At 70.2% G+C, this 55,242-nt stretch carries 53 protein-coding genes (2 of these 53 cut by a window edge); 31 read left to right on the top strand and 22 right to left on the bottom strand.

The window, feature by feature from the left end:
• Positions 1-55, top strand: partial view of an ABC transporter permease gene (locus tag ACFFBG_RS14255; RefSeq protein WP_375479816.1) — the 3' end only. The gene continues 824 nt to the left of window position 1, outside the view; 55 of the gene's 879 nt are visible here — the last part of the coding sequence; the start codon falls outside the window, past its left edge; the stop codon is at positions 53-55.
• Positions 55-1,908, top strand: coding sequence for an ABC transporter ATP-binding protein (locus ACFFBG_RS14260; protein WP_375479818.1), 1,854 nt, complete (start codon positions 55-57; stop codon positions 1,906-1,908). The genes ACFFBG_RS14255 and ACFFBG_RS14260 overlap by 1 nt, the downstream gene beginning before the upstream one ends.
• A 17-nt stretch (positions 1,909-1,925) precedes the next feature.
• On the opposite strand, the gene ACFFBG_RS14265 is transcribed toward ACFFBG_RS14260, so the two are convergent.
• Positions 1,926-3,083, bottom strand: a complete 1,158-nt coding sequence (locus ACFFBG_RS14265) for a PucR family transcriptional regulator (protein ID WP_375479820.1) — start codon at positions 3,081-3,083, stop codon at positions 1,926-1,928.
• Positions 3,084-3,188: 105 nt separating this feature from the next.
• Between ACFFBG_RS14265 and ACFFBG_RS14270 the strand changes: the two genes are divergently transcribed.
• The 6 genes from ACFFBG_RS14270 (at position 3,189) to ACFFBG_RS14295 (ending at position 8,718) form a co-directional block, all read left to right on the top strand.
• Positions 3,189-4,115, top strand: a complete 927-nt coding sequence (locus tag ACFFBG_RS14270; protein WP_375479822.1) for a proline dehydrogenase family protein — start codon at positions 3,189-3,191, stop codon at positions 4,113-4,115.
• A 53-nt stretch (positions 4,116-4,168) separates the two neighbouring features.
• Positions 4,169-5,797, top strand: coding sequence for an L-glutamate gamma-semialdehyde dehydrogenase (gene pruA, locus ACFFBG_RS14275; protein ID WP_375479824.1), 1,629 nt, complete (start codon positions 4,169-4,171; stop codon positions 5,795-5,797).
• Positions 5,798-5,982: 185 nt separating this feature from the next.
• Positions 5,983-6,867 (top strand): SMP-30/gluconolactonase/LRE family protein, encoded by an 885-nt coding sequence (locus tag ACFFBG_RS14280; RefSeq protein WP_375479826.1) that lies wholly within the window; start codon positions 5,983-5,985, stop codon positions 6,865-6,867.
• Positions 6,868-6,884: 17 nt separating this feature from the next.
• Positions 6,885-7,520: a bifunctional 4-hydroxy-2-oxoglutarate aldolase/2-dehydro-3-deoxy-phosphogluconate aldolase gene (gene eda / locus ACFFBG_RS14285; RefSeq protein ID WP_375480045.1), complete on the top strand. Its 636-nt coding sequence runs from the start codon at positions 6,885-6,887 to the stop codon at positions 7,518-7,520.
• The gene (locus tag ACFFBG_RS14290; RefSeq protein WP_375479828.1) at positions 7,520-8,509 is read left to right on the top strand and encodes a sugar kinase; all 990 of its coding nucleotides are present in this window, start codon (positions 7,520-7,522) and stop codon (positions 8,507-8,509) included. Before eda ends, ACFFBG_RS14290 begins: the two co-directional genes overlap by 1 nt.
• Before the next feature lie 8 nt (positions 8,510-8,517).
• The gene (locus ACFFBG_RS14295) at positions 8,518-8,718 is read left to right on the top strand and encodes a hypothetical protein (RefSeq protein WP_375479830.1); all 201 of its coding nucleotides are present in this window, start codon (positions 8,518-8,520) and stop codon (positions 8,716-8,718) included.
• 274 nt (positions 8,719-8,992) lie between these two features.
• Here the strand turns inward: ACFFBG_RS14295 and ACFFBG_RS14300 are convergent, their stop codons facing one another.
• Positions 8,993-9,292 carry a CoA transferase gene (locus ACFFBG_RS14300; protein WP_375479832.1) on the bottom strand — a complete coding sequence of 100 codons (300 nt, stop codon included), beginning with the start codon at positions 9,290-9,292 and terminating at the stop codon, positions 8,993-8,995.
• Between the two features lie 141 nt (positions 9,293-9,433).
• Between ACFFBG_RS14300 and ACFFBG_RS14305 the strand changes: the two genes are divergently transcribed.
• Complete coding sequence (locus ACFFBG_RS14305; protein ID WP_375479834.1) at positions 9,434-10,876, top strand: sugar porter family MFS transporter; 1,443 nt, start codon at positions 9,434-9,436, stop codon at positions 10,874-10,876.
• Between the two features lie 31 nt (positions 10,877-10,907).
• Here ACFFBG_RS14305 and ACFFBG_RS14310 read toward each other — a convergent pair whose 3' ends face one another.
• The gene (locus ACFFBG_RS14310; protein ID WP_375479836.1) at positions 10,908-11,336 is read right to left on the bottom strand and encodes an Rrf2 family transcriptional regulator; all 429 of its coding nucleotides are present in this window, start codon (positions 11,334-11,336) and stop codon (positions 10,908-10,910) included.
• Between the two features lie 83 nt (positions 11,337-11,419).
• Between ACFFBG_RS14310 and ACFFBG_RS14315 the strand changes: the two genes are divergently transcribed.
• The 3 genes from ACFFBG_RS14315 (at position 11,420) to ACFFBG_RS14325 (ending at position 14,912) form a co-directional block, all read left to right on the top strand.
• Positions 11,420-12,283 carry an SDR family oxidoreductase gene (locus ACFFBG_RS14315; RefSeq protein WP_375479838.1) on the top strand — a complete coding sequence of 288 codons (864 nt, stop codon included), beginning with the start codon at positions 11,420-11,422 and terminating at the stop codon, positions 12,281-12,283.
• A gap of 56 nt (positions 12,284-12,339) precedes the next feature.
• Positions 12,340-13,629, top strand: a complete 1,290-nt coding sequence (locus ACFFBG_RS14320) for a multidrug effflux MFS transporter (protein ID WP_375479840.1) — start codon at positions 12,340-12,342, stop codon at positions 13,627-13,629.
• A 191-nt stretch (positions 13,630-13,820) separates the two neighbouring features.
• Complete coding sequence (locus ACFFBG_RS14325) at positions 13,821-14,912, top strand: ABC transporter ATP-binding protein (RefSeq protein ID WP_375479842.1); 1,092 nt, start codon at positions 13,821-13,823, stop codon at positions 14,910-14,912.
• A gap of 25 nt (positions 14,913-14,937) precedes the next feature.
• On the opposite strand, the gene ACFFBG_RS14330 is transcribed toward ACFFBG_RS14325, so the two are convergent.
• Both ACFFBG_RS14330 and ACFFBG_RS14335 read right to left on the bottom strand, forming a co-directional pair.
• Entirely contained in the window at positions 14,938-15,723 is a 786-nt protein-coding gene (locus ACFFBG_RS14330; RefSeq protein WP_375479844.1) for a phosphotransferase, read from the bottom strand.
• Positions 15,707-16,744: a sugar-binding transcriptional regulator gene (locus ACFFBG_RS14335; RefSeq protein ID WP_375479846.1), complete on the bottom strand. Its 1,038-nt coding sequence runs from the start codon at positions 16,742-16,744 to the stop codon at positions 15,707-15,709. Before ACFFBG_RS14335 ends, ACFFBG_RS14330 begins: the two co-directional genes overlap by 17 nt.
• Positions 16,745-16,910: 166 nt before the next feature.
• Here ACFFBG_RS14335 and ACFFBG_RS14340 point away from each other — a divergent pair, with 166 nt between their 5' ends.
• The 5 genes from ACFFBG_RS14340 to xylB all read left to right on the top strand — a co-directional run bounded on the left by ACFFBG_RS14340 (position 16,911) and on the right by xylB (position 22,777).
• Positions 16,911-18,269: an ABC transporter substrate-binding protein gene (locus ACFFBG_RS14340; protein WP_375479848.1), complete on the top strand. Its 1,359-nt coding sequence runs from the start codon at positions 16,911-16,913 to the stop codon at positions 18,267-18,269.
• Positions 18,270-18,347: 78 nt separating this feature from the next.
• Complete coding sequence (locus tag ACFFBG_RS14345) at positions 18,348-19,310, top strand: carbohydrate ABC transporter permease (protein ID WP_375479849.1); 963 nt, start codon at positions 18,348-18,350, stop codon at positions 19,308-19,310.
• Entirely contained in the window at positions 19,307-20,188 is an 882-nt protein-coding gene (locus ACFFBG_RS14350) for a carbohydrate ABC transporter permease (protein WP_375479851.1), read from the top strand. The genes ACFFBG_RS14345 and ACFFBG_RS14350 overlap by 4 nt, the downstream gene beginning before the upstream one ends.
• 28 nt (positions 20,189-20,216) lie before the next feature.
• The gene (locus ACFFBG_RS14355) at positions 20,217-21,215 is read left to right on the top strand and encodes a zinc-dependent alcohol dehydrogenase family protein (RefSeq protein WP_375479853.1); all 999 of its coding nucleotides are present in this window, start codon (positions 20,217-20,219) and stop codon (positions 21,213-21,215) included.
• Positions 21,212-22,777: a xylulokinase gene (gene xylB, locus ACFFBG_RS14360; RefSeq protein ID WP_375479855.1), complete on the top strand. Its 1,566-nt coding sequence runs from the start codon at positions 21,212-21,214 to the stop codon at positions 22,775-22,777. The genes ACFFBG_RS14355 and xylB overlap by 4 nt, the downstream gene beginning before the upstream one ends.
• On the opposite strand, the gene ACFFBG_RS14365 is transcribed toward xylB, so the two are convergent.
• Both ACFFBG_RS14365 and ACFFBG_RS14370 read right to left on the bottom strand, forming a co-directional pair.
• Positions 22,693-23,631: a diacylglycerol kinase gene (locus ACFFBG_RS14365; RefSeq protein ID WP_375479857.1), complete on the bottom strand. Its 939-nt coding sequence runs from the start codon at positions 23,629-23,631 to the stop codon at positions 22,693-22,695. The two genes, xylB and ACFFBG_RS14365, sit on opposite strands and share 85 nt — an antisense overlap.
• Positions 23,628-25,295 (bottom strand): FAD-binding oxidoreductase, encoded by a 1,668-nt coding sequence (locus ACFFBG_RS14370; protein ID WP_375479859.1) that lies wholly within the window; start codon positions 25,293-25,295, stop codon positions 23,628-23,630. The genes ACFFBG_RS14365 and ACFFBG_RS14370 overlap by 4 nt, the downstream gene beginning before the upstream one ends.
• Positions 25,296-25,310: 15 nt before the next feature.
• Here ACFFBG_RS14370 and ACFFBG_RS14375 point away from each other — a divergent pair, with 15 nt between their 5' ends.
• Together ACFFBG_RS14375 and ACFFBG_RS14380 are read left to right on the top strand one after the other, a co-directional pair.
• The gene (locus tag ACFFBG_RS14375) at positions 25,311-25,934 is read left to right on the top strand and encodes a TetR/AcrR family transcriptional regulator (RefSeq protein ID WP_375479861.1); all 624 of its coding nucleotides are present in this window, start codon (positions 25,311-25,313) and stop codon (positions 25,932-25,934) included.
• The gene (locus ACFFBG_RS14380) at positions 25,931-27,451 is read left to right on the top strand and encodes a glycerol-3-phosphate dehydrogenase/oxidase (RefSeq protein WP_375479863.1); all 1,521 of its coding nucleotides are present in this window, start codon (positions 25,931-25,933) and stop codon (positions 27,449-27,451) included. The genes ACFFBG_RS14375 and ACFFBG_RS14380 overlap by 4 nt, the downstream gene beginning before the upstream one ends.
• Positions 27,452-27,533: 82 nt before the next feature.
• On the opposite strand, the gene ACFFBG_RS14385 is transcribed toward ACFFBG_RS14380, so the two are convergent.
• A complete protein-coding gene (locus ACFFBG_RS14385; RefSeq protein WP_375479865.1) occupies positions 27,534-28,754 on the bottom strand; it encodes a hypothetical protein in 1,221 nt (406 codons plus the stop codon).
• A 91-nt stretch (positions 28,755-28,845) separates the two neighbouring features.
• Complete coding sequence (locus ACFFBG_RS14390) at positions 28,846-30,270, bottom strand: exopolysaccharide biosynthesis polyprenyl glycosylphosphotransferase (RefSeq protein ID WP_375479867.1); 1,425 nt, start codon at positions 30,268-30,270, stop codon at positions 28,846-28,848.
• Positions 30,271-30,443: 173 nt separating this feature from the next.
• Here ACFFBG_RS14390 and ACFFBG_RS14395 point away from each other — a divergent pair, with 173 nt between their 5' ends.
• From ACFFBG_RS14395 to ACFFBG_RS14405, 3 genes are read left to right on the top strand one after another with little or no spacing between them, the layout of a single operon-like run.
• A complete protein-coding gene (locus tag ACFFBG_RS14395; protein ID WP_375479869.1) occupies positions 30,444-30,845 on the top strand; it encodes a universal stress protein in 402 nt (133 codons plus the stop codon).
• Complete coding sequence (locus ACFFBG_RS14400; protein WP_375479871.1) at positions 30,842-31,792, top strand: aminotransferase class IV; 951 nt, start codon at positions 30,842-30,844, stop codon at positions 31,790-31,792. Before ACFFBG_RS14395 ends, ACFFBG_RS14400 begins: the two co-directional genes overlap by 4 nt.
• A gap of 8 nt (positions 31,793-31,800) precedes the next feature.
• Positions 31,801-32,511 carry an HAD family hydrolase gene (locus tag ACFFBG_RS14405; protein ID WP_375479873.1) on the top strand — a complete coding sequence of 237 codons (711 nt, stop codon included), beginning with the start codon at positions 31,801-31,803 and terminating at the stop codon, positions 32,509-32,511.
• A 67-nt stretch (positions 32,512-32,578) separates the two neighbouring features.
• On the opposite strand, the gene ACFFBG_RS14410 is transcribed toward ACFFBG_RS14405, so the two are convergent.
• The 3 genes from ACFFBG_RS14410 to ACFFBG_RS14420 all read right to left on the bottom strand — a co-directional run bounded on the left by ACFFBG_RS14410 (position 32,579) and on the right by ACFFBG_RS14420 (position 37,536).
• Positions 32,579-35,326, bottom strand: coding sequence for a fibronectin type III domain-containing protein (locus ACFFBG_RS14410; RefSeq protein WP_375479875.1), 2,748 nt, complete (start codon positions 35,324-35,326; stop codon positions 32,579-32,581).
• A gap of 153 nt (positions 35,327-35,479) precedes the next feature.
• Entirely contained in the window at positions 35,480-36,232 is a 753-nt protein-coding gene (locus ACFFBG_RS14415; protein WP_375479877.1) for a sulfite exporter TauE/SafE family protein, read from the bottom strand.
• Between the two features lie 41 nt (positions 36,233-36,273).
• Positions 36,274-37,536: an MFS transporter gene (locus ACFFBG_RS14420; protein ID WP_375479879.1), complete on the bottom strand. Its 1,263-nt coding sequence runs from the start codon at positions 37,534-37,536 to the stop codon at positions 36,274-36,276.
• A gap of 143 nt (positions 37,537-37,679) precedes the next feature.
• On the opposite strand from ACFFBG_RS14420, the gene ACFFBG_RS14425 reads away from it, so the two are divergent.
• The 3 genes from ACFFBG_RS14425 (at position 37,680) to ACFFBG_RS14435 (ending at position 40,300) form a co-directional block, all read left to right on the top strand.
• Complete coding sequence (locus ACFFBG_RS14425) at positions 37,680-38,225, top strand: MarR family winged helix-turn-helix transcriptional regulator (RefSeq protein ID WP_375479881.1); 546 nt, start codon at positions 37,680-37,682, stop codon at positions 38,223-38,225.
• Positions 38,226-38,464: 239 nt separating this feature from the next.
• Positions 38,465-39,727, top strand: a complete 1,263-nt coding sequence (locus ACFFBG_RS14430) for an EAL domain-containing protein (protein ID WP_375479882.1) — start codon at positions 38,465-38,467, stop codon at positions 39,725-39,727.
• A 69-nt stretch (positions 39,728-39,796) separates the two neighbouring features.
• The gene (locus ACFFBG_RS14435; protein ID WP_375479884.1) at positions 39,797-40,300 is read left to right on the top strand and encodes a hemerythrin domain-containing protein; all 504 of its coding nucleotides are present in this window, start codon (positions 39,797-39,799) and stop codon (positions 40,298-40,300) included.
• Positions 40,301-40,316: 16 nt separating this feature from the next.
• Here the strand turns inward: ACFFBG_RS14435 and ACFFBG_RS14440 are convergent, their stop codons facing one another.
• The 4 genes from ACFFBG_RS14440 to ACFFBG_RS14455 form a co-directional block, all read right to left on the bottom strand.
• Positions 40,317-41,270: a hypothetical protein gene (locus tag ACFFBG_RS14440; RefSeq protein ID WP_375479886.1), complete on the bottom strand. Its 954-nt coding sequence runs from the start codon at positions 41,268-41,270 to the stop codon at positions 40,317-40,319.
• Positions 41,271-41,351: 81 nt separating this feature from the next.
• Positions 41,352-42,149, bottom strand: coding sequence for a thioesterase family protein (locus ACFFBG_RS14445; RefSeq protein ID WP_375479888.1), 798 nt, complete (start codon positions 42,147-42,149; stop codon positions 41,352-41,354).
• Between the two features lie 5 nt (positions 42,150-42,154).
• Positions 42,155-42,595 carry an OsmC family peroxiredoxin gene (locus tag ACFFBG_RS14450; RefSeq protein ID WP_375479890.1) on the bottom strand — a complete coding sequence of 147 codons (441 nt, stop codon included), beginning with the start codon at positions 42,593-42,595 and terminating at the stop codon, positions 42,155-42,157.
• Positions 42,596-42,715: 120 nt separating this feature from the next.
• Positions 42,716-43,156 (bottom strand): MarR family winged helix-turn-helix transcriptional regulator, encoded by a 441-nt coding sequence (locus tag ACFFBG_RS14455; RefSeq protein ID WP_375479892.1) that lies wholly within the window; start codon positions 43,154-43,156, stop codon positions 42,716-42,718.
• Positions 43,157-43,242: 86 nt separating this feature from the next.
• Between ACFFBG_RS14455 and ACFFBG_RS14460 the strand changes: the two genes are divergently transcribed.
• The gene (locus ACFFBG_RS14460; protein WP_375479894.1) at positions 43,243-44,124 is read left to right on the top strand and encodes an aldo/keto reductase; all 882 of its coding nucleotides are present in this window, start codon (positions 43,243-43,245) and stop codon (positions 44,122-44,124) included.
• A gap of 83 nt (positions 44,125-44,207) precedes the next feature.
• On the opposite strand, the gene ACFFBG_RS14465 is transcribed toward ACFFBG_RS14460, so the two are convergent.
• From ACFFBG_RS14465 to ACFFBG_RS14480, 4 genes are all read right to left on the bottom strand, one after another.
• A complete protein-coding gene (locus tag ACFFBG_RS14465; RefSeq protein WP_375479895.1) occupies positions 44,208-44,831 on the bottom strand; it encodes an MBL fold metallo-hydrolase in 624 nt (207 codons plus the stop codon).
• Positions 44,828-45,928, bottom strand: coding sequence for an S-(hydroxymethyl)mycothiol dehydrogenase (locus tag ACFFBG_RS14470; RefSeq protein ID WP_375479897.1), 1,101 nt, complete (start codon positions 45,926-45,928; stop codon positions 44,828-44,830). Before ACFFBG_RS14470 ends, ACFFBG_RS14465 begins: the two co-directional genes overlap by 4 nt.
• A complete protein-coding gene (locus ACFFBG_RS14475; RefSeq protein ID WP_375479899.1) occupies positions 45,925-46,449 on the bottom strand; it encodes a YbhB/YbcL family Raf kinase inhibitor-like protein in 525 nt (174 codons plus the stop codon). Before ACFFBG_RS14475 ends, ACFFBG_RS14470 begins: the two co-directional genes overlap by 4 nt.
• Positions 46,450-46,545: 96 nt before the next feature.
• Entirely contained in the window at positions 46,546-47,874 is a 1,329-nt protein-coding gene (locus ACFFBG_RS14480; protein ID WP_375479901.1) for an esterase/lipase family protein, read from the bottom strand.
• 147 nt (positions 47,875-48,021) lie between these two features.
• On the opposite strand from ACFFBG_RS14480, the gene ACFFBG_RS14485 reads away from it, so the two are divergent.
• The gene (locus tag ACFFBG_RS14485) at positions 48,022-49,464 is read left to right on the top strand and encodes an NAD-dependent succinate-semialdehyde dehydrogenase (RefSeq protein ID WP_375479903.1); all 1,443 of its coding nucleotides are present in this window, start codon (positions 48,022-48,024) and stop codon (positions 49,462-49,464) included.
• A 199-nt stretch (positions 49,465-49,663) separates the two neighbouring features.
• Complete coding sequence (locus ACFFBG_RS14490) at positions 49,664-50,521, top strand: hypothetical protein (protein WP_375479905.1); 858 nt, start codon at positions 49,664-49,666, stop codon at positions 50,519-50,521.
• A 165-nt stretch (positions 50,522-50,686) separates the two neighbouring features.
• On the opposite strand, the gene ACFFBG_RS14495 is transcribed toward ACFFBG_RS14490, so the two are convergent.
• Complete coding sequence (locus ACFFBG_RS14495; RefSeq protein WP_375479907.1) at positions 50,687-51,403, bottom strand: IclR family transcriptional regulator; 717 nt, start codon at positions 51,401-51,403, stop codon at positions 50,687-50,689.
• A gap of 72 nt (positions 51,404-51,475) precedes the next feature.
• Here ACFFBG_RS14495 and leuC point away from each other — a divergent pair, with 72 nt between their 5' ends.
• The 3 genes from leuC (at position 51,476) to ACFFBG_RS14510 (ending at position 54,629) form a co-directional block, all read left to right on the top strand.
• Positions 51,476-52,888, top strand: coding sequence for a 3-isopropylmalate dehydratase large subunit (gene leuC, locus ACFFBG_RS14500; protein ID WP_375479909.1), 1,413 nt, complete (start codon positions 51,476-51,478; stop codon positions 52,886-52,888).
• 90 nt (positions 52,889-52,978) lie between these two features.
• Positions 52,979-53,572 carry a 3-isopropylmalate dehydratase small subunit gene (leuD, locus tag ACFFBG_RS14505; RefSeq protein WP_375479911.1) on the top strand — a complete coding sequence of 198 codons (594 nt, stop codon included), beginning with the start codon at positions 52,979-52,981 and terminating at the stop codon, positions 53,570-53,572.
• Between the two features lie 118 nt (positions 53,573-53,690).
• On the top strand, positions 53,691-54,629 hold the full coding sequence (locus tag ACFFBG_RS14510; RefSeq protein WP_375479913.1) for an HU family DNA-binding protein: 939 nt from the start codon (positions 53,691-53,693) through the stop codon (positions 54,627-54,629).
• 196 nt (positions 54,630-54,825) lie between these two features.
• On the opposite strand, the gene ACFFBG_RS14515 is transcribed toward ACFFBG_RS14510, so the two are convergent.
• On the bottom strand, positions 54,826-55,242 hold the final stretch of the coding sequence (locus tag ACFFBG_RS14515) for an NUDIX domain-containing protein (protein WP_375479915.1). 465 nt of this gene lie beyond the right edge of the window; only the last 417 of its 882 coding nucleotides appear in the window; its start codon lies beyond the right edge, outside the window; the stop codon is at positions 54,826-54,828.

The raw sequence follows: 55,242 nt of genomic DNA on the forward strand, positions 1-55,242 counted from the left end.
CAATCTTATGGGCGACGCCTTCGTCGGCACTCGTAGCAAATCTGGAGCTGAGTAATGACAGTCGTCGACGCCGCGCTCGATGTGCGCGACCTGTCCATCAGGTTGCACAATGGCCCAAGAATCGTGGAGGAGCTGGATCTGCGTCTAGCCCCGGGTGAGATTCTCGGCCTGGTGGGCGAGTCTGGTTCCGGGAAAACCACTACAGCGCGGGCTATGCTCGGCTTCTGCGGCCGTGGCGTGGAGGTGGAAAGCGGAACGCTCACGTTGGCAGGAACGAAGATGCCGATGGACGAGTCAATGCGCACGTCGCGAGGATCCGTGATCGGCTACGTTCCACAGAACCCCGGGCGGTCGCTCAATCCGTCGATGAGGGTCGGCGCCATCATCCGTGATCTGCTACACGAGCACCGTCCTCAGGAGGACAGCACGGCGACTGTGCTTCAACTGCTGGAGATGGTGGGGCTACCGGCTTCCGAAGAGTTCACTAAGCGGTTTCCTCATCAGCTCTCCGGGGGGCAGCAACAACGGGTCTGTATTGCTGCCGCATTATCGTGTCACCCTTCAATCATCGTGCTCGACGAACCGACGACCGGGCTGGACGTCGTAACCCAGCAGAAGATTCTCGAGCGGCTTCAGGTGTTGCGCGACGAACATCAGATAGCCATGGTTTATGTGACCCACGACCTTGCAGTTGTCGCACAGGTCGCCGATCGCATTGCGGTGATGTACGCCGGCCGTATCGTAGAAGAAGGGCCAGCCCTAAGGGTTCTGACCCGTCCGCGGCATCCCTATACCCGAGGATTGCTCGCCTCCATTCCGGATCACGTCAAGCCGCATGCGCTAGACCCTATGCCAGGAATCAGCGTCGGTGTCGGCGAACGTCCCGAGGGATGTTGTTTCGCCCCGCGTTGTCCCCAGCGTGTCCATGAGTGCACCGAGATGCTGCCGCCGCTGCTGGGTATCTCCGACTCGCACGCCGTGCGATGCATTCGGTCTGAGCTCACCCCGCCCGTGGAGCTGACAGCGTCAGCGGAGCGGGTCCGCGGCGAAGAATCAGCGGTCGCGCCGCTGCTTCAAGTCGAGCACCTGAAGATCGTCTTTCACTCGCGGCACGGGTCTGTTGTAGCGGTAGAGGACCTGACCTTTTCTATCGACCGTGGAAACTGCCTTGCGATCGTCGGGGAGTCCGGCAGTGGGAAGACGACGACCGCGCGCGCGATCGCAGGTCTCCAGTCGTTCACCGGAGGCCGAATCTTGCTGGACGGCCAGGAACTTTCCCCGCTGACCAAGAGCCGTTCCAACGAGCAGAGACAACAGATACAGCTGGTCTTCCAAAATCCGGTCGACGCCTTGAACCCACGACACACCGTGGAGCAGATCGTGTCCCGCCCGGCCCGTCAACTGCGTCGGCTGGACGCCCGTGCAGCCGATCGCGAGGTCTCGGCTCTGCTAGACAAGGTTCGCCTGCCGCGTCGTGTGGCGCGCCGGTATCCCGGTGAGCTGTCCGGGGGGGAGTGCCAGCGCGTCTCCATTGCGCGTGCCTTGGCAGCAGGGCCTCAACTCATCCTCTGTGACGAGGTGACCTCGGCCCTGGATGTCTCCGTGCAGGCCGCGGTCCTCGATCTGCTCAATGAGCTTCGGCTGGATCTCGGCGTGTCGTTGATGTTCATCACCCACGACTTGGGCGTGGTTTCTGCGGTGGCCGACCATGTCATCGTTCTGCAGAACGGCCACATGCGCGAGCAGGGAGAGGCACGCGAAGTCCTTCGAAATCCTCAAGACGAGTACACCAACCAGCTCTTGGAAGCCGCTCCTAGCGTGTCGGTCGTAGTGGACGGATGGAGCTCCACCGTCGATGGTCCGCTCGACCTCGTGGACCCGAATCCTGTCCGTCCGACAATCCGCTAGCTGGTGTGACGTCCCGGCTATCCGGCTGGATGCGGCCACGGGCTGACCCGGGCGAGTTTGACACTCATATGCAACAGCAGCCGGTCGCCGCCGTTGCCCAGGTTGAGCCCGGTGAGCGTCTCGATACGCGATAATCGGGCGTACAAACTCTGACGGTGGACATGGAGTATTCCGGCGGACTTCTGAACGTTCCCGGCGCAATCGAGAAAGACCTCGGCCGTCTCCATCAGATGGGGAACGTCGCGCAACACCTCGATCACGGCGTCGGGGCCGCGGACGTCGCGCAGCAGACGGTATGCACCGAGGTCGGGCCATCGCACCACGGGGCCGAGCGCCGTCCGGGCGCGGGCGACACGGACTGCGTAGAGAGCCTGCTGATAGCTCTCGCGAAGGCCGGCGACAGTGGCGATATCGGCGGCCGGTGCAGCTAAGCCCGCGGGGCCGGCCCCGGCAGCGGCGACGGCGGGCCGGTCATCGGAAACGTCGCGGAGAGGAACGAGTAAAACCCGAGCGTCGTCGATGTCGGCACCGACTGCGCCGATCATGGTAGGCGCTCGACCGACCCGAACGCGACCATCACCTCGAACGCGCGGACGGCCGGTGCTATCGGCCACGACGACTGTCGATGCGGTGTCGCCGAAACGCCTTATCAAGGATCGGTGTCCTTCGTTTCGCCGCCGCCCACTTCCTGCCAACGCCGCAGCCAGTGCGCTCGACATGTCGTGGGCCGGCGCCCGAGCGGCCATCGTCGCGCCGATCTGCCGGGTCAGCTCTACTGCGGCAGCCAGTCGCTCACGGTCGGCCGCACCAGTCGGATCCGGGTCGATTCGTCCTTCGTCCAGCAGCCAGACGTAGCCGAGCAGCGCCGTGGGGGCGGTCCAGGTCCGCACCGGAAGGCAAAGCCGGGTGCGGGTGCCGGTAGCAGCGTCGGCTGGGGTGCGAACCGGTCCACGGGCGGTGGCGATGCCGAAGCTCTCGAACCAGGCCTGCGTGGCGGCGGACGAGCCGCGGGACAGGATCGAGCGCATCCTGACCGGATCGAGGTCTGTGCCGTCCTCCGCGTCATGCGCGCAGAACGCGATCAGGGCGAACTCGCGACTTTCCAGAGTGACGGGAGCTGCGAGGAGCGCTGAGATCTCGTCGACCAGTCGCTGCAGGTCGTCGCGCGGCGCCATTACGGTCGAAGTCCCTGTGGCACTAGACAAATGTATGACATGGCCGGTCGAGGTTGTGACTGCTGTCCCTGTCCGGGATGTGGTCGAGCGCCTTAGCGTCGAAGGATGTTAGGACCGGCCCTGCTGAAGGCATCACGCAGTCCCCGTCTGCGCCGGGTCGTGTCATCGACTCGGCCGACCAGGCGAGTCGTAGATCGTTTCGTCGCGGGTGAGCGGCTCGGCGACGCTCTTCGGACGGTCCGCGACCTCACCGCGCACGGCATCGACGTCACTCTCGACCACCTCGGCGAGGACATCGCCAGCGCGGCGGACGCACGAGCGTCTCGTGACGCATACCTGCGCGCCCTCGACACGCTTGCCCCGCTCAACCTGGCACGTCGTGTCGAGGTCTCGATCAAGCTGTCCGCTTTCGGACAGGCGCTGCCGGGCGGCCATGAGCTGGCGCTGGCCAACGTCGAGCCGGTGGCGGCCGCGGCGGCCGACCATGGCACCACCATCACGCTCGATATGGAGGACTCGTCCACAGTCGACTCGACCCTTGCGATCGTCGCTGACCTCCGCGGGCGTTTCCCGGGCACGGGCGCTGTCCTCCAAAGCTACTTGCATCGAACGCCCCAGGACGCGGTCGCGTTAGCGGCAGCCGGCTCGCGGGTTCGGCTGGTCAAGGGCGCCTACCGCGAAAGCGCCGCGGTCGCCTGGCAGAGCAAAGCGGATGTCGACCGCGCGTACGGCCAATGCTTGGAAATCCTGTTCCGTGGCGACGGATACCCCATGGTCGGCAGCCACGACCCGCGCATGATCGAGCGTGCCCAGCAGCTAGCCGAGCAGGTCGGTCGCGCGCCCGACACCTACGAGTTCCAGATGCTCTACGGGATCCGCACCACCGAACAACAACGACTTGTCTCCGACGGTTTTCAGGTGCGCGCCTACGTCCCTTACGGCGCCGATTGGTACGGGTATTTCATGCGACGCCTGGCCGAGCGCCCCGCAAACACCCTGTTCTTCCTGCGTGCGCTCGCTTCTCGAGGCTGAGCGCGCCGCGCCTGTCGACCTCTCTCGCCCTCCACTCTAGGGAGCTACCCACCATGGACGCCGTCAGCTCGGTACCGGTGCCACACAACGAAACCGCCTACGACTACGCACCGGGCAGCCTCGAGCGCCTGCGAATCGCGGCTGAACTAGAACGCCTTGCCGCATCGCCGATCGAGCTGACCATGACCATAGCCGGCGAACAGCGCATGGCGGGCGGCGAGCCCATCGACGTCGTCATGCCTCATCGTCATGCTCATGTCCTCGGGACGACAGCGAACGCCACGGTCGACGACGCGCGTGCGGCAGCCGATGCCGCGCTCGCGGCAGCGCCAGCATGGCAGGCGATGAGCTTCGACGACCGCGCGATGATATTTCTCAAGGCGGCAGACCTGCTGGCGGGGCCGTGGCGCGACCGGCTGAACGCCGCGACCATGCTCTGCCAGAGCAAGACCGTGTTCCAGGCAGAGATAGACGCGGCTTGTGAGCTGATCGATTTCTTGCGCTTCAACGTGCACTTCGCTCGCGATGTGCTCGCGCAGCAGCCGATCTCCGGCCCGGGCGTCTGGAATCGGCTGGATCACCGCCCGCTGGAAGGTTTTGTCTACGCGGTCACGCCGTTCAATTTCACCGCAATCGCCGGCAACCTGTGCACCGCACCCGCGATCATGGGCAACACCGTCGTCTGGAAACCGTCGCCCACTCAACAGTTCGCCGCCCACCAGGTGATGGCGCTGCTCACTGAAGCCGGGCTGCCGCCCGGTGTGATCAATATGGTCACCGGCGACGGCAGGCAGGTGTCCGATGTCTTGCTCGCCGACGAGAACCTGGCCGGCGTCCACTTCACCGGGTCGACGGCGGTGTTCCAACACCTCTACCAGACAGTCGCTTCGAATATCGCCTCCTACCGCAGCTACCCGCGCATGGTCGGCGAGACAGGTGGCAAAGACTTCGTGCTCGCGCACGCGACGGCCGATGTCGCGGTCCTCCGCACCGCATTGATTCGTGGCGCCTTCGAATACCAGGGGCAGAAGTGCTCTGCTGCCTCGCGGGCCTACATCGCCCGCTCGGTCTGGGAACGCGTCCGAGACGACCTCGTCGCAGAGACCGAGGCTTTGGCGTTGGGCGACGTCAGCGACTTCGCCAACTTCCTGGGCGCCGTCATCGATGATCGATCCTTCGCCCGACTGACCGCGGTGCAGAACCGCGCCCACGACGATTCGGCGCTGACCGTGCTGGCCGGCGGAACATCCGACGACAGCGAGGGCTACTTCGTGCGCCCGACCCTGCTGATCAGCAGCGACCCGTCGCACGACGTGTTCCGTACCGAGTTCTTCGGCCCGATCCTGTCCATCTACGTCTACGACGACAGCGACTATCAGCAGGTGTTGGGCGAGATCGACCGCAGCTCGAAGTACGCGCTGACGGGTGCGGTGATCGCGCAAGATCGCATGGCCGTCGTCGAAGCGCAGAACGCGCTGCGCTACGCAGCGGGCAACTTCTACGTCAACGACAAGCCAACCGGCGCCGTCGTCGGCCAGCAACCGTTCGGCGGGTCACGAGCCTCTGGCACGAACGATAAAGCGGGCGCCGCCAACAACCTGCTGCGATGGACGAGCCCGCGCTCGATCAAGGACACGTTTGTGCCGGCGACCAGCCACTCATACCCGCATCAATCGCGGTAGTGCTCAGCTCGGCATGACGCCGACAAATAGCGCGATAGCTGACGCGCTGCTCCTGACCGTAGGGGTAAATTAAGGGCCACGGTGCTCCGAAATTCTCCCTGCGGGCACGGGTTTCTGTTTTCCGCCCACGGGCACGAGAACTATCATCAGGAGCTGGTGGAGTTGCTTCGAGGCAGCGGCGACCCGTGACGACCAGCCCGGCGGAACGCAGTGCCGATCACGTGATCGCGTTGGGCGCCGAGCATGCAGAGTCGCCGGCGTGGAACCCGACCGCCGGCACGCTGTCACTGGTGGACACGACGGGCCGGCGCCTGCTCGAGGTCACCGGCCGAGGCGACGTCGTGACCCGGCATCACCACGACAGCCAGCTTGGCGCCGCGCTGCCGACGGCTGACGGCGGCTATCTGCTGTGCGATGAACCCGGAGTCGCCGCGCTGGACCGCGTCGGACACGTCCGACGCCTGCTTCAGCTGAATCGCGAGGGTGTGCGAATGAACGACGCCAAGATCGCACCGGACGGCAGCCTATGGGCGGGATCGATGAGCTACGACCATTCCGACAAGGCGGCATTGTGGCGCTGGGACGGCGCCGGTTCGCCCACGCAGTTGTTGACCACCCGGCGGGTTTCCAACGGCCTGGACTGGTCGGCTGACGGACGATGGCTGATCTACGTCGACTCCACGTCCCCATGCATCATGCGATATCCGGTTCTCGGCGAAACCCTGGGGCAGGGCTCGGTTTTGGCAACGCTCGACAACGGTTCAATTCCGGACGGGTTGTGCGTGGATTCCGATGGATGCGTGTGGCTGGCGCTCTACGGCGCCGGTCAGCTACGCCGCTATTCGCCAGCGGGCGTGCTGCTGAGCACGGTGACCGTGCCCGTGACACAGGTGACCAGTTGCGCGTTCGGGGGCGCCGACCTGTCCACGCTGTACATCACGACATCGCGGCTTGATCTGAAGGATGCGGCGCTGGCTGTTCAGCCGACCGCCGGCGACCTCTTTGCGGTGGCGACCGACACGCCGGGGCGGCCCAGCCGACTGTGGGACGGAAGGACGGACGGTTCATGAATCAAGCAGGTGTCGAAATGGGGTCGACGCTCGACCTCGCACTCGCGCGCAGAGTCCTGCCAGTCATAGTGCTCGACGATGCCGGCGCAGCCAGGCCGCTCGCCGACGCCCTGCTCGCAGGTGGGTTGCCCTGCGCTGAAATCACTCTGCGCACACCCGAAGCCCTGCGAGCGATCGAGTCACTGGCCGCCCGCGACGACGGGTTCATCGTCGGAGCGGGAACCGTCCTCTCGGCCAGCGATGTCGCCGACGCCGTGTCCGCCGGAGCGCAGTTCCTCTTGTCTCCTGCCCTCGACGACAAGTTACTCGAGACGGCTGCCGAGGCGGGGGTGCCCCTGATCCCCGGCGTCGCTTCGGCCACTGAGGTGCTGCGATGCATCCGACAGGGCGTCAACCTGGTCAAGCTGTTCCCGGCAGCGGCGTTGGGCGGTCCTGCCCTCGTCGCGGCACTGGCCGCAGTGTTCCCGCGCGTGCGTTTCATCCCCACCGGCGGCATCGACGCCGCCGCCGCCGGTTCCTACCTCGCCCTACCGTCCGTGGCAGCTGTCGGCGGAAGTTGGATGGCGAGCCAACACCTGATCGCCAATTCCCGTTATGCCGAGATCACCGCGCTGACGTCGGATGCCGTTCGGGCCGCCGCCGGCGGGCGTTGATGTCCGAACACGATGCTGCGCCCGACGCGGTCGCGCCGCGCGGTCTTGTGACGATCGGGGAATCCCTGGCGCTTTTCGCCGCCCCCACCGTGGGACGCCTCGCCCACCAATCACATCTCGAACTGCGCATGGGCGGTGCGGAGTCGAACGTCGCCATCGCGGTGTCTCGGCTCGGCGGTGCGGCCACCTGGATCGGCCGGGTAGGGGATGATCCGCTCGGAGAATTCGTTGTCGCCACTATCCGAGGTGAGGGCGTGCGTGTGCACGCGCCGCTCGACTCGGCATCGACCTCGGTGATGATCCGCGAACGCCGGAACTCGTGGACCTCGCGCGTCACCTATTATCGCGAAAATGGACCCGGCGCTCACCTGCGGCCCGCGGACATTCCGGAAGCGTGCGTCCGCAACGCGGCGATCGTCCACCTCACAGGTATCACGGCAGCGCTGAGCGCCTCGTCGCTGGCGACGGTGCATTCCGTGATCGACATTGCCGATGAGGCCGGGGTGAAAGTCTCGTTCGACGTCAATTACCGCCGGGCGTTGTGGTCGCCCGATCGCGCTGCACCCGCACTCACCGCGATCGCGCGACGGTGCTCGATCCTCTTCGCCGGCACCGACGAAGTGCACCTGCTGGGTTACCCCGACGCCCACACAAATGACCTATGCACGACAGCCAGAGCTCTGGCCGCCCTCGGGCCCGCAGAGATCGTCATCAAAGCGGGGGAGCTTGGCGCCGCCTCGTGGGACGGCGCCGACGCCCTTTTCAGCCCCGCGATGCCGGTCGTCTCAATCGACCCGGTCGGCGCCGGCGACGCTTTCGCCGGGGGATACCTCGCCGAACTGCTGACAGGCGCCGGCCTCGCCGGGCGACTGACGACCGCGACCCGTTGCGGCGCCCTCGTCGTCGCTGCCGCAGGTGATTGGGAGGCGGCGCCGACTCGTGCCGATCTGCGGCTTCTCGAGAAGGCGCCCGGCCTCATTCAGCGGTAGGTCTGCTGTTGACCGCCACCTCGATGGTTCACTGGTATCCCTATCCGTTCATGAACCCCGCGGAGCACGGCTACCTCGGGGTGGCCATCACGTCAATCGTCATCGCCGCGATCATCGCCGTGATCACCTGGGTCGTGGCGAACACACCGCGCTTGGGGATCCTCATCGTCCCACCGCATGCAGACGCGCAAGCGCTCAATAGCGTTTGACTGTCCTGACCCGCCCGGAGCTGGCCGAACGCGGCGGTTTGCGGAACCGGCTGCGCGAGTAGGGCACAAGACGTCGGGCAGCTGCTGCTCCGCGAAGGGCAGAACCCATTTTCATGGGGGGTCTGTCGAACCTTCGGACTTCAGCAGCGTCACCCTGCCCAGGCGCATTCCGGTGGTGCCGCGGACATTCGCCGGACTGGTCGAGATCGACGACGCGGTGGATGGCGGGGACTGCATGCTGAACGTGCCGGTCAACGCGGAGGGCGACGTCGAACTACGGCCTGGGCGGTGAACTCGTCCGCGCCCAGCGTCGGATCGCATTCCCGTCAGCGTTGAGGACTGGTGGTGCGGCGTGTTGGGTAACCATGGTCTCCGTTTCGCCGGTAGTTCCGGGACGGAAGAACCGAAGCGGCGAGCCGGGTAGCGAGATGTCGCCCAGGGTCGTGTGCTTGACGGTTGTGACAAGACCTTGTGACTTGGTCTGGTCCCATTCGTTGACTTCGTCGACGGTGCGAACGACGCCGGCGGGGATGCCGGCGGCGTCGAGCTTTTGCAGCAGCACGGGCGCTTCCATGGTCCCGAATGCGTTCTCCCGGGCACTTGACCTTCAAATGTCCGAGCGTGGGTGAGATTTGCGGCGGCTTGGTGGGCATAGATGGTCCAGCCCGACAGGCGTGCAACACGCAGCGCGGTCGGATCTGGCGTGAGGTGAAACATGGCTGCACCGACGCAAACCAAGTCTGCGAACCGCGAGTCATCTGGTCGGCGGCGTTCGCAACAGTTCACCGCGGTCGTGTTGCTGGCGGCGGCGGTCTCGGCGATCTCCTCGCTGCTCTACGGCTACGACACCGGCATCATCTCTGGCGCGTTGCTGCAGATCCGCCGGGACTTCCACACTGACAGCGCAGTCGAGCAGGTGATCGCTGGCAGCATTCTGTTCGGCGCCGCGCTCGGCGCGTTGCTCGGCAGCCGGTTCTCCGAACGCCTGGGTCGCCGCCGCACGATACTGCTGGTGGCCACCGTGTTCGTCGTGGGCACGCTGGCGTGCGCGCTCGCGCCCAGCGCCTGGACACTCTGCGTTGCCAGGGTGGTGCTGGGCTTGGCGGTCGGGGGCGCCACTCAGACCGTGCCGATGTATGTGGCCGAGCTGGCCCCGGCGCGGCATCGGGGCAAGCTCGTGCTCACCTTTCAGGTCGGCATCGGGGTGGGCATCGTGGCGTCGACCATCGTGGGGGCGACTCAGAGTCTGTCCTGGCGGGTAGAGGTCGGGATGGCGGCGGTGCCGGCGGCCATCTTGCTGCTGGTGATGCTCCGGCTGCCGGAGAGCCCTCGGTGGCTGGTGCGGGTCGATGATCAGGACGGCGCGCGCGAGGCGTTGGGGCGCCTGCGCGCCGACGGGTCCGACATCGACGCGGAGATGTCGGAGATCGTCGAGCTCGAGGAGCACGAGCGTGATGCTGGCGCCAAGGGCCGGGGGTGGCGAGGGCTGCGGCAACGCTGGGTCCGTCCCGCCCTGCTCGTCGGCTGCGGCATCGCCGTGTTCACGCAGCTCTCCGGCATTGAGATGATCATCTACTACGCGCCGACGATCCTCACCGACAACGGTTTTTCCGCCTCGGCCGCGCTGCGAGTCAGCGTCGCACTCGGTGGCACCTACCTGGTGATGATGGTGGTCGGGCTCAACGTCGTCGACCGAATCGGGCGCCGCCGGCTCACCCTGTTCATGATTCCGGGCGCCGCGCTCGCCCTGGCCACGCTGGGGGCGTTGTTCGTCACGGGGAACAGCGGCCGCAGCGACGTGCCGTTCCTGATCGCCTGCCTCGTGGCGTTCATGTTCTTCAACGCCGGCGGTCTCCAACTCATGGGCTGGCTGACCGGCTCAGAGATCTATCCCCTCGCCGTTCGGTCGGCGGGGACGAGTGTGCAGGCGACGATCCTCTGGAGCACGAATCTGCTGATTACCCTGTCGGTGCTGACCGTGATCAATGGCATCGGCGTGGGGCAGACGATGTGGCTCTACGCCGCCTTCAACGTCGCGGCATGGGTGTTCGTATGGCGTCGCATGCCTGATCTGACGTCCTACAGCCTGGAGCAGATCGAGGGCCACCTGCGCGACGACAAGTTCGACCCGAGTGACTTCTCCCGCGACGATCATTGAGCCAAGCGCCCGTGCGAGCAGCGGACTTACCTCACCTGTTCGACAAGCTTTGGCTCAGGACGTCGTGGACGGTGAATCGTTCGAGTTCGGCCGCGACTCCGTCGGCAACCGCCTGATCGAGCGCGGTCAACGATTCTTGGACGCTACGGCCGACTGCGCACGCCGGATTGGGTCCGTGCAGTCCAAGCACCGGGTCGGCTCCCTGGAGTAGGCGCCAGACCTGGGCCAGCGTGATGTCGCTGGCGTCCGCCGCCAGTTCCCAACCTCCGTGCTTGCCCGGCCGCGAGCGCACTAGCCCGGCCGCGCGCAGCGGCCCGAGCACTCGGCGCACGTAGACCGGGTTGACGTTGGTGCTCTGGGCGAGCTCGTCGGAACTTGCGGTGCGGCCCTGGCCCTCGCCGGCGAGGTAGGTGAGCACATGCACCGCGACAGCGAACTGGGTGTTCCTCGACGTCGCCACGATTCCATATTGCCATATTGCAATCGTTGCGGCTACGGTCAACGTATATTCGCAATCGTGACGAGTGCAAAATTGGAGCAGACATGACGATCGCCATCACCGGAGCCTCCGGCCACCTCGGACGCGCCACCGCCGAGTTGGTGCTGCAGGCAGTCGACCCGAGAGAGGTCGTGCTCACCACCCGGCGCCCAGAGCTGCTCGCCGATCTCGCCGCGCGCGGAGCGGAGGTGCGCCGAGTCGACTTCGCGGACCCGAGCACGCTCGACGACGCCTTCGTGGCGGTCGATCGGCTGCTGTTGATCTCCACGGACGCGGTCGGCGCGCGCCTAGACCCGCAGCGCGACGCCATCGCGGCCGCGGCAAAGGCCGGTGTGCGGCACATCGTGTACACCTCAGTCCCCGAGCCGGTCGCGGACAACCCCGCCCTGGTGGTCGCCGATCACGCCGGCACCGAGCAAGCGCTGAGCGACAGCACCGTGCAGTGGACGGTGCTGCGCAACAACGTGTACGCGCACATGCAGGCGCCCGGTATCGAGCACGCCATCGCGTCCGGCCGGCTGGTGACCAACGGCGGGAACGGCGCCACCGCGTACGTGACACGCGAGGATTGCGCGGCGGCCGCCGCAGCGGTGCTGACCCAGGACGGCCACGAAGGCATGACCTACGACGTCACCGGACCCGAGGCGCTGAGCGGCGCCGACCTGGCCGCCCTCGCGGGTGAGCTCGGCGGCCGCCCCGTCGAACTCGTCAGCGTCGACGATGACACGTTCGCCGCGGGCCTGCGGGAGGCCGGCCTCCCGGACGAGGTCGCGGAGCTGGTGGCGTCCTTCGGCGCGTCGACCCGCAACGGCTACCTCGCGAAGGTCAGCACCGCGGTCGCCGACCTGACCGGTCGCCAGCCGACCGCACTGGCGGCCGTCGTCGCGGCAATCCGGACTTCCGCCTAGTTCGCTTCTGCCGCCATGCCGCCCGCTAGCGCATTGAGCAAAGGAATCCGGAAACGATGACCCAGGCAACCACCGAAGTCGAGGCGCATGGATCACGCGCAAAGGGCGTCTCCGTGCTCTTGATCCTCGGGGCCCTGGTCGCGTTGGGCCCGCTCTCCACCGACGCCTACGTCCCTGGTCTGCCGCGCCTCGCCCACGACCTGGGCAGCTCTGCTTCCACGGCCCAGCTGACCGTGACGACCTGCTTGATCGGCCTGGCCCTCGGTCAGCTATTGGCTGGGCCGATGAGCGACGCGTTGGGCCGGCGCCGGCCTTTGCTTCTTGGCGTCGCCGTGTACGCGGCAGCGGGGTTCGCGTGCGCCCTCGCGCCGAACATCGCGCTGCTCATTGTGTTCCGCGGCGTGCAAGGCGTCGGCGGCGCGTTCGCGCTCGTCATCGCCTACGCCTGCGTTCGTGACCGCTACGCGGGAAATGCGGCCGCCCGCTACTTCTCGCTGCTGCTGCTCGTCACCGGCCTCGCGCCGATTCTCGCCCCTCTCCTGGGCGCCCAGATCTTGAGCCTGTCGGGCTGGCGCGCGATCTTCGTGGCGCTGGCGGTGCTGAGCGGCGCGGTGCTGATCGCCTGCGTCGGCTGGTTGCCGGAAAGCCTGCCTCGGCGGTCCCGTCAGCCCGGCGGGCTACGCGTGGCCGGCTCGGTGTACCTCCGACTGCTCAGGGACCGACGTCTCGTGGGTTACGCGCTCACGAACGCGTTCGTGTTCGCCGCGATGTTCGCCTACATCTCAGGATCCCCCTTCATCCTCGAAGACCTGCACGGTCTTTCCCCGCGGCAGTACAGCATCGTGTTCGCCGTGAACGCACTGGGACTGGTTGCCGCGGCCCAGGCCAGCGGCAGACTCGTCCGCCACGTCGAGGCGCGACTCCTGCTCAGTGTCGGCGCGCTCGGCTCGGCCGCGGGCGGCGTGGCGCTGCTCGTCTTCGTCACGACCGGGGCGGGGCTTTGGCCGCTGCTGGCCGGCTTCTTCGTCGTGGTGACCAGCGTGGGGTTGGTGCTGCCGAACGCGGCTGCCTTGGGCCTGGAACACCACGGCGCCAACGCCGGCGCCGCAGCCGCGCTGCTCGGCTTCGGGCAATACTTGTTCGGCGGCCTCGCCGCGCCACTGGTGGGGATCCACGCGGCCAACGGCGCGTTGCCGACGGCTCTGGTCATCGCCGGACTCGGAATCGCCGCCGTCATCGCACTCGCCACACTCGTGCGACCAGCCATCGCCCACCCCAGCCTGACCGCGACCGACAGTGAACGTCCGCCAGCGCCCGGCGGCCGCCGTCGACGGGTGAACGCTTGACTCGCGGTCGTCCAGGGAGTCGAATGGCCGGGCTCGACCGCGACGCCGGTCGGCTGCGGCTGCCCGGAACCGGCGGGGCAGATCATCCGCAGTCGTTCGGAATTCCGTGAGGTGCTCGACGGGCCCAGCCAGCCCGACCCGGTCACCCGTATCCGGAGCGGACACGCAGACGCCGGTACAGGGAGTCACCCATGGCTGAAGTCGAGTACGCCCACGCCACCTGTCTGTATCCGGGAAACCCGGTGCCCGCGGTGGACAGCCTCGACCTGAAGATCGAAGACGGCGAGTTCATGGTCCTGGTCGGACCGTCCGGCTCGGGCAAGTCGACCGCGCTGCGCATGCTCGCCGGCCTCGAACCGGTGTCGAGCGGAGCGATCCGGATCGGCGGCGCCGACGTGTCGAACAAGCCGCCCAAGGAACGCGACATCGCGATGGTCTTTCAGAGCTACGCGCTGTACCCGCACATGAACGTCGCGGAGAACATGGGTTTCGCGCTCAAGCTTGCCGGCGTCTCGAAGGCGGATCGCGAGGCGAAGGTGGTCGAGGCGGCAAGGCTGCTCGATCTCGAGAAGTACCTCGACCGCAAGCCCAAGGCGCTGTCCGGCGGTCAGCGCCAGCGCGTCGCCATGGGCCGCGCCATCGTGCGGAACCCGAGCGTGTTCCTCATGGACGAGCCGCTGTCCAACCTCGACGCGAAGCTGCGGGTCGAAACCAGGGCCAACATCGCCGCGTTGCAGGCGCGCCTCGGCACCACGACGCTCTACGTCACCCACGACCAGGTCGAGGCCATGACGATGGGCCATCGGGTGGCGGTGCTGAAGGACGGCCTGCTGCAGCAGGTCGACTCCCCGCGCACGTTGTATGACAAGCCCGACAACGCGTTCGTCGCGGGTTTCATCGGCTCGCCGGCCATGAACCTGCGCGATGCCGACCTCGTGCCGGGCGGGGCCCGGTTGGGCGACCTGGTGGTTCCGCTCTCGGCTGAGGTGGTCGCCGCGGTCACCCGGGACGGGCTGTCCCGAGTGACTCTCGGCGTCCGCCCGGAGACGATCGACATCGCCGAGGCGCCCACTGGTTTGCTCATGAAAGTGGAACTGGTCGAAGAGCTCGGCGCCGACGCGTTCGTCTACGGATCGATCCCGGGCGACCCGGACGGCGTCCGGCATCTGGTGGCCCGCCCCCGCGGCGGGATTCTGCCCCGGATCGGCGACAGCGTGCACCTGACGGTCGCCGCGAACGCCGCGCACGCGTTCCATCCCGACACCGGGTTGCGCTTGGGCTAGGCGACTGCAGGAGCGCCGGGCGACGTCAGGTGACCAAGTCCGCTAGCTGAAGCCGGTTCTGCCGCAGCCAGCGGTCCGCGCGCGCATACATCTGCGACGTCGCCGACCACACCCGGCCGAACGCGGGATGGCCGTTGCGTCCCGCCTCCGCGATGATGTCGGCGATCCAGGCGTTGGCTGCCACGCACGCCTCGACGACCTCTGCGCGTAGCGCGGGCGGCGCGTCGTAGCCGTCCAGCAGCGCGCGCATGCGTGGCGCGACCGCGCCCTGCCGACTGTCGGCGATGTCGATCTGGTGGCGCAGCGGCGCCCAGAAGCAGGCGGCGACGGCCAATTCCCACGCCGGCGTCGCCGGCGCGGCGAGGTCGAAGTCGATCAGCGCGGCCGGCCGGCCGGCGCGGAAGATCACGTTTGCCGGGTTGACGTCGTTGTGCGTGACGAGTTCGCCGCGCCACCGTTCGGGCACGAGCCGCTGCCACACTCGACCGCGCGCGTCGAACGCGCGCGCGGCCGTGTGGTACTCGCGCAGCAGGCCTCCGACGGCGCGGACGACCTCGACGCTCAACGCCCACTCTTCGAGCGGGTCGGTCGCGGCGACGCCCTCGAGATAGGTGAGTGATTCGCTGTCGTCGTCGAGCGACAGGACGCGCGGCGCGCCGGCGAAGCCAGTTCGCTCGAGGTGGCCGAGCAGCGCGTGCACCGCCGGCGTGTGGGCGCCTCGCGGCCGGCGGACGGTGTCGCCGATGCGCAACACGCGGCCGAAATTGGCCGTGCCGCCGGGCAGCAGCCGGTACTCAGTCGACGAGGACATCGGCGTCCAGTCCGGTCGAGACGGCGCTGGCGGCAGCGTCCGCGGGGCCGGCCGGCCCGGCTGCGCCGACCAGGTCCGCCGCGTCAGCGGCTGCGAGCAACGCTTCGGCGAGGCCGGCGTGGGTGACCAGGCCGTTCACCAGCCCGCCGCGCACCGCGGCCAGCACGGCGACGGCCTTGGCCCTGCCGTAAGCGACGGAGATAACGGTCCGGATCTCGCGCAGCTGTTCTCCGGTCACCCCGATGATCCGCCGGCTGAGCGGTGTGACGAGCGGGCGCCCGGCAGCGTCGACGAGCACGCCGGAGATCTCCCCGACCGCGCCGAGCTCGCGGGCCCGCCTCCGCGCCTCCGGCTCCACCGCGTCGAAGATGGTCGAGAGCTTCGCTTGCCAGGCGCCGATGCCGACCGCGGCGACGGTGACCCGACTTGCCAACTCGGCGGCTCGGGCCACCTCCGGCTGTCTGCGCAGCGTCCGGGCGGACGCGGCGTCGGGCGCGACGAGAGGCGCGTAGAAGACGTGCGGGGTGCCCCCGCTGGCGCGGGTCACCCGGCGCACCAGCTCGAGCACGTCGCTGCCGTCCGGGCCCGGCAGCGCGCCGGTGAGCTGGACGACCGGGCACGCGGGCAGCCGGTTGGCGCTGTGGCCGATGCCGCGCAGCGAGCGGGCCCAGGCAAGGCCGAGCACGTCGTCGCGGCCGACCACGTCGTGCAGCACGTCGGCCGCGACGAGGCCCAATTGATCGCGCAGCGCATCCGGCTGATCCTCTTCGGCGTTCACGACGACGGCCTTGGTGAGCCCAAACCGCTGCTGCAGGCGCACCGACAGGTCGGTGTCGTATCCGGGCGGCGAGACGACCTCGATGCTAACCACGCCCTCGCGCCGCGCGGCCTCGAGCAGTCGTGCCACGCGGAACCGGCTGATCCCCAGCTCGTCGGCGATGTCGCTCTTAGACCGGTCCTCGAGGTAGTAGCCCCGCGCCACTCGGGCGAGCAGCACGTGCTCGGTGGGCGTGGGCGGCACGTCGGATCCTCCGCTCGTTTGAGCGCGAAAGGTAACAGTTTTGCACACACCGTTGACAGTGACCAGCGCCACATAGCAGCTTGGCCCTCTAGTTCGAGCGAAAGTCCGCTCAGATGAGCGGCAACACCGTCCGACCCGGACGTCGGCAGATTGGGAGCGCGACACGATGCGAACGACACGCAAACTGGTCATCAGCGCGGTGGCCCTGGCGGTCGCGGCGAGCGGCGTCGCCGCGTGTAGCGCCGGGGGCGGGAGCACCGGCTCGAAATCCATCAACGTGTTGATGGTCAACAACCCGCCGATGCTCGAGCTGCAGAAGCTCACGGCCGCCCACTTCACGAAAGACACCGGCATCAAGGTCAACTTCGTGGTCAAGGTCGAGCAGGACATGCGGGACACCGCGAGCACCGAGTTCGCGAACCAGTCGGGCCAGTACGACGTCGCCACGCTCTCCAACTTCGAGATCCCGTACTACGCGAAAGCGGGCTGGATCTCGAACATGACAAGCATCGCCAAGAACAAGACGTTCGATCAGGCGGACATCCTGCCGTCGATGACCTCGGCGCTGTCCTACAAGGGCACCGTCTACGGCGAGCCGTTCTACGGCGAGTCGTCATTCCTCATGTACCGCAAGGACGTGTTCCAGAAGCTGGGCATCACCGTCCCGACGGATCCGACCTGGGCGCAGGTGGCGGACTGGGCGGCGAAGGCGGACGGCGCGCAGCCAGGCATGAAGGGCATCTGCCTGCGGGGTCTCGCTGGTTGGGGAGACAACCTCGCTCCGCTCACCACCGTGGTCAACACCTTCGGCGGCACCTGGTTCGACACGAACTGGAACGCGCAGGTGAACTCCGGCGGCTTCAAGGCGGCCGCGAACTTCTACGTCAACCTCGTGCGGCAGCACGGCGAACCGGGCGCGGCCACCTTCAGCTTCCCGCAGTGCCTGAACGCCCTGCAACAGGGCAAGGTGGCGATGTGGTACGACTCGACCGCCGCCGCCGGCTCGTTGGAGGCCTCGGACTCGCCGGTCAAGGGCAAGATCGGCTACGTCTCGGCGCCGCATGACAAGACCCCGCAGTCGGGCTGGCTCTACACCTGGGCATGGGCGATCGAGAAGGCCTCGAAGAACCAGTCGAACGCGATGAAGTTCGTCGAGTGGGCGTCGAGCAAGAAGTACGAGCAGCTCGTCGCGTCGGACAAGGCGAACCCGAGCACCGGTGGCCCGACCAACATCCCGGCGGGCAAGCGGGCGTCGACCTACTCCGACCCGACGTATCTGACCGTCGCGAAGGCGTTCGCCGGCCCGACGCTGACGTCGATCAAGGAGGCGCCTGCTGCCAACCCCGGCGTGCAGAAGCGGCCGTACAGCGGCATCCAGTTCGTCGGCATCCCGTCGTTCACCGACTTCGGCACCAGCTGCGCAAAGCTCATCAGCAGCGCGATCGCCGGATCGGAGAGCACCGACGCCGCGCTGAACAGCTGCCAGAGCCTCGCCCAGGCGGCAGGTCAGAAGCAGAAGAAGTAAGGGTTCCGCAGCGCGCATGCGGGCCGCCGCGCGGCGGCCCGCATGCGCGCATTCAGCACACGACGGAGGTGACACGGGATGAGCACGACTGCCGTCGACGAGCAGGTGTTGACGAGCGAGGCGGTGGAACGCCGGGCCCGCCTGCCGCGATCTCGACGCTGGGGCAAGGAATCGTGGGTCCGCCGCGCGCCGCTGCTGCCCGCGTTGGTGTTCATGATCATCGTGACGCAGCTGCCCTTCGTCGCGACGCTGATCATCTCGTTCATGAACTGGAGCGCCCAGCCGACCGCGCCGGGCCGCTCGTTCGCCGGCTTCGCCAACTTCAAGGAAGTGTTCCAAAACCCGGCTTACCGCGACGCCGTCTACACCTCGATCGAGATGACCGTCAGCGTCGTGGCGGTCAGCGCGCTGCTCGGCCTCGGCATAGCGTTGCTGCTCGACCACAAGTTCTTCGGCCGGGGCGTCGTGCGAACGATGATGATCGCGCCGTTCCTGATCGTCCCGATCGCCGCGGCGGTGTTCTGGGGAAACGGCATGCTGCAGACCGGCTTCGGCCTGATCGACGGACTGCTCGGCGAGCTCGGCGTCCACAACGCGCAGAACATCTCCTTCCTCACCGAGCATCCGAAGCTGTCGATCGAGATCGAGTTGATCTGGCAGTGGACGCCGTTCATGATGTTGATCCTGCTGGCCGGGTTGCAGTCGAGGGACCCCGAGATCATGGAAGCCGCGAGCGTGGACGGCGCCAACGGCTGGCAGCTGTTCCGCAACATCACCCTGCCGCACCTGCGCCGCTACCTGGAGCTGAGCGTCGTGCTCGGCACGATCTTCATCGTGCAGAACTTCGACTCCGTCATCGGCATGACCGGCGGCCAGAACTCCACCAACATCCCGTACGCGGTCTATGAGGTCTTCTACTCCGCGAAGGACTACGGCGCCGCGTCCGCGCTCGGCGTCATCGTGGTGGTCGGGTCGATCCTCGTCGCGACGTTCGGGCTGCGCGTCGTGTCCTCGCTGCTGACCGACGAGGGCGCGCGATGACCGCCACGCTGCCGGGCGCCGTCAAGCACGCCGGCGTGCCCTCGGCGAAGCCGTCCCGCCGCCGGCTGCGCGGCTTCGCGGTCGGCCTCGGCGCATGGGTGATCGGGATCGTCTTCGTGGTGCCGATCCTCTACATGCTGTTGACGGCGCTGCACAAGCCGGCCCAAGCCCAGACCTATCCGCCGAGCTGGACCGCGCCGCTCACCGGGTCCAACTTCAGCGCCCTGTTCGGCGACACCAACAACATCCGGCCCGCTCTGCTCAACTCGCTGCAGGCGAGCGTCGTGTCGACGATCCTGGTGCTGCTGCTCGCGATTCCGGCCGCGTACGCGCTGTCGGTCAAGCCGGTGCGCAAGTGGTCGGACGTCATGTTCTTCTTCCTGTCGACCAAGATGCTGCCGCCGGTGGCCGGCATCCTGCCGATCTACCTGTTCACGACGAAGGTCATCGACCTGCCCGACAGCATCGTCGTCCTGATCATCTTGTACACGTCGATGAACCTGCCCATCGCGGTGTGGATGATGCGCTCGTTCCTGGCCGAGGTCCCGCCGGCGATCATCGAGGCCGCGTTGCTGGACGGCGCCAGCACCCTGGTCGTGCTGCGCAAGATCATCGCGCCGATCGCGGCGCCCGGCGTCGCCGCGACGTCGTTGATCTGCTTCATCTTCTCGTGGAACGAGCAGCTGTTCGCGAAGGTGCTGACCAGCGTCAACGCGCAGACCGCGCCGGTGTTCGTGACGACGCTCATCCAGACGGAGCACTCCTACTTGGCGCAGCTGTCGGCCGGCGCGGTAATGATCTCCATCCCGGTCCTGCTGGCCGGCTTTGCGGCCCAGGACAAGTTGGTCCAAGGCCTGTCCCTCGGCGCCGTCAAATGAGCGGCCGCCCGTCCATGGGAGTTCCGCGATGAAGGCAGCAGTCGTCAAGTCGGTCGGCGAGGTCGGGATCGAGACGGTCGATGATCCGACGCCGGGCGACGGGGAAGTCGTCGTGGAAGTCGCGGCGTGCGGGCTGTGCGGCACCGACCTGCACATCCTGCAGGGCGAGTTCGCGCCGACGCTGCCCATCATCCCGGGCCACGAGTTCGCCGGGACGGTGGTCGCGGTGGGCCGGAACGCGCTGGACGTCCAGGAGGGCGACCGGGTGGCCGTCGACCCGTCGCTGTATTGCCAGGAATGCCACTACTGCCGGCTCGGCCGCAACAATCTCTGCCTGCGCTGGGGCGCGATCGGGGTGACTGTCCCGGGCGGCGCCGCCGAGTACGTCGCGGTGCCGGCGGCGAACTGCGTGCGGTTGCCCGACCACGTGGCGACGGCCGACGCGACGCTCGTCGAGCCGCTCTCGTGCGCGGTGCGCGGCTATGACGTGCTGTCCAGCCAGCTCGGCGCCCACGTGCTCATCTACGGCGCCGGCACGATGGGGCTGATGATGCTCCGGCTCGCGCAGCGTGTCGGCGCGGTCAGTATCGACGTCGTCGACCTGAACGCCGACCGCCTCGAGATCGCTCGCGGCTTCGGCGTCACACACGCCGAGACGACCGCCGAGGGCTTGGAGCCGAAATTCGGCTGGAACCTGGTGATCGACGCGACCGGCAACGCAGCCGCGATCCAAGACGGGCTCGGCCGCGTCGCTCCCGGCGGCACGTTCCTGCAGTTCGGCGTCGCCGACTACGCCGCCCGCGCCACTATCGACCCGTACCGGATCTACAACAAGGAGATCACGATCACCGGCTCGATGGCGGTGCTGCACAGCTACGAGCGGGCGGCGGACCTCTTCGCCACCGGAGTCATCGATCCGGAGCTGTTCATCACCGACCGGGTCCCGCTGGACCGGTATGCCGACGCCATCGCGGCGTTCAAGTCCGGCGCCGGCTTGAAGACCCAAGTGGTGCCCCAAGGCGCATGACCTTGGTCGCCGGCGTGGACTCGTCCACGCAGTCGTGCAAGGTCGTTGTGCACGACGCCGACAGCGGCGCCGTCGTGCGGGCCGGGACGGCCGCGCATCCGGACGGGACCGAAATCGATCCCGAGGCGTGGTGGCAGGCGCTCAACTCGGCAGCGCGGGCGGCCGGCGGCCTGGCCGACGTCGCGGCGGTGTCGGTCGCGGCCCAGCAACACGGCATGATCTGCCTCGACGAGTCGGGCGAGGTGGTGCGTCCCGCGCTGTTGTGGAACGACGTCCGCTCGGCGGCGGCCTCGGTCGAGTTGACGAACGAGCTGACCGGCGGCCGGCAGGGCTGGGCGGACGCGGTCGGCTCGGCGCTGGTGCCGTCGTACACCGTCACCAAGCTGCGCTGGCTCGCCGAGCACGAGCCCGATCACCTCGCGCGAACCGCGGCGGTTTGCCTGCCGCACGATTGGCTGACGTGGCGGCTCGGCGGCCGCGAGCAGCTCACCACCGACCGCAGCGACGCCAGTGGGACCGGCTACTGGTCGCCGGCGGCCGGCGCATATCGCGACGATCTGCTCGTCCTCGCCTGCGGCGAGCGCCCGGCGCTGCCGCGCGTGCTCGGACCGGTCGACACCGCGGGCCCGCTGTCGGACGTCGAACTCGGCTCAGTGACCGCCGCGGGGCGGCGCAATCCCGACGTCGTCCTGGGGGCCGGCGCGGGCGACAACGCCGCGGCGGCGCTGGGCGTCGGCCTGCGCGCTGGCGACGTGCTGGTCTCCCTCGGCACGTCGGGCGTCACCTCGAGCGTGCGGGACGAGCCCAGCGCCGACCAGAGCGGGGCCGTCGCCGGCTTCGCCGATGCCACCGGCAGGTTCCTGCCACTTGTCTGCACCCTCAACGCGAGCCGTGTCTTCGACGCGACGGCGCGGATGCTCGGCGTCGGCCTCGACGCCTTCACCGATCTGGCGCTCGCCGCCCCGTCCGGCGCGGAAGGAGTCGTCGTCGTGCCGTATTGGGAGGGCGAGCGCACGCCGGACAAGCCCGACTCGACCGGCGCGATCCACGGCTTGCAGCTCGCGAGCGCGACCCCAGCCAACATCGCCCGCGCCGCGGTGGAAGGCGTGCTGTGCGGAGTGGCCGCCGGCCTCGACGCCTTGCGCGCCCAAGGCGTCGACGTCGCCCGGGTGTTGCTCGTCGGCGGGGGAGCGCGCTCGGAGGCGGTGCGGCGGATATCGCCGGCCGTGCTCGGCGTGTCCGTCACCGTGCCGCGGGAAGCGGAGCTGACCGCCCGCGGCGCCGCTCGCCAGGCGGCCTGGGCGCTCAGCCAGGCGAAGGCGCCGCCGCCCTGGCCAGCAGTGCCCGCTCGTCAATACGACGCCGACCCCGCCGTGGAGGTGCGAACACGCTTCGCCGAAGCGAGAGACCTGACGATTGACCGCTTGTCGCAGCGTGCCCTGTCCGCGGGGTCAGGCGTTCGTGCCCGCCCGTGGGGTCAGGCGCGAACGAGGATTTGGCCGGTGCCCGGCGCAACCTCGACCGCCACGGGCAGCGGGCCCAGCGGATCGCCGTCGGCGTAGGCGGTGATGCCAACGCCGTCCGCGGCCTCAATCCGCACTCTATGGGTTTGAAATGTCTCGACCTCAGGGTGACGGACATGCGTGCCGCGGTACACCTGGGGGAACTGGCGCAGCACCCGGCCCCGGCCTGCGGCCGCCGCGACGGTGACATCCAGCAGCCCGTCGGCCGGGTCGGCGGCCGGGCAGATGCGCATGCCACCGCCGTAGCTGCTCGTGTTGCCGACGGCGACGAGCAGCACGTCGCGTTCGATGACCCGATCGTCGGCCACCACCCGAAACGGCAACGGCCGGAGGCGAGCGAATTCGAGCAGCATCGCGACGTTGTACCGCGACCTGCCCCGGGGCCAACGCAGCCGGTTCGCGCGGTCGCTGACGAGGGAGTCGAAGCCGGCGGCGAGCACCGAGCCGAACCAGTGCTGGACGCCGTCGGCAGTCGTGGCGCGCGCGAGGTCGATCGGCCGGCGTGCGCCGTCGGCGACCACGTCGGCGGCCTGTCGCGGGGAGCGGCGCGGAATGTCGAACGCCCGCGCGTGGTCGTTGCCCGTCCCGGCCGGCACCAGACCCAGCGGCACGCCGGACCCGGCGAGCGCGTTCCAGGCGAGCGACACCATGCCGTCCCCGCCGACGACCACCAGCGCGTCGAGGCCCGCCGCCGCCACCGCGTCGCGCGCGAGCCGGGCGGACGCGGCCGCGTCGGCGCCGGTGATCTCGGTGACGGCGACGCCACGCTCGGCCAGCCGGCCGGCGGCCTCGTCGGCGGCTCTGCGGGCGGCGCCGCGCCCCGCCGCGGGGTTGACCAGCATCGTCACCTCGCGGACCGGCCGGCGCATCGCCGTGCCGGGCAGAGCGGTCATGGGATCAGCTTGCCCGGGTTCAGGATGCCGGCCGGATCGAGCGCGCGCTTCACCGCGCGCAGGATCTCCACGCCGAGCGGCCCGATCTCCTCGCCCAGCCAGGGACGGTGGTCGACGCCCACCGCGTGGTGGTGGGTGATCGTGCCGCCGTGCGCCAGGATCGCGTCCGCGATGCGCGCCTTGATCGCCGTCCACTGCTCGATGGCGTCGCCGCGCTGCGCCCCGGCAGCGGTGAAGTACAGCGAGGCGCCGGTGTCGTAAACGTGCGAGACATGGCACAGCACCAGCGACGCCGAGTCCGCGTCGGCGAATCCGGCTTGCGCGACCTCGGTGACCGCCGTCTTCAGCGCCGCGAGCCGCGACCAGCTGGTGGCCGTCTCGAAGGTCTCCACGAGCGCGCCGTTGGCCAGCAACGGGTCGCGCAGGTATGGGCCGTCGAACCGGTTGCGCGCCCAGTGCTCCGCAGGGGAGGAGCCCTGCGACACGCCGCCGTGCGCGCGCAGCGCGTCGCGGGCGACCTGTTGTCGCAGTTCGACGAGCGCCGACGGCCCTTCGAACGCGGTGACGGCGAGGCAGCCGCCGGCGGCCTGCTCGCTGGATGGGTCCGTCCCGTCCGACGGGTGCGTGCCATCCGACGGGTCCGATCCGCCCGCGTTGTCGACGGTCGCGAGATTGAGGGCCGTCTCGACCTCGTCGGACAGCCGCACCACCGTGGGCGCGGCGCCGGCCTGGACGACGGCGCGCAGCGCGGCCGCGCCGGCGGCGAAGTCCGGGAAGCGCCAGGCCTCGTAGGCGCGGGTCTCGGGCAGCGGGTGCACCCGAACGCGCACCGCGGTGATCACGCCGAACACGCCTTCGGAGCCGAGGAACAGCTGCCGCAGGTCCGGCCCCGCCGCCGTCTTGGGGGCGGGCCGGCCGACCTCGAGCACGCCGCGGGGCGTGACCACCCGCAACCCGCGCACCATGTCGTCGAAGCGGCCGTACCCCGCGGAATCCTGGCCGGACGACCGGGTCGCCGCGAACCCGCCGATCGTCGCGTACTGGAAGCTCTGCGGATAGTGCCCGAGTTCGAAGCCGCGCTCGGCCAGCAGCGCCTCGGCGGCCGGGCCGGGCAGCCCGGCGCCGAGCACCGCCTCGTGATCGGTCTCGTCCAGCTGCTCCAGCCGGTCGAAGCGGCGCAGGTCGAGCGCGACCACCGACGCCAGGCCGTCGCGAATCGGGTCGAGGCCGCCCACCACGCTCGTCCCGCCGCCGAACGGCACCACGGCGACGCCGCGCTCGGCGCAGACGGCGAGCAGCGCGACGATCTCGTCGTCGCTGCCCGGGATCACCACCGCGTCCGGGGCGTCCTGCTCGACGGCCTTGCGGCGCAGCAGGTCGAAGGTCGACTTGCCGCCCGCACGCGGCAGCCGGTCGGCGTCTTCCGCGCTGACGTTCGCCTCGCCGACCACGTCGGCGAGCGCGGCCAGATCGCCGGCCGACAGGGCCGACGGGCGCAGCCGGACGTCGGCTCGGGCGACCGACGCGACATCGGCGGCGGACACCTTCAACAGGTCGTGCACCATGCCGAGCAGCGCGGGGGACAGCGGCGCGGCCCGCGCCGGATCACCCCATGCGTCCCAAGCCATGGGCGGTTCGGGCAGCTTTCCGGCGTCCGAGGTCATGTTACAGTTTTACACATGCCGTCAAGTCGTAACGCGATGCTGCCGGCAGCGTCGCCGCCGGCGTCGGCGTCGGCGTCGGCGGAGCGCATTCTCGACGCGGCCGCGTCCTGCGTGCGGCGCACCGGCTCGCACCGGGTGGCGATCAGCGCGGTGGCTCGCGCCGCGGGGCTGAGCAGGCCGACGGTCTACCGATACTTTCCGGACGGCGACGCGCTGGTCCGCGCGTTGTGGCAGCGCGAGCTCACCCGGCTGGTGGCCGACCTGCCGGCCGCGCCCGCGGACCGGGCGACGTTCGTCGGCCAGATCGTCGCCATCGCCGAGGCGGTCAGCGTGGACGAGACGCTCGCCCCGACGTTCGCGGCGCAGCCGTCGCTGATGACCCAGTACATCGTCGAACGGCTCGGGGCCGGGCAGCGGGCGGTGCGCGAGCGGCTGCGCGCCGGCATTGCCTCGCTGCAGACTGAGCGCGAGGTGCGCGCCGACGGCGTGCGGGCGGGCGAGCCGGACGAGCTCGCGACGATGACCCTGCTGATTGCCCAGTCGGCCATCCAATCCCGGCGGATGGTCGCCGACGTCCTGCCGCCCGACGCGTGGCGACGCGAGCTGAGCCGCGCCCTCGACGCCTACCTCGCGCCGTGAGCACTGCTCTCGATGCAGCCCGACGCGCCCGCGAGCTGGACGAGTTGACCTCCGCGGGCACGGTCGACGTCCTGGTGATCGGCGGCGGGGTGACCGGCGCGGGTGTCGCCCTCGACGCCGCCACTCGCGGTCTGCGCACCGTGCTCGTCGAGTCGCGCGACTGGGCGTTCGGGACGAGTCGGTGGAGCTCGAAACTGGTGCACGGCGGGCTGCGGTATCTCGCGGCCGGCCGGGTGGGCGTCGCGTGGGAGAGCGCGGTCGAGCGCGGCGTGCTGATGACGCGCACCGCCCCGCACCTGGTGCGCGCGCTGCCCACGGTCGTCCCGCTGTTCGATCGCACGCCGCGCCGGCAGCAGGCGCTCATCCACGCCGGTTTCCTCGCCGGCGACGCGCTCAGGGTGGCCGCGCGCACGCCGGCCGGGGTGTTGCCGCGCGCGCGCCTGGTGTCGCCGACGCAGGCGCGTGCGTTGGCGCCGGCGATCGCCTCGGCGGGCCTGCGCGGCGGGCTGGTCGCTTACGACGGCCAGCTGATCGACGACGCCCGACTGGTCGTCGGGCTGGCGCGCACCGCGGCCGACGCCGGCGCCGTGATGCTGACCAGGGTGCGCGCCGAGCAGGTGACCGGCACATCGGCGCGGCTGGTGGACACCCGCACCGGTGCGACGACGACGCTCGCCGCACGGGCGGTGATCAACGCGGCCGGCGTCTGGGCCGGCGACGTCGACCCCTCCGTGCGGCTGCGGCCCAGCCGCGGGACCCACCTGGTGCTGCCCGCGGCCGCGTTCGGCAACCCGACCGCCTCGATCACCGTGCCGATTCCGGGCTCGTTGAGCCGGTACGTGTTCGCCATGCCTGAGCAGCTCGGCCGCGTCTATGTCGGGCTGACCGACGAGGACGCCCCCGGACCGATCCCGGACGAGCCGCAAGCGACCGACGCGGAGATCGACTTCCTGCTCGCCACCGTGAACACCGCGCTCGGCCGGGCGTTGACCCGCACCGACGTGCTGGGCTGCTACGCAGGCCTGCGGCCGCTTGTCGACACCGGTGCCGGATCGACGGCGGACCTGTCCCGCCAGCACTTGGTGAGCGTCGGCCCGACCGGCGTGGTCAGTGTCCTCGGCGGGAAGCTGACGACCTACCGGCGGATGGCGCAGGACGCGGTCGACCAGGCGGTCTCGACCGCCGCGTTGCGCGCCGGGCCGTGCCGCACCCGCGAGGTTGCGCTGGTGGGTGCGGCTAAGAGCGCTTCGACAGCTGGCCTACCGGCAGCGCTGGTCGCGCGGTACGGCGGAGAGTCTCGAGCTGTTGTCGAAGGTGCGACTCTTCGGGACCCGCTCGGCCTGATCGCCGAGGGTATGGACGTGACGCGCGCCGAGATCGAGCACGCTGTGACGCACGAAGGCGCGCTGGACGTCGCCGACGTGCTGGACCGCCGGACCCGGATCGGGCTGGTGCCGGCGGACGCCGATCGCGCGCGCGACGCGGTCGGCGAGATAGTCGCCGCGCTGCTTGGCTGACGTCACTCGTTGGTGTCGGCCGCGACCGGTCCGGCACGAGCGAGTAGTACAGGCGACCTCGGCCGGGCGCCGTTACCGGCAGTTACAAGCCCGGCAGTCCCGGCAGCGTCGACACCGGAAGGCTCGGGAGCGTCGGCTTCGGCGTCGGCTTCTTCTTGGTGGACGTCGGCAACGGCAGCTTCGAGATCACCGAGCTCACCGGGTTCGGCACGCCGGCCTTGGTCGAAGTCGCCGGCGCCGGCTGGCCGCCGCCCCCGGTGCCGCCTCCGCCGGTGCCGCCTCCGCCGCCCCCGGTGCCGCCTCCGCCGGATGAGCTGTTCGACGTCGGCTGGCCGCCGCCGGCCGCGCTGCTCGCCGTTGGCTTCGGAACCGATCCGAGGTGCGTCGTGCGCGGGCTGGGGCGCTTGCCGGCCGCCGCCGTAGCCACGCTCTGCGGCCCGACGGCGCCGGCGCCACCGGTCGGCACGAGTGCCTGCGCATCAGGCGGCGCGACCACCGGGTAGGTGTTGCCGTGGGCCCGGTAGTAACCCGTGACGTAGTGCACCGCCTGCTCGGCGACGCTCAGGTAGGCCTGGTACGCGCCGTTGTTGTAGGTCGACCACGGCGTCCAGTTCGAGCAGCCGCTGGAGATCGTGTCCATCGCCGCCGCGTTCTTCGCGGCGTTCTGGTTGGCGATCGAGTCGCGCAGGCCGCCGGTGTTGCGTTCGGCTCGCAGCCCGCGGATCTGCCACAACCCGGCCGACCAGTCCCACACCGGCGTCATCAGCGACACGTCGCCCTGGGCGCTCGGGCTGCCGCCGGACTCGGCCATCGCCACGGCCGTCGCGATGACGGCCTGGGCCGCCGAGCAGCCGTGCTGCATGGCCAACGTGGCGATGCCGGCCGGCGTGAGCGTGCCTGCGCCGCCGCTGTAGACGGCGATCGCCTGGTTGCCGGCGCCGGCCGTAGGGGTGGTTGGCGCGGGGGCCGTTCCGCTCGGCACGCCCACGGCGCCGCGGTCACCGGCCATGGCCGGCCTCGGCAGCGAGCCGTTGGCGAGCAGGGTGCCGACCGGCAGCAGGTAGTTGGGCTTGCGCTGGACGGTCGCAGCGGCGTCTTTCGCGCTCACGCCGTCCGTGCTGGAGGAGGCGAGCGCGGCGGTCGCGAGGCCGGCGGTCGCCAGCACCACGATCGCGGCCGAGGCGAGCAGCCGCCGGTTCGCCGCCCGGGCGCCGACGGCGTGCAGCTGCGGCGTCGGGATTCGGCCCAGTGCCGAACGCCCCGCTCGGCGCAACGCGGATCTCGTGTCGCCCGCAGCCCCCATGCGGTCCACCCCTTTTCTAACGGAACCTTCATATGCCCGGGGGGACGGTGACGCTAAACACAGCGACGCAAGGGATAGGCGCGGGGACGGCTCAGCGGATGGCGTCCCGGTCGCCGAGCATGCTCGGCAATGTCCGCGCGATGATGGCGAGGTCCAGCCGCAGCGACTGGCGGGCGATGTAATCGATGTCCAGCGCCACCCGGCGCTGCACCTCGTCCTCGGTGTGCAACGGGCCGCGCGAGCCGTGGATGGCCGCCCAGCCGGTCATGCCGGGCTTGATGCGGTGCCGATGCGCGTATTCGGCGACCAGGCGGGCCGACTCGACCTCGCCGGTCTTCATGCCGATCGCGTGCGGCCGCGGGCCGACCAGCGACATCTCCCCGCGCACCACGTTGATCAGCTGGGGAACCTCGTCCAGGCTGGTCCCGCGCAGGAAACGGCCGACCTTCGTGACCCGTTCGTCGTCGGCGGTCACCTGGCGTTCGGCCCGCGCGTCTGCGACCTCGTGCCGCATCGAGCGGAACTTCCAGACCAGGATCTCCTCGTTGTTGAAGCCGTGCCGGCGCTGGCGGAAGAACACCGGGCCGGGCGTGTCCAGCTTGATCAGCACGGCGACGAGCGCCAACACAGGGGTCGCGAGCAGCAGCAGCGGAATGCCGACCACCAGGTCCTGCATGCGCTTCGCGAACGCCTTGCGGTCGACGTCGGGCGCGCCGCTCAGGTCGGCCAGCGGCGAGTCGGCCAGCCGGGCGAGCGCGGCCGCCCGCTGCGCCGAGTCGTCCTGCTCGAGGAACAGCGTCACGTTGTTGGGCAGCGCCGCGAGCCGGTTCGCGATCGAGGCCACTCGCTCCCGGGCCGACGGCTCGACGGCGACGACGATCCGGTCGACATAAGGGGTGATCTTGTGCGTGAGCAGCGAGTCGACGTCGCCGAGCACCGGCACGCCGAGCACGGCGCCGGGCACGCGCTCGAGCCGGTCGTCGAAGACGCCGACGACGTTGGCGTGCCGGTGGGTGAGCGCGTCGCTGATCAGCCGCTCGGCGTATTCCGTCGCGCCCACGATGACGAGGTTCGGCGTCAACCACCCGGCGGCCTGCCAGCGGCGCACCATCGTCCACCAGCCGGCGTGCAGGACGACGAGCGTCCCGGCTGCCGTGCCCAGCCAGATCAGGCAGGTCGTGGCCGCGGGAGTGCGCGGCATCAGCCAATCGACCACGAACAGCGCGAGCGCGGCCGGTCCCGCTGCGAGGACGACCTGGCCGAGGTGCGCCGGCAGGCTCTCGCTGCGCACGAACCGGTAGAGCCGCAGCGCGCGGACCACCCAGCAGATCACGAGCGCCGCGACCGACGTCGGGAACAGCGCGCTCAAGGTCAGCTCGGCCAGCGGGCCCGGCCGAGCGGCGAGCAGCCCGACGGTCACCGCCGCGACAGCCAGCAGGTCGGCCCCGCGGAACAGATAGGAGCTCAACCGCTTGCTCTGGTTCGCGCGGACGCTGACGAGCCGCCGGGGCCGCATGGGGCCACGCCGGCGGCCCCCGAACTCTCCGAGCCGGTCTTCTACCTCGATCAGGACTGTCATCGTGAGTGTCATCGGCAGCAACGGCTCGGTGTTGAGGTCGTGCGCCGCTTTGGCTATGCGTCTTGAGCTGACAAAGCCTCTTAACGTGACAAGCCTCCTACCATGACGCCATGAGCGTCGTCGTGGGATACGTGCCGGACGAGACCGGTCTGCTTGCCGTGCGCGAGGCGGCGCGGGAGGCCCGCTGGCGCGACACCGAAGTGATCATCGTCAATGTCGTCGACTCCGCCGGCTATAGCCGGCCCACCGCGGCCGATGAGCAGACGATGGACGCGATCGCGGCCGAGCTGACCTCCGGGGGCGTCCGGTTCTCCATCGACCACGTCGAGGGCGCGAGTGTCCGCCCGGCCGAGGTGTTGTTGTCGATCGCCCGCGAGAACGGCGCCCAGCTGATCGTCGTCGGGCTCAAGCGCAAGTCGGCCATCGCCAAGGCGGTGCTCGGCAGCAACGCGCAGCGGGTGTTGCTCGGCGCGACCTGTCCGGTGCTGGCGGTGGACGCACGCGACGAATGAGCGTGCCGGCCGCCCACGGCACACACGACTTCGCCGACGACCCGCGCAACGCCGAGATCCTGATCAACGTCAACGGCGCGCTCGTGCCGCGGGCCCAGGCGGTGGTGAGCGTCTTCGACGCCGGCTTCGTCCTGGGCGACGGCGTGTGGGAGGGGCTGCGGGTGGCAGACGGCCATCCGGCGTTCCTCGACCAGCACCTCGACCGGCTCTGGGAGGGCGCGGCGGCGATCATGCTCGACATCGGCCTCTCGCGCGCCGAGCTCACCCGGCGGCTGTACGACACGCTCGCCGCGAACGCCATGAGCGGCGACGGCGTGCACATCCGGCTGATGGTCACCCGCGGTCCGAAGTCGACGCCGTATCAGGACCCGCGGATGTCCGCCGGCCCGGCGACCGTCGTGATCATCGCCGAGCACAAGGACCCGCTGCCGCAGACGGTCGAGCGCGGCCTCTCGCTGTTCACCGTGCACGTGCGGCGCGCTGCCCCCGACACGCTGGACCCGAAGATCAACTCGCACAGCAAGCTGAACGACATCACCGCGTGCATCCAGGCGTTCACCGCGGGGGCCGACGAGGCGCTGATGCTCGACCCGCACGGCTTCGTCGCGACCTGCAACTCGACGCACTTCTTCGTCGTGCGCGGCGGCGAGGTGTGGACGTCGACCGGCATGTACTGCCTCGGCGGCATCACCCGGGCCAACGTGCTGCGGGTGTGCGAGCGCGCCGGCATCCCGCGCCAGGAGCGCAGCTTCAGCCTGACCGAGGTCTACAGCGCCGACGAGGCGTTCGTGACGGGCACCTTCGCCGGCGTCGTGCCGGTGCACACCGTCGACGGCCGGCGGATCGGCGACGGGACGCGCGGGCCGATGGTCAGGCAGTTGCAGTCGCTGTACCGCGACCTCGTGCGCGGGGACGTCGCCAGCCGGACCGCGCGCCACCCAGCATGAAGTCCGGTGTGCGGCTGGCGATGTGGTCCGGCCCGCGCAATATCTCGACGGCGATGATGCGCTCGTGGGAGAACCGGCCGGACACGAAGGTCGTGGACGAGCCGCTCTACGCCTACTACCTGAACGAGACAGGGCTGAGCCATCCTGTCCGCGACGAGGTGATCGCCGCCGGCGAGACCTCGTGGCAGTCGGTCGTCGCCGACCTCACCGCGCCGGTCCAGGCCCCCTACGGCGTCTATTACCAGAAGCAGATGACCCACCACCTGATCCCGCAGCTGCCGAGGGACTGGATCGCGCAGCTGACCAACGTGTTGCTGATCCGCGATCCGGACGAAGTGGCGGCGTCGTATGTGCGCTCGCGCACCGAGATCGTCGCCGAGGACATCGGCCTGGTGCAGGAGGCCGAGTTGTTCGACCAGTTGGGCGGCACGCCGCCGGTGATCGACGCCGCGGACTTCCTGCGCGGCCCGGAGGCCTATTCGCGCTGGCTGTGCGAGTTCGTCGGCGTCGGGTTCTCCGACGCGATGCTGCACTGGCCGCCCGGACCGCGGGACTCTGACGGCGTCTGGGCGCCGCACTGGTATTCGGCAGTGCTCGCCTCCACCGGTTTCGAGCCCTACCGACGCCGGCCGGCCGAGTTGCACGGCCCGGCGCTCGAGGCCGCCCGCGTCAGCCGGCCGCATTATGAGCGGTTGCACGCCGTCCGGGTCGTGCTCTGACGGGCACTCCGGCGTGACACTCCAGCGTGGAATGTCGCATTGCCGGCGCCGGCCGACCGCCGTGCGTTCAGGAACCGATGAGCGAGCAGTCGTCGTAGGTCAGGCTGCCGTTCGTCGGGGTCTCGTTCGTCGCGTAGATCTGCGGGATCACCCGCTCGCCGCTGCGCGCGGCCGTGCCGCTGACGGTCACCTGCGTCCACTGTCCGATCGGCAGGCTCGCCACGGTCGTCGTCTTCAGCGCCGTGTTGCTGCTGTAGCTCTGCGTGTACTCGAGCAGCCGTGCGACGAGCGAGAGGCCGGACTTGGTCGGCTGCACGAAGCAGGACAGCGTGTACTTGCGGCCGGTCGTCGAGTTCGTGACGGCGCTGTTCTGCGTCAGCCCGACGAGCTTGCCGGTCGTGCCGGCCGGGACGGTCACCGCGAGCGCCCGCGCGCCGGCATGCGTCGGCGACGCGACCCTGGTCAGCGTGCCGACCTGGAAGGCGGTCCAGCCGCCGTTGCCCGACTCGAAGCCCGGGTCCGGCAGCAGTTGCGCGCCGTCGGGCGGCGCGGTCGGCGTGACGCTGCCCGACGGCGCGGACGCGGGGCCGGGGCCGACGCGGTTCGCGGCGGTGACCGTGAACGTGTACGCGACGCCGTTCGTCAAACCGCTCACGGTGATCGGCGAGCCGGCTCCGGTGGCGGTCACGCCGCCGGGCGTCGAGCGCACGGTGTACCCGGTGATCGGCGCGCCGCCGGTGATCGCCGGAGCGGTGAACGCGACGTCCGCCGAGGCGTTGCCCGCGGTGGCCGCGACGCCCGTCGGCGCGCCGGGCGCGGTGGCCGACGGCGGCAGGCCGGTGGTCACGGAGCAGTCGTCGTAGACCACCGAGCCGGTCGAGCTGGTCTCGTTCGTCGAGTAGATCTGCGGGATGATCCGCTCCGCTGAACGCAGCGCGGCCGCGCTGACCTGCAGCTGCGTCCAGTTGTTCGCCGGCAGCGTCGCGACGGTCTGCTGCAACTGGGTGTTGCTGGCGAAGTTCGCCGTGTACTCCAGCAGGCGGATGCGCTCGCTGAGTCCGGCGCTGGTGGCGTAGACCCAGCACGACGCGGTGTAGGTCTTGCCGGCCGTCGACGAGGTCACCACCCCGTTCTGGGTCAAGCCGACTACCCCGGCGGTCGCGTTCGGCGACGCGACGCGCAGGGCGGCTGCGCCGCCGTGCTTGGGCGTGGCCACCCGGGTGAGCGTCCCGGCGGTGAACGCGGTCCAGCCGCCGTTTCCGGACTCGAAGCCAGGGTCGCCCAGCAGCTGCGGCGCGGTCGTCGAGCCGGCCGCGGGCGTCACCGCGTTGGAATGCCCGGACGCTGGCCCGGCGCCGAACTTGTTCACGGCTGCCACGGTGAACGTGTAGCTCGTCCCGTTCGTCAGGCCCGCGACGCTGACCGGGGAATGCGCTGCCGACGCGGATATCCCGCCCGGCGCCGAGGTCACGGTGTAGCCGCTGATCGACGCGCCGCCGCTGGAGGCCGGCGGCGTGAAGGACACGGACGCGACGGCGTCGCCGGCCGCGGCGCTGACGCCGGTGGGCGCCGACGGAGTGGTGGGCGGCGGCGGGGTCGGCGCGGCGCCCGTCGACCAGCTGTCCGGCGCCAATTTGAAGTCGTAATAGAAGTCGTTGGTGAGCATGTCGCCGGCGTGCCCAAGCCAGGCGTAGCCGTTCGCCGGCGTGAGACCGAGGATCTCCTGCGTCGTCTTCAGCATGCTGTAGTGCGTCGTGAAGTCGTTGTCGGCAGCCGACGGCACGTATCGGCCGACGACGTAGGTGAGGATCTGGCAGGACGGCAAGCTGTCGTCCTGGCTCGGGTCGGCGCAGTCCTCGCCGGTGCGCGCGTCGTCGTAGGGCGGCTTGCCGGTGGTGGTGCCCTCGTCGAAGGTGACCATCACGATCAGCTTCCCGGACTGATAATCCGGGCCGCTCTGGATCAGCGCCAGCACGTTGGCCAGCGCGGTGTCGAGGTTGCCGATGTTGACGCTCGGCGGGTCGTTGGAGCCCGGGTCGTGACCGTCGTCGGTGTTGTTCGGCGTGTACATGCCGAACGCCGGCAGGGTGCCGTTGACGACGTCGGAGTAGAAGGCGCCCTGCTTGCCCTGCCAGTTGCCGGCCGGGACGTCGTCGGCCGCGCAGTTCACGCCGGTGTAGTACTGCGGCGGGTTGTGCCGCACGACGAACAGCCCGTCGGCACTGTTGGTCATCTGGCAATTGCTTGTCTGGTCCTGGCCGTAGACCCGCCACCCGTGCGCGCCGTACTTCGACTCGACTTGGCTGAAGATGCTCGGCGCGCTGATCTGCGTGGCGGCGCCATAGGCGGCGCAGCCGGCGCTGTTGGGCGGCGCGTCGCACAGCGCCCACTGCGGGTTGTTTCCGCCATCTGTGTCGTCGAGATAGTTCGGCTCGCTCGGGTGCGACTCGCCGTGCATGTTGCTGAGCACGCCGCACTGCGCGCCGAGCGTGTTCAGCTCGAAGCCGGCGTCGTCGGCGTCGACGCCGTTGACGACGCTCGCGGACTCGTTCTCCTCGAAGATGTGCAGCACCTTCGTCGGCCCGTTGTAGTCGGCCGGGCTCGGCGTCTGGCCAGCGGGCGTCGGCTGCGTCGGAGTCTGGTTGCAGTACGTGCCGGCCGGCAGCGGCGTGTTCGGAGCGTTGATCGTCGCGGCGTCGGCGACCCGGGTGGCGGTCGGCCCGACTCCGGTGACAGCGCTTAGCAGCGCGGCGGCGGCGAGCGCCACGAATCCGGTGATCGCACGCGTGCGGCGGCGTGCGAGGTTGTTCGACATGGCAGCTCCCCCCGGCGCCCCGTGCGTGGGAACCGTACCGCCCGGGCCGGTCGCGGGCCAGCCGACCGTCATCTGCTCGCCTCCCACACCAGGTGGTCGGAAATGGATCGACTTCGACCGCGACGTGTGGGAAAGGGCGCTGGCGGGCAGTCGTCAGGTGTAGGCGGCGACGCCGAGGTACCCGGCGAGCCCGACGCCGGCGACCGCGATCAGCACCCGCAGCAGCCGTGCCGGCGCATGCCGCACGATCACCGGGCCGGCGCGGCCGCCGACGAGCAGTCCGACGGCCAAGGGCGCGGCGGCGGCCCAGTCGACGTGGCCGAAGAAGACGAACACGACCGCGGCGACCGAGTTCGCCAGTCCCAGCACCAGATTCTTGATCGCGTTGCTGCGCGGCAGCGGCTCCGCCGTCGCGGCGAGCAGCAGCGCGAGCAGCAGCACGCCCGCGGCTGCGCCGAAGTAGCCGCCATAGACGCCGATGACGAACACGCCGAACAGCACGAGGTGCGAGTCGCGTCTCGGTGGCGCGTCCGGGTCCAGCGGGGCGCGGGCGTTGACGAGGATTGTCAGCGATCCGACACCGATCAGCCAGGGCACGATCTTCTCGAACGCGGTGGAGGACGTGACGAGCAACAGCACGCCCCCGACCCCCCCGCCCGCCACGCCGACGAGCGACATCCGGCGCGCCCGCGTCCGCTGGCCGACGAGCTCGGCCCGGGACCCGGCCACCGAGCCGACGGTGTTGAACACGAGCCCGACGGTGTTGGTGACGTTGGCGGTCACCGGCGCCAGCCCCACCGCGAGCAGGGCTGGATAGCTGATCAGCGAAGCGAGCCCGGCGATGCTCCCGGTCAGGCCGGCGCCGACGCCAGCCAGCACGAGCAGGGGAACCTGCCACAAGTGCACGTCGAGCCGCTCAGCTCACGGCCGGCGACGGCCGGATCGGCTCAGGCAGCTCGGCGCTCGAGCCGCCCCGCCAGTTCGTCATGGGCCCAGCCTGCCCCACGCGGGCGGCTGAGGACCGCGGTCTCGACGTGCAGCCGGCGTGCGCCGATGATCGCGGCCACGCAGCAGAGCAGCTGCAGGCCGATGAAGGCGAACGGCACGCCCAGGGCGAGCAGCACGCCGGACAGCGCCGGCCCGAGCGCGGTCGCGGCCGTCTGCGCGGCGTTCATCGCGGCGAGCGTGCGGCCGACCGCGCCGTCGGGGGCGAGTGCCGCGGCGAGCGGCGACAGCACCGGGGCAAGCACCGTTTCGCCGAGGCTGAACAGCGCGTAGCCGCCGATCACGAACGCCGAGGCGCCGCCGAGCCCGAGCATCGGCGCGGCCAGCACCAGCCACACGACGACCCAGATGCTGGCGCAGGCCGCGAGAAGCAGCGCTGGGGAGGTGCGCCGCGTCGCCCGGATGACTGGCGCGGTCAGCGCCGCGACGAGCACCGCGTTCACCGCGACGGCTGTCCCGAGCGTCGTCGGCGGCGCGGAGAGCACGGTCAGCGCGTACGACGGCAGCCCCGAGTCGTACTGCGCGTAGCAGGCGAGGGTGAGCAGGCCGGTGACGGCGAGCAGCCAGCGCACCGCTGGCGCACCGAGCAGCTGCCGGTAACCGAGCTCGTCGCTCGTGACCGCGGCGAGCGCCGGGCGTTCCGCGCGTCGGCCGACGACGCCGACGAGCACCAGGCTCGCAACACTGGCCAGCGCGGCGAACAGGTAGGCCGGCCGGGCGCCGGTCGGCGTGGTCAGGTTCACCAGGTGTCCGCCGGCGAAGCCGCCGACCGCGAGCCCGAGATTCTGCCCGATCGACTGCCAGGCGAAGGCGTCGCGGCGCCGATGCGCCGGGCTCAGCTCCAGCACCATCACCGACGTGGCGGGCTGGACAACGGCCAGCGCGGCGCCGTAGCCGAGGGCGGCAAGCCACACGGTCGTCGCGTGGCCCGCGAACATCAAGCCGACGACGGCGACGATCATGCCGGTCCGCGCCACCGTCGCGACGACGACCGGGCGGGCGCGGTCGGCCAGCCGGCCGGCCGCCGGCGCGGCGAGCAGCGCGCCGAGGGCGAACGCGATGAAGGTGACTGCGGCCGCCCCGGCGCCGAGCCCGCGGGCCTGCGCGATGTCGGCGTAGAGGAATGGCAGCACCGCGCCCCAGCCGACCGCGCCGAGCGACGAGCCGAAGACGAGGGCACACAACTGCCGAGATGTGGAACGCACTGCGAAACTCTCACTTCGATAATCAATAGTTGCATTTGAAACTTCGATATCGAAGCTAACCGAGCGGTGTGCCGGAGTGTTCCATCAGGGGGCGAAGTGGTGACCCTGCCCACCGTCCGGGGTCCGTCGGTAAACTGCAAAAGATGACGCGGCGCACGCCCTGGGCCGAGTACGAGCGCGTCGTCCGCGTCTACACCGAAGCCGGCGCGGCAGAGACGGTGCAGCGCATCGTCACAGCGCTGTCCCGGCTGTCCCGCCGTCTCGATGTGTTCTACAACTCCCGCTTTGACGCCCTCGATCTCTCCCGCTCGGAGTGGCCCGTGCTTCAGGCGCTCGCGATCGAAGGGCGCGGCGGCAGCTCGAACCCGTCTCGGCTCGCCGACGCGGCTGGCGTGTCCGCATCCACCATGACCCACCGGCTCGACCGGATGGTCGAACGCGGGCTGATCGAGCGACTCCCGGACCCGCAGAACCGCACCCGGATGATCGTCACGCTCACCCGCTCCGGCTGGGACCTGTTCCGGGCGGCTGTGCTGGCCGCCGAGACGAAGGAGACGGATGTGTTCGCGCCGCTGACCGACGGCGAGCGGGCGACGCTGGCGAGACTGCTGGAGAAGGCGCTCGCGGGTCAGGAGCCAGTTGGCCGGAAGCGTGTGGCCCAGGCGGAAGGCCGCGAGCGGCGCGGCTAGAGCCGCGAGAGCGGACAACTTGGCTAGCTGGGGATCTTCGACATGTCGGAGCGGCGCGCCGCTCGGCGCGACATTGGCACGCAAACACCGGGTTGGTGTTCGATATACGGATCATTTTGGCCGTGCGCAGCGCCATTCGATTACGAACGCGAGAACCGGGTGGCGCCCGGTCCGTAGGTGAACTTAGCGTGTGCTGCGACCCCGGAAATTGTGATCCCCGTAAGCAATGGGTGGCGATCTTGACAGCATTGACGCCGATCGACGTCGACGTGACGGCCGTTCTGCGCGGCCTGCACGTGCATCTGCAGCCGATCGTCGACGTCGCGACCGGCGTGCCGCTCGCGGTGGAGGCGCTCGCCCGCTTCGCGCACGCGCCGGGCCGGCCGGCGGACGAGGTCTTCGCCGAGGCGTACGCGGCGGGCTACGGCTACAGCCTCGAAGCCGCGTGTCTGCGCGCCGCGCTGGACCGGCGCCCCGACCTGCCGACAGGCCTGCGGCTCGCCGTCAACGTCAGCCCGGACGTCCTGCAGCACCCGGTGGTGACGCGCGGTTGGGACGACGACCTCAGCGGCGTGATCGTCGAGGTCACCGAGCACCGCGCCAACCACCCAGGAGGCCTGCAGCGTCAGTTCGAGCGGCTGCGCCAGCGCGGGGCGAAGATCGCCATCGACGACGTCGGCACCGGGTACGCCGGCCTGTTGCGGCTGGCCACGATGCGCCCGGACTACGTCAAGATCGATCGGACGGTGATCACCAACGTCCGTCGAAATCCCGCCCAGGCCGCAGTGCTCGAGGCGCTCGTGGCGTTCTCGCACCGGATGGGCGCCGCGGTGATCGGCGAGGGGGTCGAGAGCCTGGACGACCTCGCGGCGCTCGCCGACTTCGACGTCGACTACGCCCAGGGTTGGGTGATGGGCGGCCCGGCGCCGGAGGTCGCCGAGATCGCGCGCACGATCGTCGAAGCGTGCCAGCAGGCGCGCGGCACGGCGCTCGAGCGCGCGGCCGGCGCCGGCGCGGCGGACGCGGAGCACATGCACGCGATGACGTCGGCGATGTCGAGCGCGTCCACCATCGTCGAGCTGCACACCGCAACCGCCCAGGCCGCGGCGGAGCTCGGCGTGGATCGCGTCGGCGTCTCGGTGCTCGACCTCGACGGCGTGTTGCGCGAGATCACCTCCAGCTGCGCCCCGATCGACACGGCCCGCTACGCGCTGGTCGACTACCCGTCCACCCGGCGAGTGCTGGAAACCGGCAACACGGCAGAGGTGCACCTCGCCGACCCCGCCGCCGATCGCGCGGAGACGCTCGTGCTGCGCCGCCTCGACCACGCCAGCCTGCTGATGGTGCCGCTCACGGTCGCCGACAAGACCATCGGCGTGCTGGAGCTCAGCTCGCACCGCCACCGACGCTGGTCGAGCACCGACGTCGCGCACAGCCGAGGGCTCGCCGCCCACCTCGGCCACGCGCTGCAGCGCATCCGGCAGCCCTGTCTTGGTGCTTGAGACGGTCGCGTTTCGGGCCCGAAACGCGACCATCTCAAGCACCAGGGCAGGGCGTGCCATGCTGGGCCGATGGCCGACATCATCGAGCTCATCTACGAAGATCACGACTGGCTGCGCCGGCGCTTCTTCCTGCTGGACGACGCCCGCACGACCGAGGAGCTGACCGCCGTCTGGGCGCCGCTGGCGATTCGCCTCGACACGCACGCGCAGGCCGAGGAGACGATCTTCTATCCGGCGCTGCTCAAGCGCGGCGAGGCCGGCGACCCGAAGGACGAGACCGAGGACGCGATCCACGACCATAACGAGATCCGCGACGCGGTGCGGGCAGCGAGCGCTCTGCAAGTGGGCACGGCGGAGTGGTATGACGCCGTCGGCAAGGCGCGCACCGAGAACGGCGAGCACCTCGACGAGGAGGAGCGCGAGGCGCTGCCGGACTTCATCAAGAGCGCGTCGCCCGAGCTGCGGCACGAGCTGGCGATGAAGTGGTTGCGCTTCTACCACCTGCACCCAAACGGCGAGGGCATCGACACCGACGACGTCGACCCGGACCGCTACCTCGCCGACAACTCCTAGCTCCGCCTCCGCCGCGTTAGCGCAGCGGCGCGACCGGCAGGTCCTCTTCGGACACCGCGCGCAGGTGCTCGTCGGACGCCGACTGCAGGCCGCCCAGTGTCAACGGCGACTCGGCGAGCAACCCCGGATCGCCGCCGCGGCGCTCCATCCGGCGCTGCACGATGAGCGCGCCCAAAAGCACGCCGCCGAAGATGACCGCGCTCAAGATCATCAGCCAGACGGACAACACGAACACGCCGCCGATCAGGCCGTACGCGCGGGCCTGCCATTCGATCTGGGCTGGCACGAAGTACCGCGACACGCGCACGAGGACCGTCGTGCCGACGCCCACGCCAAACGCGCCCGGCCAGAGCGACCACCAGCCCACCCGGCCGCCGAGCAGCCAGTGCTGCGACCACCAGTAGAAGCCGAACGTGAGCACGCCCTGCAGGATCACGCTGGACCAGGGACCGGTGTTGAGGACGTTCGCGTTGATCTCGCGACCGATCCGGCCGGCGAACAGGACCGCCAGCGTGAACACCCCGAGGCCCAACGCCCAGATCAGCTGACGGGTGTAGCAACGCACACCGCTGACCCGCGGCAGCGTCCAGATCAACTCGAAGGCTCGTTGCTGCACCGCGCCCACACTCGTGCTGAACACGACAGCGGTGGCGAGCGCGAACAGCAGCGCCCAGGTGCTGATCGACGGCGACGAGCGCCCGAACAGCCTGGCCACCTCATCCGCCGACTGTCCGCTCAAGCCGAAGAAGTGGGTCATGATCAGGCTGATACCGCGGCCGTTAAACCGCTGCAGCACCGCCGACATCGCCACGATGAGCGGCGCCGTGCACAGCACCTGCTGCGCGCACAGCGCGAGCGCGTGGGTGTCGAGATCCAACTCGCGGACCCGGCGGTAGCCCGTCACGTACAGGCTCTGGTCCCACCAGGCGCGGCCGGCCGACAGCAGCCGGCGCCGGGACGGGGTGGTCACGTACTCCATCTTGCCCTTTGTCGCTGGGTGATTGGCGTCAAACAGCCGTTGAACCTGCGCGCCCTCTCAGATTCGGCTCTCTCAGATTCGGATGCCAGCGAGCTGGGTCGATTGGGCGACCAACCGCCCGCGCGAGTCGAAGACCCAGCATTGCTCGTCCACCCGCCCGGCGTCGATCAACCCGGCCCGGTGGATGATCCGGACGGGCCCGCGCGCAGGCAGGGCGCGGACGTAGGCGGTCAGCTCCAGCGTCGGCACCCAGCCGGACGCTTCGATCTCGAAGGTGGCCGGCGGGAACGCGTCCACGGCGTAGAGCAGCGAGACGGCGTCGAACTGCTCGTCGCCCGGCAGGGCGAGCCAGCCGGTGAGCAACCCGCTGCCGCTCGGCCGGCCGACGGCGAAGCCGGTCGTCTCGGGGTCCAGCCGAAGGTCGACCTCGTCCATGATCGCCACCGGCAGGCCGGTCGGGCTGGTGCTCGGGATCCGGACAGCGTCCTCGCGCCGGCCGGTCGGCGCCGGCGGCACGCCGCCGGCCCATCGCGGCTCGACCGTCGCGTCCAGCGACGCCATGGTGAACAGCGCCTCGACGCAGCACTCGCCGTCCTGCACGAGCCGGGCGCGCAGCTGCGTCGCCGTGCGCCCCGTGCGCAGGACCTCCACGTGCAAGCTCACGGTCGCGAGTCGCGGCGCGCGCAGGTAGTGCGCGCTCGCCGCGATCACGTGCGGCTGGCTGCTCGCGGCTGTCGCCGCGCGGGCGATGATCGCGAGCAGGTATCCGCCGTTCGGCTTGCCGTCGATCGTCCACGCCGGGTGGATGTCGGCGTTGAACGCGCCCTCCGCGGTCGGCGTCACCGCCGACACCGCGGAGAACGCCGTCACCGCCGTCAGCTGTCCAGCTCGGCGTCCAGGGTGATCTCGACGCCGGTCAGCGCCTTGCTTACGGGGCAGCCGGCTTTCGCGTCGGCGGCGGCCTTGGCGAAACCAGCCGCGTCGAGGCCGTCCACCTCGCCGCGCACGGTGAGCGTGATACCAGTCAGCTTGAAGCCGCCGGCCGGGTCCGGGCCGAGGGAGACGTCGGCCTGCACGTCGAGCGCCTGCGGCGTGCCGCCGGCCTCGGCGATCAGCGCGGACAGCGCCATTGCGTAGCACGAGGAATGCGCGGCCGCGATGAGCTCTTCCGGGCTGGTCGTGCCGCCGGCGTCGTCGGCCGCGCGCTTCGGGAACGACACCTCATAGGTGCCGACCTTCGAGCTCGACAGCTCGACCTGGCCGGAGCCGTCCTGCAGGCTCCCGTTCCAGGCGGTGCGAGCGGTGCGTGTGGGCATGCTGGTCTCCTTCGTCGATGTTTGGCCGGTCATCGTCACCGTACCAACATCGGTTGTGCGCAACCTATCTCCCCGGGCAGCCGTCGGTCAGCCGGCCGCGGTCGTCGTCAGAGGTCGGCGTCACAGGTCGCCCGCGCGCAGTGCGCCGGCGAGGTCGTGCAGCTCGCCGGTCATCGCCGGCACGTCGAAGTCGGCAAGCGACGCGCGGATCATTGCCGGCACCCGTGCCGCCTTCGAGCGCAGCCGCCAACCGCGCTCGGTCGGCCGGATGAGCAGCGAGCGCTCGTCATCGGCGCGCCGACGACGGCTGACGAGCTCGGCCGCCTCGAGCCGCTTCAGCAGCGGCGACAGCGTGCCGGAATCCAGCAGCAGCTTGTCGCCCAGCTCGGTGACCGTCGCCTCGTCCGACTCCCACAGCGCGAGCATCACGAGGTACTGCGGGTAGGTCAGACCCAACGGGTCCAGCAGCGGCCGGTAGCGCGCGGTCATCGCGCGGCTGGCCGCGTAGAGCGCGAAGCACAGGTGGTCGTCGAGCGCGAGCTGATCCTTGGCGGGCGCCATCGGCAAAGCTTACGTCCGACCCGCGCGGGGCGACCCGCGCGACGCGAGCTGTACGCGGGCTGCCAGGTTGGGGTACTTGTGTAGGCATGACGACTGTTGACCTGCCAGCCAGCCAGTCCGGCGCCTTTGAGATCGCGGGAAAGCAGGTGAACCGGCTCGGCTTCGGCGCCATGCGCCTGACCGGCCAGGGCATCTGGGGGCCCCCGGCCGACCGCGACGAGTGCGTGAAAGTCGTCCGCCGCGCCGTCGAACTCGGCGTCACGTTCATCGACACCGCCGACTCCTATGGGCCCTACGTCAGCGAGGAGATCATCGCCGAGGCGCTGCACCCGTACCCGGAGGAGGTGCTCGTGGCGACGAAGGCGGGCCTCGTGCGCACAGGCCCGGACCAGTGGCTGCCGGTGGCTCGGCCGGAATACCTGCGCCAGCAGGTCGAGATGAGCCTGCGCCGGCTCAAGCTCGAGCGCATCGACCTCTTCCAGCTGCACCGCATCGACGCGAAGGTGCCGCTCGCGGACCAGATCGGCGCTCTGAAGAAGTTGCAGGAACAGGGCAAGATCGGCGCCATCGGGCTCTCTGAAGTCCAGCCGGACGAGATCGACGAGGTCCGCAAGATCGTCGAGGTCGCGACCGTGCAAAACCTCTACAACCTCGCTAACCGCAAGGCCGAGGACGTCGTCGACTACTGCGTGCGCGAGGGCATCGGGTTCATCCCGTGGTTCCCGATCGCGGCCGGCGACCTCGCCCGCGACGGCGGCCCGGTGGACGAGATCGCGAAGAAGCACGACGCCACGCCTGCCCAGGTGGCGCTGGCCTGGCTGCTCGGCCGCGCGCAGAACATCCTGCCGATCCCGGGCACGTCCAGCGTCCGGCATCTGGAGGAGAACGTCGCCGCCGCGCAGCTCTACGCGCGGCTCAGCCGGGACGAAATCAACGAGCTGACCAACGCCGACCCCGGCGGCGAGTGACCGCTCCGCGGGCGTCTCGGCACTCCGTCCGACCGGCCAGTTGATCACCAGGACCGGTCGGCTGCGGTGATAAGGACCCGGCGTCAGTCCGGGCGCTGCCAGCCGTCGGTGCCCGCCGCCTCGGCGCCGATCGTCGTGTCCGCGCCGTGCCCGGTGTGCACGACGGTGTCCGGCGGCAACGTCAGCAGCCGGCCGCGGATCGACTCGACGATCGTGTCGAAGTCGGAGTACGACCGGCCGGTCGCGCCCGGACCGCCGGCGAACAGCGTGTCCCCGGTGAAGACCGCGCCGAGGTCCTCGGACAGGTAGCAGACCGCGCCGGGGGAGTGCCCCGGCGTGTGCAGCACGTCGAGTTGCCGGTCGCCGACTGGGATCTGCTGGCCGTCCTCGAGCGGGTAGTACTCGCCGTCCGGATACGTCATCCGCCAGAGCGGCTCGTCGGCCGGGTGCAGATAGATCGGCGCGGCGTAGCGGTCGGACAGCTCGCGGGCCACGGTGACGTGGTCGTCGTGCGCGTGCGTGCACAGGATCGCCAGCAGCATCCGGTCGCCGATCAGCCCGGCGATGGGGCCGGCGTCGTGCGGGGCGTCGATCACGACGCACGCCCGGTGGTCGCCGATGACCCACACGTTGTTCTCGACGTCCCACGTGCCGCCGTCCAGGCTGAACGTGCCGCTCGTCGTCGTGTGATCCACGCGCAGGTTCATGTCTGGAACACCACGACCGAGCGCAGGACGTCGCCGGCGTGCATCTTCTCGAACGCGGCCTCGATGTCGTCGATGCCGATCTCCTCGCTGACGAACTTGTCCAGCGGCAGCCGGCTCTGCAGGTACAAGTCGATCAGCGCCGGGAAATCCCGCGACGGCAGGCAGTCGCCGTACCAGGACGACTTGAGCGAGCCGCCCCGGCCGAAGACGTCGATCAGCGGCAGCTCGAGCGCCGCCTGCGGGTTGGGCACGCCGACGAGCACGACGGTGCCGGCGAGATCGCGGGCGTAGAACGCCTGCTTGTACGTCGCCGGGATGCCTACGGCGTCGACGACGACGTCTGCGCCGAAGCCGCCGGTCAGCTCCTGCACGGCTTCGACGACGGCGTCCTGGTCCAGGCCAGTGGTGTTGACGGTGTGGGTGGCGCCGAAATCGCGCGCCCACTCGAGCTTCCGGTCGTCGAGGTCGAGCGCGATGATCGTGCCGGCGCCGACCAGCCGAGCGCCCGCGACCGCCGCCGAGCCCACGCCGCCGCAGCCGATGACGGCGATGCTCTGGCCGCGTTTGACCGCGCCGGTGTTGATCGCCGCGCCGATGCCGGCCATCACGCCGCAGCCCAGCAGTCCCGCGACCGTTGCCGGCGCCGCAGGGTCGACCTTGGTGCACTGGCCGGCGGCGACGAGCGTCTTCTCGGCAAACGCGCCGATGCCGAGCGCGGGCGACAGCTCGGTGCCGTCGTCGAGGGTCATCTTCGAACGAGCGTTGTGGGTGTCGAAGCAGTACTGCGGCTCGCCGCGCGAGCAGGCGCGGCACTGCCCGCACACCGCGCGCCAGTTCAGGATCACGAAGTCGCCGGGCGCGACGTCGATGACGTCCGGGCCGACGGCCTCGACGACGCCCGCGGCCTCGTGGCCGAGCAGGAACGGGAACTCGTCGTTGATGCCGCCCTCGCGGTAGTGCAGGTCGGTGTGGCACACCCCGCAGGCCTGGATCTTGACCAGCGCCTCGCCGGGACCGGGATCGGGGACGTTGATCGTGACGACCTCGACCGGCGCCTTGACGCTGCGCGCGATGACGCCTTGAACTTGTTGACTCATTCGGCGACCTCGTACTCGGCGACGAGGCGGGCCCGGCCGAGCGTATGGCTGAAGAGGTTGAAGCCGAGGAACGCTGGGGACGCCTCCGCCGGGATCTCCAGGCTCGGCACGTCCACGGCGTGCACGACCACGTGGTAGTGGTGCGTGCCGTGCCCGGGCGGGGGAGCGGCGCCGATGTAGCCCACCGTGCCGCCGTCGTTCTTCAACTCCACGGCGCCGTCGGGCATGCCTGCGCCGCTCGCGCCGCTTGGGAGTTCGGTGACCGACGCCGGGATGTTGAACGCCGCCCAGTGCCAGAAGCCGCTGGCCGTCGGCGCGTCCGGATCGTACACGGTGACGGCGTAGCTCTGCGTGCCCTCGGGCGCGCCGGACCACGACAGCTGCGGCGACACGTCGTCACCGCCCGCGCCGAAGACGCCGGACACCTGCGGCTTGTTCAGCGGCTGGCCGTGCGCGGCGTCCGCGCTGGTCACCTCGAACGTGGCGACGTCCGGGAGGTCGTCGTAGGGGTCCCTGCTCATCTCGCGCTCCTTCGCCGGCTGCTGCGTCTTCCGTCCGCTCTCGTACGCCAGCAGTCTTACCGCAGGCGACTCGGCGCGAGCCAGGCGGGCGACCGGTCAGCGCACGTCGCGGTCGCGGTCGCGCTGGCGGTCGCGGTCGCGCTGGCGCAGCGCGCGGCGGCGGCGCTTCGGCTCGCCGGCCGCGGAACCCGAGCCGTCAGCGCCGGCCAGCCACGAGCGCAGCTGGTCATAGACCATCCGGTCGGCCAACAGGTCGAAGTGGTGCTTGCGCCCGCCAAGGTGGAACATCCGATCCTCGGGAAACGGGATCGAGCGCGGCTTGCCGATTCCGTGCGCGCTGACGTGCTGCACGAGCAGGTCGGTGGCGAACACCCCGGCGGGCTCGCGGGACAGCGTCGCCGACGCGACGGAGTAGGCGACGCCCTCGAGCATCGTCGCGGGGGAGCAGCGGTCGGTCAGCTCGTCGAGGTCGAAGCCGAGCCAGTCCTGCTCGAGCACCGCGCCGTAGCGCAGATCCTTGATCCCGACGCTGCGCTGGTTGAGGAATCCGGCGAGCGGCCGCGTCTCCGGCAGCCGGGCGAGCCGGTGGGTCGCGCGGTTGACGAAGCGCTCGAGCGGCGCGCCGAGGTGCGGCGTGGCGAGCCCGACGATGTGCCGCAGCTTGTGCCGCCACGCGTAGCCAAGGGCGTCGGCCTGGTGCGCCGCGCTGCGGGCGATCAAGCCGCCGAGTGAATGTCCGACGAGCGCGATCTCGGTGACCTCGACCGGCCACTGCGACACGAGGTCCTCGAGCAGTTCGGCGAGCTCGCGCGCGTTGTGCGAGATGCGCAGGCCGGTGTTGAAGTTCAGATACAGCGGCGTCCAGCCGTCGTCGTCGCGCAGCATCGACCCGTAGGTGGCGCTTCGGTCGCCCCAGCGCTTCCCGGCCGCGAACGACCAGCACAGGTCCGTCTCGCACAGGCCGTGCGCGAAGATCACCAGCCGGCCGGTCGCGAGCCCCGACTCGTCGGCGTCGGCGGCGAGGTTCGCGGGCACCCGCCGCAGCCGGCCGCCGTGCAGGCGAATGCGCAGCTGCGGCGCGAGCGACGCGGCCTCTTCGGCCACCCGGTCGCCAATGACGCCGTTGACAGCGCCCAGGGCCAACCGCCCACGGGCAGTGTCGTGAGCGGAGTCCGCTGCAGGATCGGCGAAGGCGCTCGCGACCAGCGCGGCGGCCGGCGGCCCGTAGCGCACGCCGAGCTTGGTCGAGCCGTAGGCGATCGCCGCGACGCCGTCGTGCAGCACGCGGATCGGGCTGCCAGCGGCGCCCAGCAGCTCGAACATCCGCTCAGCGGCCGCTTTGTGCACGCCGTGCACAACGTCCGCGATCTCGCCGAGGGTGGTGCCGGCGAGCACTCCGGTGTCGCGCATCTCGTCCGGGCGCATAGGTGTCGCCTTTCGTGCCGTGGCTGCTCGCTCAGCCTCTCTTGCGATAGTGCACAGTCGTACACCCAAAGGGCAAGAGGGGCGGGCGGCGACGCGCGGCGACGCGCGGTGGCAAGCTCGAGGCCGACGACGACGGAGGTCACGCAGATGTCGGTTCCCGAGGGCACGCCAACCCAGCAGTTCATCGGCGGGAAGTGGGTGGACGGCTCGGCCGGCACGTTCGACGTGCTCGATCCGTCGACCGGCGAGGTCTTGTGCGCGGTGCCGCGGGCAGGCGTCGACGACGTCCGGCGAGCCGTCGATGCCGCGGCCGACGCGCAGGCGGGCTGGGCCGCGCTGGCCCCACGCGAGCGCAGCGAGATCCTGCGCGGCGCGTTCGAGCTGATGATCGAGCGCACGGAGCAGCTTGCTTACCTGATGTCGCTGGAAATGGGCAAGTCGTTGACCGACGCCCGCGGCGAGGTTGTCTACGCCGCCGAGTTCTTCCGCTGGTACGCCGAGGAGGCCGTCCGGGTGGGCGGCGAGGTGCGGATGGCGCCGTCCGGGGCGAACCGAATTCTCACCTTCCGCAAGCCGGTCGGCGTCTGCCTGTTGCTGACCCCGTGGAACTTCCCGGCCGCGATGGCGACACGCAAGATCGGCCCGGCGCTCGCCGCCGGCTGCGCGTTCGTGCTCAAGCCCGCCGAGGACACCCCGCTGACCGCGCTGGTGCTCGCGCAGATTCTCGCCGAGGCCGGCGCGCCGGACGGCGTCGTCAACGTGCTCACCAGCGACAAGCCCGGCGAGCTCGTCGAGGCCGCGCTCGGCGACGACCGGGTGCGCAAGCTGTCGTTCACGGGGTCGACCGGCGTGGGCCGCGCGCTGCTGAAGCAGGCGGCCGACCGCGTCGTCAACTCCTCGATGGAGCTGGGCGGAAACGATCCGTTCATCGTGCTCGACGACGCCGACCTCGACGCCGCGGTCGACGGCGCGATGCTGGCGAAGATGCGCAACGGCGGCCAGGCGTGCACGGCGGCCAACCGGTTCCTCGTCGCCGAATCCGTCGCCGACGAGTTCGCCGCCAAGCTGGCCGACCGGATGGGCGCGCTCACGATGGGCCCCGGCACCTCGCCGGACACCGAGATCGGGCCGATGATCAACCGCAAGGCCGTCGACGGCATCGCCGACAAGGTGTCGCGCACGGTCGACGCCGGCGCCAAGGCCGTCATCGGCGGGTCGGCGGTCGAGGGCGCGGGCTTCTTCTACCCGCCCACCGTGCTCACCGGCGTGCCGCGGGATTCCGCGGTCGCGGTGGAGGAAGTGTTCGGTCCGGTCGCGCCGATCATCACGATCCGCGACGACGAGGACGCCCTGGCGATCGCGAACTCGTCGGAATTCGGGCTCACCGGCTACGTCTACACCGGCGACCTGGCCCGCGGCCTGCGGGTGTGCGAGCGGCTCGAGGTCGGCATGGTCGGGCTCAACCGCGGACTGGTGTCCGATCCGGCGGCGCCGTTCGGCGGGGTGAAGCAGTCGGGTCTGGGCCGCGAGGGCGGTTTCGAGGGCATCGACGAATACCTCGAGACGACCTACGTCGCCACGAACTGGTAGCCGTTCGCACCCCTCGCCCGTCGCTGCTGACAGTGGTCATTTTCAGCGTCGGTGGGCGCGGCCAGGCGACCACTGACGGCGGTAAATGACCACTGTCGCGGATCCGCGGGCAGCGGGCGCGCCTGTGGACAGACAGGCGGCTGTCCACAGACGACCCCAGGCCGCGCGGTCGACGACCTGCCGCACCGACAATCGGCACATGGACGACGCGCTGGTTCGCATCGCGCGCGGTTGTCACGCCCCCGCGGATCAGGCCGATGAGCTCGCGGGACGGTGCATCGCAGCCTTGGCGACCTCGGCGCCGGACAGCGTGATCGCGTCGGTCACGGCGGCCCGGCTGCACGGCCTGTGGCTGCCCGACGATTTGCCGGCCACGGTGCACATTGCGACGGCGTCACTCGGGGTCGCCGGCAGGGCGATGACCAGGACACGTCGACCCGAATTCGTCGCGCACCGCTTTCAGCTGCGGCCAGCAGACATCGCGCGGGTCGACGGCGTCGCGGTGACCTCGCTGGCGCGGACCTGGCGCGACCTTGCCCGCGAGCTGTCCCTGCCGGACCTCGTCGCGGCGGGGGATAGCGCGCTCCGGCTCGGCGTGACGGCGGAGCAACTGCGAGACGTCATCGACGCCGGCTCTCAACGACACCGGGCGAACCGCGCGCGGGCGGCTCTCGCCCTACTCGACAAGCGGTCGCGCTCGCGACCGGAAAGCCATCTTCGTGTCGCGATCAGCGGGCCGGACATGCCTCGCTTCGAAGTCAACGAATCGGTCTACCGCGAGGAGGGCGGTTGGCTGGCCGAGCCGGACCTGTCGCTGGCGCCTGCGCGCATCGCGCTCGAATATCAAGGCGCCGACCACGCCGGACTGCCGCGGATGCGCAAGGACATCACCCGCTTCACCGACCTGCGCCGGGCGCACTGGCTGGTGCTCCCGTTCGGGCCGGCCGAGGTGTTCAGCCGGCCGTGGCAGATCAAGCCGGAGCTGCGCCAGCTCATCGCGGAGCGCGCGCCGCACGTGCTGCCTGCCCGCCGCGGCCGACGCAGCATGGCCGCCTAGCTGACGGTGTAGAACGAGTGCCGGCGTCGCCCGTGTCCACGACAGTGGTCAGTTTGGTCGGACAGTGGTCACGTACGAGCGCCCACCGATCGCAGAACTGACCACTGTCGAAGGGTAGGGGTCCTGGTACGACCCATCCGGCGGGCGGCGAGTGCCGCGAGTCGCTCAGGCGAGTGCGGCGACGATGCGGCGGGCGCCGGCCATCAGCACCGGCGCGAAGCGGGCGCCAGGGGAGCGTCCCAGCCGCTCGATCGGCCCGGAGATCGAGACGGCGGCTAGCAGCTCGCCGGCCGACGTCAGGACGGGCGCGGACACCGACGCCACGCCCGCCTCGCGTTGCGCGACGGACTGCGCCCAGCCGCGCCGGCGCACGTCGGCCAGCGTCCGGGCGGCGAATTCAGCCTGCACGGGCAGGTCGAGCGCGGCGTCGGACCAGGCGAGCAGCACCTGCGCGCCGGAGCCCGCGGTCAGCGGCAGCCGCGAGCCGACCGGAACCGTCGTGCGCAGCCCGTGCGAGCGCTCCGCGGCCGCGACGCACACCCGCTCCGACCCGTCGCGGCGGTAGAGCTGCGCGCTCTCGCCGCACTCGTCGCGAATCCACGCGAGCACCGGCGCCGCGGCCGAGACGAGCGGGTCGGGCAGCGCGGCGGCGAGTTCGGCGACCCGCGGGCCGAGCAGGAACCGGCCCTCCACGTCGCGGGCGAGCAGCCGGTGCGCCTCGAGCGCGACCGCCAACCGGTGCGCGGTCGCGCGCGGCAGCGCAGTGGCCGCGACGAGGTCCGACAGCGAGCGCGGCTCGACGGCCGCCGCGGTGAGAATCGCGACCGTCTTGTCCACGACGCCGATTCCGCTCACCGCGCTCGCGCTGCTAGACTGTCCCACACAGCGATACTACGGTCTCGTATCGTGAGATAACAACATCGGGCTGACGCGCCCGGCGCAAGGAGGCACGGCATGGGCAAGACGCTCGCCGAGAAGTTGTGGGACAGCCACCTCGTCCGCTCCGCCGCCGGCGAGCCAGACCTCCTCTACATCGACATGCACCTCATCCACGAGGTGACCAGCCCGCAGGCCTTCGACGGGCTGCGCCTGGCCGAACGCCCCGTGCATCGGCCGGACCTGACGCTCGCCACCGAGGATCACAACACCCCGACGGACTACACGCTGCCGCTGCTCGGCACCAGCGCGATCACCGACGAGATCAGCCGCACCCAGATCGAGACGCTGCGCCGCAACTGCGCGGAGTTCGGCATCCGGCTCTATCCGATGGGCGACGTCGAGCAGGGCATCGTGCACGTCATCGGCCCGCAGTTGGGGATCACCCAGCCGGGCATGACGATCGTCTGCGGCGACTCGCACACCTCGACGCACGGCGCGTTCGGCGCGCTCGCGTTCGGCATCGGGACCAGCCAGGTCGAGCACGTGCTGGCCACCCAGACGCTGCCGATGGACCGGCCGAAGACGATGGCCGTCACCGTCGACGGCGAGCTGCCCGACGGCGTCACGCCGAAGGACGTCATCCTCGCCGTCATCGCCAAGACCGGCACCGGCGGTGGGCAGGGCTACATGGTCGAGTACCGCGGCTCGGTGTTCGAGGGCATGTCCATGGAAGGCCGCATGACGGTCTGCAACATGAGCATCGAGTGGGGCGCGCGGGCCGGCATGATCGCCCCCGACCAGACGACGTTCGACTACCTGCACGGCCGCGACCACGCGCCGAAGGGCGCCGAGTGGGACGACGCGGTCGAATATTGGTCGAGCCTGCGCACCGACGACGACGCCGAGTTCGACGCCGAGGTCACCCTGGACGCGCGCACGTTGACGCCGTTCGTCACCTGGGGCACCAACCCGGGGCAGGGCGCGCCGCTCGACGCGAGCGTCCCGGACCCGGCCGGTTTCGCCGACGAGTCCGACCGCGTCGCGGCCGAGAAAGCGCTGGCGTACATGGGATTGACGGCCGGGACGCCGCTGCGCGAGATCAAGGTCGACACGGTCTTTGTCGGCTCCTGCACCAACGGCCGCATCGAGGATCTGCGAGCGGCCGCGGCGGTGCTGGCCGGCCGGCGGGTCGCCGACGACGTCCGGGTGCTCGTCGTCCCCGGCTCGATGCGGGTGCGCCAGCAGGCAGAGCAGGAGGGGCTAGACGCGATCTTCACCGCGGCCGGCGCCGAATGGCGGCAGGCGGGCTGCTCGATGTGCCTCGGCATGAATCCCGATCAGTTGGCGCCGGGCGAGCGCAGCGCGTCCACGTCCAACCGCAACTTCGAAGGCCGGCAGGGCAAGGGCGGCCGAACCCACCTGGTGTCGCCGCTGGTCGCCGCCGCCACCGCGGTCGCCGGCCACCTCGCCAGCCCGGCGGACCTCTAACGCACCCGAGTTGTCCTCGCCTGGACGGTCGTCAGCCCGGCGAGGCGAGGACAACTTTGACAAGAAGACGGCGGGAAGGACCCCAGCTAGATGGACAAGTTCACGGTGCACACCGGCCGCGCGGTTCCGCTGCGGCGCAGCAACGTCGACACCGACCAGATCATCCCTGCGGTGTACCTGAAGCGGGTGACGCGCACCGGCTTCGAGGACGGCCTGTTCAACGCGTGGCGGGCGAACGAGCCAAACTTCGTGCTGAACCAGCCGCAGTACGCCGGCGCGACGGTGCTCGTGGCCGGACCGGACTTCGGCACCGGCAGCTCGCGCGAGCACGCGGTGTGGGCGTTGCTGGACTACGGCTTCAAAGTCGTCATCTCGCCGCGGTTCGGCGACATCTTCCGCGGCAACTCTCTCAAGGCCGGACTGCTCACGGTGCAGCTGCCGGAGAAGATCGTGCAGCGGCTGTGGGACGACGTCGAGGAAGCTCCGGCTAGCGAGGTGACCATCGACCTCGTCGAGCGGAATGTCCGCTGGGCAGGGGAGATCCACGACTTCGCGCTCGACGACTACACCCGCTGGCGGCTCATGGAAGGCCTCGACGACATCGGGCTCACCCTGCGGCACACCGACGACGTCGAGCGGTACGAAGCGGTTCGAAAGCCGTGGCTGCCGACCGTCGCCAGCTGAATTCTGGAAAGAAATTCCCTACAGCGTAGGCGGTTCGCGTTGTCCGCAGGCGTTGTTGGCTCTAGCGTGACTTCCCGGACCGACCATGGTGGTCGAGCAGTTCGTCCCTGGAGGACACGTGCCCAACAAGGCTCAGTTCATCGATCAGCTCGCTGAGCGCCTCGACGTTGATCGCAAGCGCGCAGCGGTGGCGCTCGACGCGGTGATCGACAGCGTGTACGCCGCGATCTCGCGCGGCGAGCGCGTCGCGATCACCGGCTTCGGCGTATTCGAGCGGCGCGAGCGCGCCGCCCGCACCGCGCGCAACCCCGCGACGGGCGCCCGCGTCAGCGTGGCCGCGCAGCGCGTCGTCGCGTTCCGCCCCGGCACCGAGTTCCGCGAGATCGCCAGCGGCGCCCGCGAGTTCACGCAGGAGCGGACCGCCCGGGCTCAGGCCGCGGTGAAGACCGCCGCCGACGCGGTGCGGGATGCGCCGGGTCGGGCTGCCGCGGTGGTGCGCGACGCGCAGGACCGCGCCGCGTCTGCCGTGCAGGACGCCGTCGAGGCTGTCCGCGAGGCGCCTGGCAAGGCGGCCGCGGCGGTCAAGAGCACGCCGGTCGTCAAGCAGGCGCAGAAGTCCGCGAAGAAGGCCGCCAAGAAGGCCCAGCGCCAGGCGGACGCCGCGAAGAAGGCGGCGGCGACGAAGGCTGAACCGGCTAAGAAGGCGGCGGCGAAGAAGGCCGAGCCAGCTAAGAAGGCGGCGAAGAAGGCCGCGAAGAAGGCGGCTGCGAAGTCCGCGCCAGCTAAGAAGTCGGCGGCCAAGAAGGCCGCGCCAGCCAAGAAGGCCGCGAAGAAGTCCGCGCCGGCGAAGAAGTCCACTGCAAAGACGTCGGCGCCGGCGACGAAGACCGCAGCGGCCAAGAAGCTGGCGGCGAAGAAGTCGGCGCCGGCAACGAAGTCCGCCGCGGGCAAGAAGTTGGCGGCGAAGTCCGCGCCGGCGACGAAAGCGGCGAAGTCCGCGCCGGCCAAGAAGGCGACCAAGAAGGCCGCGAAGAAGGCGCCAGCTAAGAAGGGCTGACCCGCAGCCGCCAGTCCCGGTCGGTTGTCTTTGCCTCGTGGCGGCGTCGCGCCCGGCGTGTCACGCCGCTACGGGGCCGACCGGCGAGCGCCCGCCGGGCCCCGGCTGCCGTCGAAGCTGCCGGCTGCCGGCGAAGCTCCCGGCGAAGCTGCCGGCTGCCGGCGAAGCTCCCGTCGAAGCTGCTGACGAACGCCGCTCAGCGGGCGGCGTGCGGGTAGTAATCCGCGGCCACGGCGGCGCCGTCGACGATCGACAACACCCAGGCGGCGCCCTTCCTGGTGTCGGTCGGCCGGACGCCGCGCACCACCCGGTCGAGCAGGCCGGGGATGGCGGTGCCCTGGCTCGACACCACGGTCACCTGCCCAGGCTTGGCAAGCGCGAGCAACGCGGTCTCGGCCGCTTCCGGCGTCGACTCGTACCCGAGGTCGCCGAAGACCGGGTCGACTTCGATCGGCACCCCGGACGCGTTGGCGAACGGCCGCACGGTGTCCACGCAGCGCACCGGCTCGGCGGAGATCACCCGGTCCGGGCCGAAGACCTGCAAGAAGCCGGCCAGACGAGCCGCCTGCAGCTCGCCCACGGAGTCGAGCGGGCGCAGCGCGTCGTCGCCGCG

Source organism: uncultured Jatrophihabitans sp. (genome assembly GCF_964251945.1).
Classification (GTDB): Bacteria; Actinomycetota; Actinomycetes; order Mycobacteriales; family Jatrophihabitantaceae; genus Jatrophihabitans.

What these genes read in the sequence shown, in the direction of transcription:
- ACFFBG_RS14390 (WP_375479867.1), bottom strand. Translation starts at nt 30,270, where the DNA reads ATGCGGCCCCGGCGGCTCGTCAGCGTCCGCGCGAACCAGAGCAAGCGG.
- ACFFBG_RS14455 (WP_375479892.1), bottom strand. Translation starts at nt 43,156, where the DNA reads ATGGCGCCCGCCAAGGATCAGCTCGCGCTCGACGACCACCTGTGCTTC.
- ACFFBG_RS14300 (WP_375479832.1), bottom strand. Translation starts at nt 9,292, where the DNA reads ATGGAAGCGCCCGTGCTGCTGCAAAAGCTCGACGCCGCCGGCATCCCC.
- ACFFBG_RS14425 (WP_375479881.1), top strand. Translation starts at nt 37,680, where the DNA reads ATGACGCGGCGCACGCCCTGGGCCGAGTACGAGCGCGTCGTCCGCGTC.
- leuC (WP_375479909.1), top strand. Translation starts at nt 51,476, where the DNA reads ATGGGCAAGACGCTCGCCGAGAAGTTGTGGGACAGCCACCTCGTCCGC.
- ACFFBG_RS14450 (WP_375479890.1), bottom strand. Translation starts at nt 42,595, where the DNA reads ATGCCCACACGCACCGCTCGCACCGCCTGGAACGGGAGCCTGCAGGAC.
- ACFFBG_RS14375 (WP_375479861.1), top strand. Translation starts at nt 25,311, where the DNA reads ATGCCGTCAAGTCGTAACGCGATGCTGCCGGCAGCGTCGCCGCCGGCG.
- ACFFBG_RS14400 (WP_375479871.1), top strand. Translation starts at nt 30,842, where the DNA reads ATGAGCGTGCCGGCCGCCCACGGCACACACGACTTCGCCGACGACCCG.
- eda (WP_375480045.1), top strand. Translation starts at nt 6,885, where the DNA reads ATGGGGTCGACGCTCGACCTCGCACTCGCGCGCAGAGTCCTGCCAGTC.
- ACFFBG_RS14475 (WP_375479899.1), bottom strand. Translation starts at nt 46,449, where the DNA reads ATGAGCAGGGACCCCTACGACGACCTCCCGGACGTCGCCACGTTCGAG.
- ACFFBG_RS14465 (WP_375479895.1), bottom strand. Translation starts at nt 44,831, where the DNA reads ATGAACCTGCGCGTGGATCACACGACGACGAGCGGCACGTTCAGCCTG.
- ACFFBG_RS14480 (WP_375479901.1), bottom strand. Translation starts at nt 47,874, where the DNA reads ATGCGCCCGGACGAGATGCGCGACACCGGAGTGCTCGCCGGCACCACC.
- ACFFBG_RS14485 (WP_375479903.1), top strand. Translation starts at nt 48,022, where the DNA reads ATGTCGGTTCCCGAGGGCACGCCAACCCAGCAGTTCATCGGCGGGAAG.
- ACFFBG_RS14355 (WP_375479853.1), top strand. Translation starts at nt 20,217, where the DNA reads ATGAAGGCAGCAGTCGTCAAGTCGGTCGGCGAGGTCGGGATCGAGACG.
- ACFFBG_RS14290 (WP_375479828.1), top strand. Translation starts at nt 7,520, where the DNA reads ATGTCCGAACACGATGCTGCGCCCGACGCGGTCGCGCCGCGCGGTCTT.
- ACFFBG_RS14490 (WP_375479905.1), top strand. Translation starts at nt 49,664, where the DNA reads ATGGACGACGCGCTGGTTCGCATCGCGCGCGGTTGTCACGCCCCCGCG.
- ACFFBG_RS14345 (WP_375479849.1), top strand. Translation starts at nt 18,348, where the DNA reads ATGAGCACGACTGCCGTCGACGAGCAGGTGTTGACGAGCGAGGCGGTG.
- ACFFBG_RS14470 (WP_375479897.1), bottom strand. Translation starts at nt 45,928, where the DNA reads ATGAGTCAACAAGTTCAAGGCGTCATCGCGCGCAGCGTCAAGGCGCCG.
- ACFFBG_RS14265 (WP_375479820.1), bottom strand. Translation starts at nt 3,083, where the DNA reads ATGGCGCCGCGCGACGACCTGCAGCGACTGGTCGACGAGATCTCAGCG.
- ACFFBG_RS14365 (WP_375479857.1), bottom strand. Translation starts at nt 23,631, where the DNA reads ATGACCGCTCTGCCCGGCACGGCGATGCGCCGGCCGGTCCGCGAGGTG.
- ACFFBG_RS14385 (WP_375479865.1), bottom strand. Translation starts at nt 28,754, where the DNA reads ATGGGGGCTGCGGGCGACACGAGATCCGCGTTGCGCCGAGCGGGGCGT.
- ACFFBG_RS14270 (WP_375479822.1), top strand. Translation starts at nt 3,189, where the DNA reads ATGTTAGGACCGGCCCTGCTGAAGGCATCACGCAGTCCCCGTCTGCGC.
- ACFFBG_RS14260 (WP_375479818.1), top strand. Translation starts at nt 55, where the DNA reads ATGACAGTCGTCGACGCCGCGCTCGATGTGCGCGACCTGTCCATCAGG.
- leuD (WP_375479911.1), top strand. Translation starts at nt 52,979, where the DNA reads ATGGACAAGTTCACGGTGCACACCGGCCGCGCGGTTCCGCTGCGGCGC.
- ACFFBG_RS14340 (WP_375479848.1), top strand. Translation starts at nt 16,911, where the DNA reads ATGCGAACGACACGCAAACTGGTCATCAGCGCGGTGGCCCTGGCGGTC.
- ACFFBG_RS14350 (WP_375479851.1), top strand. Translation starts at nt 19,307, where the DNA reads ATGACCGCCACGCTGCCGGGCGCCGTCAAGCACGCCGGCGTGCCCTCG.
- ACFFBG_RS14325 (WP_375479842.1), top strand. Translation starts at nt 13,821, where the DNA reads ATGGCTGAAGTCGAGTACGCCCACGCCACCTGTCTGTATCCGGGAAAC.
- ACFFBG_RS14395 (WP_375479869.1), top strand. Translation starts at nt 30,444, where the DNA reads ATGAGCGTCGTCGTGGGATACGTGCCGGACGAGACCGGTCTGCTTGCC.
- ACFFBG_RS14435 (WP_375479884.1), top strand. Translation starts at nt 39,797, where the DNA reads ATGGCCGACATCATCGAGCTCATCTACGAAGATCACGACTGGCTGCGC.
- xylB (WP_375479855.1), top strand. Translation starts at nt 21,212, where the DNA reads ATGACCTTGGTCGCCGGCGTGGACTCGTCCACGCAGTCGTGCAAGGTC.
- pruA (WP_375479824.1), top strand. Translation starts at nt 4,169, where the DNA reads ATGGACGCCGTCAGCTCGGTACCGGTGCCACACAACGAAACCGCCTAC.
- ACFFBG_RS14315 (WP_375479838.1), top strand. Translation starts at nt 11,420, where the DNA reads ATGACGATCGCCATCACCGGAGCCTCCGGCCACCTCGGACGCGCCACC.
- ACFFBG_RS14460 (WP_375479894.1), top strand. Translation starts at nt 43,243, where the DNA reads ATGACGACTGTTGACCTGCCAGCCAGCCAGTCCGGCGCCTTTGAGATC.
- ACFFBG_RS14370 (WP_375479859.1), bottom strand. Translation starts at nt 25,295, where the DNA reads ATGACCTCGGACGCCGGAAAGCTGCCCGAACCGCCCATGGCTTGGGAC.
- ACFFBG_RS14410 (WP_375479875.1), bottom strand. Translation starts at nt 35,326, where the DNA reads ATGTCGAACAACCTCGCACGCCGCCGCACGCGTGCGATCACCGGATTC.
- ACFFBG_RS14320 (WP_375479840.1), top strand. Translation starts at nt 12,340, where the DNA reads ATGACCCAGGCAACCACCGAAGTCGAGGCGCATGGATCACGCGCAAAG.
- ACFFBG_RS14330 (WP_375479844.1), bottom strand. Translation starts at nt 15,723, where the DNA reads ATGTCCTCGTCGACTGAGTACCGGCTGCTGCCCGGCGGCACGGCCAAT.
- ACFFBG_RS14305 (WP_375479834.1), top strand. Translation starts at nt 9,434, where the DNA reads ATGGCTGCACCGACGCAAACCAAGTCTGCGAACCGCGAGTCATCTGGT.